This is a genomic window from Mesorhizobium sp. ES1-3, assembly GCF_020164795.1.
In the GTDB taxonomy this organism is placed as follows: Bacteria; Pseudomonadota; Alphaproteobacteria; order Rhizobiales; family Rhizobiaceae; genus Mesorhizobium.
Genome location: NZ_JAIUGW010000010.1, coordinates 1 through 57671, shown reverse-complemented (window position 1 = coordinate 57671; position 57671 = coordinate 1). Strand labels below are relative to the sequence as shown.

Here is a 57671-nt window from a genome sequence, read left to right as displayed (position 1 = left end):
CGAGTGACTGGTCGGCATCGCCATCCATCTGCAGCGCGGCCGCGAAGTTGGTCGCGATACGCTTGTCGTTGGGACTCCTGGCGTAGGATTGGCCGAGTGCTGCCGTGGCATTGTGTAGTTCTCCCGCCGACATCGTCTCCAGCGGCTTGCCGCTGGTGCGTCCGATCGAGCCGGTGGTGAGCTTGTCGGTTGCGCATCCCGCGACACCTGCCGCGAGCGCCAGCATGAACGCCGTGGTGATGAGCCGCTTTCCCCGGATGTTTATCGTGCGGTTGGTCGGCATCGGCACCCTGGGCCTCCATTCATACGTGTGGCCATTGCGTGGCCATCTTCCCTCCAGCAGAAATATTCTGTTAACCCTAACGGAGGGTTAAGAAGCGCCGACTCGGGCGAGCTCGGCAGGAGAAACATCTGATGTCCGTAGAACTGGTCGAGAACAAGCTGAAGAACCCGCTGCCGATCCATCTGGTCGCCAGGGACGGCCTGGAGGTGGCCGGTCTGTCGCCGTCCATTGTCGCCTGGGCCAAGGCAAACGGCTTTTCCGGCGAGGCCGGCAGGACGCTGGTCGTGCCCGGTGAGAACGGAGTGCTCGCGGGCGCCCTGTTCGGTCTTGGTGACGGCGAGGGCGCGCTTGCCATCGGCGCCCTGGCGAAAACCTTGCCGGAGGGCGACTGGCATTTCGCGTCCAAGCCGGCCCAGCCGGAATTGGCGGCTCTTGCAATCGTGCTCGGCGGTTATGTCTTTACCCGCTACGGCAAGAAGCCGGGCAAGGCGCTGCGCTTCGACCTGCCTGCCGGCGTCGACGCAAAACGTGTTCGTAGTATAGCCGACGGCGTCTTCCTGGCTCGCGACCTTGTCAACACGCCGACCAGCGACATGGGGCCGGACGATCTGGAGAGGGCGGTGCGGACCCTGGCTGGGACCCACAAGGCCGAAGTCTCCGTCATCAAGGGCGACGACCTGCTCACACAGAATTTCCCGATGATCCACGCCGTCGGTCGCGCCTCGTCCGGTGCGCCGCGCCTGATCGACATGACATGGGGGCAGCAAGGCGCACCGAAGGTGACCCTGGTCGGCAAGGGTGTCTGCTTCGACACTGGCGGTCTCGACATCAAGCCTTCTTCGGGCATGCTCCTGATGAAGAAGGACATGGGCGGCGCCGCCAACGTGCTTGGCCTGGCCTCGATGATCATGGCGGCTGGGCTCAAGGTGCGGCTGCGAGTGCTGATCCCCGCGGTCGAGAATTCGATTGCCGGCAATGCCTTCAGGCCCGGCGACGTGCTGGCGAGCCGCAAAGGCATCTCAGTCGAGATCGGCAATACGGACGCGGAAGGGAGGCTGGTGCTGGGCGATGCGCTGGCGCTTGCCGACGAGGAGGAACCGCGGCTTCTGATCGACATGGCGACCCTGACCGGAGCAGCCCGCGTCGCGCTTGGCCCCGACCTGCCGCCCTTCTACACCGATGACGAGGCGCTTGCCTCGGAGCTGGCAGCGGCATCGCTGGCAGTCGAGGATCCGCTGTGGCGCATGCCGCTATGGCGGCCCTACGATGCGAAATTGTCGTCGAAGATCGCCGACATCAACAATGTCACCACGGACGGCTTCGCAGGTTCGATCACCGCAGCGCTGTTCCTCAAGCGCTTCGTCGAAAAGTCGGCAAGCTGGGCGCATTTCGACATCTTCGCCTGGAACCCCGCCGATCGCCCCTACGGCCCCGCCGGTGGCGAGGCGCAAGGGATCCGGGCGCTGGAGCGGATCATCTCGACGCGCCATGGCTGATGCGCAAGCAGAGCCGGCAAATTGCAGAAACTGAAACGGAACCGAAACAATTTGCCGTCATCATGGCGCGATGTCGATTGCGATGCGCCCGAGCCAAGCCTTGCGACTGTGGCAGCAGGTGATGCTGTCGCAGGTGCGCGAGGACGCGCCTGATCTCACCATGCGCCAGACGGCGATCCTGTTCACCATCTATCTCGATCCGCCGCCGCACACCGTACGCGGGCTTGCCGCCCGCCTCAACGTCACCAAGCCGGTCATCACGCGCGCGCTCGACACGATGGGCGCGCTGAAACTGGTGTCGCGCCATCGCGACGAGCTCGACAAGCGCAATGTCCTGATCAAGCGCACCGTCGAAGGCGCGCTCTTTGTCGAGCGCTTCGGCGATGGTATCATTGCCAAGGCCCACGACCTGCCGATCTGACTGTAGTGCCCATTCAACAAGGTTGCCGATTTGACCGCCCACGACGCACGCCTTCATGCCTTCCGCTCCGATCTGGCCGATGCCAGGTTGAAAGGAGAGGTCGTTGCCGACCGTTTCGTAGCGGGTCGGCCAGCGCGGATTTCGGTCCCGGTGGCCGATATCCGCAAGGCGCCGACGCTGGATTCGGGCATCAACACGCAAGCTCTGTTCGGCGACGATGTCCTGGTTTTCGAGGATAGAGAAGGCTGGGCCTGGATCCAGACCGAGCGAGACGGCTATGTCGGCTATGTCGCCGACGTTATGCTGGGCAGGCGGGACCGTGCGCCCACCCATATCGTCTCGGTGCCGCGTACGTTCCTTTATCCCGGCCCGGATCTGCGCTTTCCGATCGCCGGGCAACTGTCGACGGGATCGACGGTAACCGTGACGGGTGCCGCCGAAACACGCGGCACGCACTATGCGCTGCTGCCCTCCGGTGAAGCCATGATCGCTGGCCATCTGCGGCCGATCGGCGAAGTGGCTGGCGACTATGTGTCCGTGGCCGAGACGTTTCTCGGCACGCCCTATCTGTGGGGCGGTGTTTCCGGCTTCGGCATCGATTGCTCCGGCCTGGTGCAACTGGCCATGCGCATGGCCGGCAGGGAGGTGTTGCGCGATACCGACATGCAGGCCGCTTCGATCGGCGAGCCGCTTCAGCCGGGTCCTGATTTTTGGGGGCTGCGACGCGGTGACCTGGTGTTCTGGAAAGGTCACGTCGCCATCATGACCGACGCCGAAACCATGATCCACGCCAACGGCCACACCATGCTTGTGTCGCGCGAAGGGCTGAAGGAAGCCATCGCCCGCATCGGCTATCTCTATGGCGCGCCGACGGGGTTCCGGCGCCCGTAAGGCTTTTCGGTCCCCTTTTGTTCCGATTCCGCTTGGCGATTGCCTGCCGCCGCGCTACCTCTGACGCGTGACCGAGCTGCCTCGCCTCGCCGACCAGAATGCCGCCGTCGTCCTGCCCGAGCCATTCGTAAAATGGTTCGGCGAGAAAGGCTGGTCGCCGCGCGCCCATCAGATCGAACTCCTGGCGAAGGCCCAAGCCGGGCAATCGGTGCTGTTGATCGCGCCGACCGGCGCCGGCAAGACGCTGGCCGGCTTCCTGCCGTCGCTGACCGAACTGGCCGTCAGGCCAAGGCGAAAACCAGGCCAGGCGCGGCGCGGCATCCACACGCTGTACATTTCGCCGTTGAAGGCACTGGCCGTCGACATCGAGCGCAATCTCGGCAAGCCAGTCGAGGAGATCGGCCTGCCCGTGTCCATCGAAACACGCACCGGCGACACCCCCGCCCACAAGCGCCAGCGCCAGAAACTTGCGCCGCCCGATATCCTGCTCACCACGCCCGAGCAACTGGCGCTGCTGATCGCGGCAGGCGATGCCAGACGCTTCTTCGAGGATCTGCGCTATGTCGTGCTCGACGAATTGCATTCGCTGGTGACATCGAAGCGCGGCCATCTGCTGGCGCTTGGGCTGGCGCGACTGCGCAGCTTTGTCCCTGGCCTTCAGACGATCGGGCTGTCGGCGACTGTGGCCGAGCCGGACGAATTGCGGCGCTGGCTGGTCAGCCAGAACCCGCCGGGTGGCATGGCGGAATTGATCATTGTGACGGGCGGCGCGAAGCCCGAAATCTCGATCCTCGATTCCGAGGAGCGGGTACCTTGGGCGGGGCACTCGGCGCGCTACGCCACGCCGGAAATCTACCGCGAGATCAAGCGCCACAAGACGACCTTGCTGTTCGTCAACACACGCAGCCAGGCGGAGCTGCTGTTCCAGGAGTTGTGGCGGGTCAACGAGGACACCTTGCCGATCGCCCTGCATCACGGCTCGCTCGATGTCGCCCAGCGCCGGCGCGTCGAGAAGGCGATGGGCGAGAACGCGCTGCGCGCCATCGTCGCCACCTCGACGCTCGATCTCGGCATCGACTGGGGCGATGTCGATCTGGTCGTGCATGTCGGTGCGCCGAAGGGCGCCAGCCGGCTGGCGCAGCGCATCGGCCGTGCCAACCACCGCATGGATGAGCCGTCGAAGGCGATCCTGATCCCCGCCAACCGTTTCGAGGTGCTGGAATGCCGGGCCGCGCTCGACGCCAATTATCTCGGCGCGCAGGATACGCCGCCGCTGGTCGATGGCGGGCTCGACGTGCTGGCCCAGCATGTCCTGGGTTGTGCCTGCGGGGCGCCATTCCGCGCCGATGACCTGTATGAAGAGGTGCGAACGGCGGCACCCTATACCGGCCTCGATCGTCCGACATTCGACCGCGTCGTCGATTTCGTCGCCACCGGCGGTTACGCGCTGAAGAATTACGAGCGCTATGCACGCATCCGCCTGAACAAGGATGGACTGTGGCGCGTATCCAATCCGCGTGTCGCCCAGCAATACAGGCTGAATGTCGGCACCATCATCGAGGTGCCGGCGCTCAACGTCCGTTACGTCAAGGCCGGCAGCAAAGGCTCGGCGTCGCACGGCGGCCGCGTGCTCGGCAAGATCGAGGAGGCGTTCCTCGAAACCTTGACACATGGCGATACCTTCATGTTCGCCGGCAAGGTGCTGCGCTTCGAAGGCATCCGCGAAAATGAATGCTTCGTCTCGAACGCGCCGGGCAGTGACGCCAAGGTGCCCTATTATGGCGGCGGCAAGTTTCCGCTCTCGACCTACCTTGCCGAGCAGGTCCGCATCATGCTGGACGATCCGCAGCGCTGGAAGAAGCTGCCGGAGCAGGTGGCCGACTGGCTGCGGTTCCAGTCGGACAAATCGATGCTGCCCAAGCGCGACGATTTGCTGATCGAGACCTTTCCGCGCGGCAACCGCCACTATCTGGTCGCCTATCCCTTCGAGGGCAGGCTCGCGCACCAGACGCTTGGCATGCTGCTCACCCGTCGCCTCGACAGGGCCGGCGCCAGGCCGCTCGGCTTCGTCGCCACCGACTATGCGCTCGCCATATGGTCACTGGGCGACATGGGCGCGATGTTCAAAGCGAGGAAACCGTCGCTCGGCGCGCTGTTCGACCAGGATATGCTGGGCGACGATCTCGAAGCCTGGCTGGCCGACAGCTGGCTTCTCAAGCGCACTTTCCGCAATTGCGCGCTGATCTCCGGCCTGATCGAAAAACGCCACCCCGGCCAGGAGAAGAGCGGCCGGCAGGTCACGGTGTCGACCGACCTGATCTACGATGTGCTGCGCAGCCATGAGCCGGACCACATCCTGCTTCAGGCGACGCGTGCCGACGCGGCGACCGGCCTGCTCGATGTCAGCAGACTTGCCGACATGCTCTCGCGCATCCAGGGTCGAATCATGCATAAGGCGCTCGAACAGATTTCGCCGCTTGCCGTGCCGATCATGCTCGAGATCGGCAAGATGCCGGTCAATGGCGAGGCCGATGAAACGCTGCTGATGGATGCGGCGACGCTGGTCGAAGAGGCCATGGGCCCGGGGATGGTTGACGAATGAACTTTTCGCTGGCGCGCGCATCGCTGATCGGCGAGGCCGACCTTGTCGGCATCGCGGGCGAGCGCGCGGTCTGCGATCCGCGCGGCGTGCTCTATTTTCCCGGGCTCAGGCTGCTAACAGTATCGGACCTGCATCTGGAGAAGGGGTCGTCGCTGGCAAGGCGCGGTACGCTGATCCCGCCCTACGATACCGGCGCGACCCTGCTGCGGCTGCAGGCGGTCATATCAGACTATCAGCCGTCGATCGTCATCAGCTTAGGTGACTCCTTCCATGACGGCGGCGGCGCCGAGCGCATGCATCAAAGCTTCCGCGAACGGCTGGAAGCGCTGATGGCAGGCCGTGACTGGTTCTGGGTCGCCGGCAATCACGACCCGGAAGCGCCCGCGGACCTGCCCGGCGAGACCGTGCGGGAACTGGCCATAGGTTCGCTGCTGTTCCGGCACGAGCCGTCGAAGGTGCGGGTCGAGGGCGAAATATCCGGCCACCTCCATCCCTGCGCCCGCATCGTGCAGCAAGGCCGTTCGGTGCGGCGGCGCTGCTTTGCCAGCGACGGCGGCCGCATGATCATGCCGGCCTTCGGCGCCTATACCGGTTCGCTCAACGTGCTCGACCGAGCCTATGCCGGCCTGTTCCGGCTGGAATCGTTGATGGCCTACATGCTGGGTACCGACCGCATCTTCGCAATCTCCCGCTCGATGCTGCGGCCAGGCTGAGATCTATCGCCTATAATAGAGCATGACCGTGTGCTTCGCCTCGGCGAAGAACAGCCAGCGCTCGACCAGCATGCCGGCGAACTGGACGATCGCGGCGAGCGCCGACAACACCGCCGCAAACGGCCACGGCAAGGCGAAGGCGGCGATCAGCAGCAGGATCGGCAAACCGAAGGCCAGCGCCTGCGCGATCCGACGCAGCTTCGCGCTATGCTTGCGCGCGATGCGGAAACCCATTTCCTTGAGCAGGTAGTTCTCCTCGGTATGCGGCCATTCCAGGGATTGCACCATCCCGCCGGCGAGCCCGGTCGCGGTGTTGGCGTTGGTCGGGATTTCAAGCTGGTCGTTGTGGCGCCAGGTCGCCAGCTTCCAGCCCCAGCCAAGCAAGATGAGCAGTACCGAAGCTGCAAGCGGGATAGTCGAACCAAGCGCAAAGCCTTGCAGCAGGGCATTCACAAGCGCGCAGCCGCTCATCGCCGAGAAGATGAGATAACCGGGCAAGGTGTAGGGGCTGTGCCACTGCGCAATCGGCTTCAGCGATGCATAGATCATGCCGGTCATGCAGACCGTAGCGATGGCGCCGAAGGTGGACAGAAGCCCCGCGGCCGCCACCCAGCCGTCGAGCCGGCCAAGGAAGATCCAACCCACACCGAAAAGGCCTGCGGGAATGAAGGTCGCGACCGAGGCGACACCTTCGCGCGACAGCCACGAACTGCGCCATTGCGAGAACGCCCGCCAGGCACGTTCGGGTCGGCCGAGATGGCCGGTCGACGACAACAGGCCGGCCGCGATCATGCCGAGCGCCAGTCCCATTCCGACGAAGCCCAACCAGAAATCAGGGGCGATGAAGCCGAGCGGGCCGAGCACGCCGAGCAGTGCGAGCAGCCCATAGCCGGCACCCGTGGCGGTGGTGAAGAAGACGACCGAAAAAGCTGGATGCATGGATGGTCAGCTCGAAAGCATGCGGTCGACCCAGCCAAGGAAACCGCCCTCGGCCCGCACCGGCTCCAGCGCGGGAGCGGGCACCGATGCGGCGCGTTGCGTGTGAGCGCGCGGCGGCAGATATTTGTTGGTCGGGTGATAGTCGAGTTCGGGCATCAGGTCGACACCGCCCCGCTCCGCCACCAGTTGCGAAACGGGGGATTGGGGATCGCCGAGGTCGCCGAAATGCCGGGCGCTGGTCGGGCAGGCGGCGACGCAGGCCGGCAGGCGGTCCTCTTCGGCCAGATTGTCGTTGTAGATGCGGTCGACGCAGAGCGTGCATTTCTTCATCACGCCGACATCCGTATCGAACTCGCGCGCGCCGTAAGGGCAGGCCCAGCTGCACAGTTTGCAACCGATGCACTTGTCCTCGTCGATCAGCACGATGCCGTCGGAGGCGCGTTTGTAGGAGGCGCCCGTCGGGCAGACGGTGACGCAGGCCGGCGTCTCGCAATGCAGGCAGGAGCGCGGGAAGTTCACCGTGCGTCCACCCATCTCCGTGATGTGCTCGTAGCTGTGGACGCGGTTGAACCAGACCCCGTCGACATGGCCGCCATAAGGGTCGATGTCGGTCAGCGGCGCCATGTGGCCGCCGGTGTTCCACTCCTTGCAGGCGGTGACGCAGGCTTGGCAGCCGACACAGGTGTCGAGGTCGATGACGAGGCCAAGCTTCTTGCCGCCTGGACTGGGAAGACAGGTCATTCGGCCGCCTCTCTTGCCTGCCGGAACCCGGCGCCGAAAGTGAGCTTGTCGGGCGAGGGTTCGAAATGCGGCGGCTGGTGAAAACGCTCGAATTGCGGTTCGGTGAAGCCGGCCTCTTCAGCCGCGCATTTGACGATGCGGACGCGCAGATCGAACCACGCGGCTTGTCCCGTGACCGGATCGGAATTCGAATAGCGTTTGCCGCTGGCGTCAGCAGAAGTCTGGTCACCGATGATGTGGTTGAGGAGGAAGCCGCGATTGCTCTCGGCGGCATCGTCCTTCAGCCCCCAGCTGCCGCGCCTTTTGCCGATCGCGTTCCAGGTCCAGACCGTGCTCTCGTTCACCCCGTCGACCAGCTTGATCTGCCCCTTCACCTTGCCGTTGACGCTCTCGATCCACACCCAGTCGTCGTCGGCTAGGCCGAGGCCGGCCGCCGTCCGGTGATGTACGAACAGGCGGTTCTGGCTGGTGATCTGCCGCAACCACGCGTTCTGCGAACCCCAGGAATGGTACATGTGCATCGGCCGCTGCGTCAGCGCATGCAGCGGATATTTCTGCAGATCGACGGCCGCTTCCTCGAAGGGCACGTACCAGAACGGCAGCGGGTCCATGTAGGTCTCGATGCGGTTGCGCTCTGTCTCGGGTGGTTGCACCGGACCATGGCCGCGCGCGGCGAGGCGGAAGCGTTGCAATGGTTCGCAATAGAGCTGGAAGACGATCGGCTCGGCCTGGGGGATGAAGCCCAGTTGCACCGCGAAATCGAGATAGGAGCGGTTGGCCATCTTGTAGTAGCGCTGGTCGTCGGCGAAGTCGTGGTGCCAGAAACCGCCATTGTCGATGTAGCGTTGCAACTGGTTGGGGTTGACGTCGCCCTTGCCGATCGAGGTTTCGTCCTTGCCGCGCCAGCCGGCGAGCGGGCCGATGCCGGGCGTGCGTTCATGATTGACGATGTAGTCGGCATAGTCGCGGTACTTCGCCGAGCCGTCGTCATCGACGAAGCCGGGCAAGGCGAGCCGCGCGCCGAGTTCGATCAGCACCGACTGGAACGGCCTCACGTCGCGGTCGGGCTCGACGACAGGATGGCGAATGGCGTCGCCCGGCCCGTCGGCATGGCTGATCGGCCGGTCGAGCAGGCTGATGCAGTCGTGACGCTCAAGATACGTGGTGTCGGGCAGGACGAGGTCCGCGAACGGCACGGTCTCGGAATAATAGGCGTCGGAATAGATGATGAAGGGGATCCTGTAGTTGCCCGCTTCGTCATGGTCCGTGAGCATGGCCATGGTCTCGACGGTGTTCATCGAGGAATTCCAGGCCATGTTCGACATGTACATCATCAGCGTGTCGATCGGGTATGGGTCGCCGGCCCAGGCATTGCGGATGACCGTGTGCATCAAACCGTGCGCCGCAAGCGGCGAATCCCAGGAATAGGCCTTGTCGATGCGCAGCGGCGTGCCCGCTTCGTCGACCAGTAGATCATGGGGTCCACAGACGAAACCGAGCGGCATGCCGTCGAGCGGCGTCATCGGCCTTACGTCCTTGGCGCAGGGCTTCGGACCCGGCGGCGCCGACCTGGGGTACGGCGGCTTGAAGCGGAAGCCGCCGGGAACATCCACCGTGCCCAGCAGCACCTGCAGCAGATGGATGGCACGGCAGGTGTGAAAGCCGTTGGAATGGGCCGAGATGCCGCGCATCGCGTGCATCGAAACGGGCCGTCCCTTGATCGTCTCATGCCGCCGCCCTGCCCAGTCGGTCCACGCGATCGGCAGTTCGATCGCCTGTTCGAAGGCGACATGGGCAAGTTCGGCGGCGATCCGGCGGATCGTTCCGGCGGAGATGCCGCAACGCTCCGCGACCGCATCGGGTGCGTACCTCTCCTCGAGATAGCGGTCCGCAATGAGCTGGAACACCGGCACGCAGCGGCGGCCATCGACATCGTAGCTGCCGGTCAGTGCCGGTTTGGCGTCGGCATCGGCGGCGCTCACCGGACGCTTCGCCACTCTGTCCCATGCCAGCGGATTGCCGTCGCTGTCGCGCACGAACAGCCCGTCATCGGCCGCGCCAGGTTCCTGAATAACCAGGACATGCGCGTTGCTGTAGCGGAGCAGATAATCGAGGTCGACGCGACCCGCCTTCAAGAGTTCGTGGATAAGCGCGAACACGAACAGGCCGTCCGTGCCGGGCCGGATGCCGATCCAGTCGTCAGCGATCGCATTGTAGCCGGTCCGGCACGGATTGATCGACACCACCTTGGCGCCGCGTGCCTTGAGCTTGCCCAGCCCGATCTTGATCGGATTGGAATCATGGTCCTCGGCGACGCCGAACAGCATGAAGTATTTCGTGTTGTCCCAATCGGGCTCGCCGAACTCCCAGAACGAGCCGCCGATCGTGTAAAGGCCCCCGGCCGCCATATTCACCGAACAAAAGCCGCCATGGGCGGCAAAGTTCGACGTGCCGAACTGGCTCGCCCACCAGCCCGTCAAGGATTGCGACTGGTCACGACCGGTGAAGAAGGCAAGTTTTTTAGGATCGGTCCGGCGGATCTTCGACAGCCGCTCGGTGGCGATCGAGAAGGCTTCCTCCCACTCGATCTCGCGGAAATCGCCCGAGCCGCGCGGGCCGGTGCGCAGCAATGGTTTCTTCAGCCTGGCCGGGCTGTAGTGCTGCATGATACCGGAACTGCCCTTGCCGCAGATCACGCCGCGATTGACCGGATGATCCTTGTTGCCGTTGATGTAGCGGATCTTGCCGTCCTTGATATGCACGTCGATGCCGCAGCGACAGGCGCACATGTAGCAGGTGGTCTTGGCGATGCTGTCGGAAACGTCAGGCGAGGTGTCGACGCCATCGTCTTCATCGGGCGCGCGCGTGTCGGCAAGCTGGCGTTGCGAGGGGGCTGAATTGGCGCCGCGCGGCGGTCCTTGCATCATCATCCTGTGCTGCTCGCGCGGCCGGCGGATTTGGCTCGCGTCTTCGGCCCAGGGCCGCGCATGTAATGCTCTTCCGGGTGATATCGATCACCGGCCAACCGCCGTCGGATGCCGCGGGTCCAATGCGCAAGCAGGGATCTGAACCGCCCGATCATTTTGTTCTCTGCGACCTGCAGGCTAATTTTTTCTAACGTCGCCTGAAAAAGTAGAATAAAGCTATCGATCCGTCTAATCAGTTGTTCTTGTAAATTCGATCGATATTGGTTCTTAATGTGCGCATGACCCTGGAGCAGTTGCGCATTTTCGTCGCCGTCGCCGAGCGCGGCCACATGACCAAGGCAGCCGAGCTTCTCGGCATTTCCCAGTCGGCCGCGTCGGCGGCCATTCGCGCGCTGGAAGAGCAGCACGGTGTCCATCTGTTCAACCGCGTCGGCCGCAACATCGAGCTCGCCCAGACCGGTCACCGGTTCCTGCCCGAAGCAAAGGCCGTGCTGGAGCGGGCCGCCGCCGCTCGCAATGCGCTGGAACATGTTTCGCAGACGGTCGCCGGCAGCCTCTCCATCGCCGCCAGCCTGACCATTGCCAGCTATTGGCTGCCGCGCCGGCTGGCCTCCTTCCACGAGGCCTATCCCGCCGTCAGGCTGAGCGTCACCATCGGCAACACAAGGCAGGTCGAAGCCAGCGTGCTCGATGGAACCGCCGATCTCGGCCTGGTCGAAGGGCGCACCGAGTCCGACTTGTTGCGTCGCGCCAAGGTCGACACCGACCGGCTGATGCTGGTCGTCGCCAGCTCGCATCCGCGGATCGCCGAAACCGCGCCGGGCCGCCCCGACATCACCGGCCTGCGCTGGATCATCCGCGAAGGCGGCTCCGGCACGCGCGAGGTGCTGGAGGACTTGGCGCGCCGCGAGGGGATTTCGCTTGTCGACTTGCAGATATTTCTGGTGCTGCCCAGCAACGAGGCGGTCCGCCAGGCGGTCGAGGCGGGTGCCGGCGCGACCATCATTTCGGAGCTCGTCGTCGGGCGGGCCGTCGCCGAGGGGAGCCTGAGAGCCGTGCCGATCGAATTGCCGAAGCGCGACTTCGCCATGATCACCCATCGGGACCGTCAGGCAAGCCTGGCCCAGATGGCGCTGAAGGCGCATCTGGCTGCGGAGATGAACGGGTCAGGGTAGGATCAGCCGAACTTCCGCTGCGCATCGAGCGCCAGGCCAAGCCCGACCGATCCAAACATATCGCCTTCTATGACGGAAGCCTGCGGCACCAGCGACAGGATTTCCCGCCTTGCCAGCGGGATCGCCGTCGATCCGCCGGTCAGGAACACCGCGGTGATGTCGGATGGCTTGACTCCGGCGTCGCGGATGGTCTGCGCCACCGTCTCGGTGACCCGCTCGATTTCCCGGGCGATCGTTGCCTCCAGCCCGTCGCGCGTGATCCCGGCGGCGAACGCCGCGTCGGGCAGCGTCACCGCCACGTCCGCGGATGACCTGTCGGTCAGCTCTATCTTGGCTTTCTCGACCAACGCTGCCAGAGCGTGCCCGTAGCGGTGCTCGACGATATGGATGAAGCGCTCGACCAGGTCGGCGCGCGCCGCCTCGTAGCGGATCTGGCGCAGATGCGTCATCGCCTTGGCGGTGTAGACCAGGTTGATGCGCTGCCATGTGGCGAGATCGATGAAGTAGCTGGCCGGCAGATTGCGCTTGCCGTCCTTGGTCGCGGAGAGATAGCCGAGCTGCGGCATGACATGGGCGATGCTCAGCAGCCGGTCGAAATCGGTGCCGCCGATATGGATGCCGCGGCTGGCCAGGATGTCATCCTTGCGGTCGGTCGATCGCGAGCGCTCCGGCGAGACCCGCACGATCGAGAAGTCGGACGTGCCGCCGCCCATGTCGATGATCAGCGCCAGTTCTTCGCGCGTCACCTTCTGCTCGTAGTCGAGCGCCGCTGCGATCGGCTCAAACTGGAAAGCGATGTGCTTGAAGCCCTGGGCACGGGCAGCCTTTTCAAGCTCGCCTTGCGCCTCCGCGTCGGCTTGCGCGTCATCATCGACGAACTGCACCGGGCGGCCGAGCACCACGCTCTCCACCACGCCGCCGGCGTCCTCCTCCAGCCGCGTCCTCAGATGACCGATGAACAGGCCGATAATGTCGATGAAGCCGATCTGGCGCGCCTTGATACGCGTCTTCTCGTGGGCGAGCGAACTGCCGAGCACGCTCTTCAACGAGCGCATCAGGCGGCCTTCGATGCTGTCGGTATAATCGCCGATCGCGCGACGGCCGAAATAGGTATGGCCGTCCTCGAAATTGAAGAACACGGCACTAGGCAGAGTGGGCTGTTCGCCCTCCAGCGGGACCAGCCGCGCCTTGCCGTTCCGGATCACGCCCACCGTGGAATTGGACGTGCCGAAGTCGATGCCGCCGAATGCCTGATGCATTGCAGCCTCCTGTCATTGTTTCGTGGCGGCAAAACAGCGGCGACGCATCGCGCTGTCATCCGGATGGCCGGACCGCTTCGGCGAATTGTATGTGCGTGTTTGCCCCTGGGCTGGGAGGCGGCGGTTTATCGCATGGCCGGGAAAAGGGGAACCCCTCTTTTCCCGGAGCATCAATCTTTGCGGAACACCAGCCGGCCGAGCCAGCCCGTCACCATGGCCAGCGATATGGCGAACACGCCGTAGAGGAACGAATAGTCGTGGGCGACGCGGAAGATCGATTGTTCGAAGCCCGATTTGCGGATTTCGAGCTGCGCCGAACTTTCCTTGATGAACAGGCCGCTCTTGAACAGGAACGCGCGCGCCTTGTGGGTGCCGACCGGCACATTCGGCGCCAGCCTGACCGTGGCGCGAAACAGGTTCTGCGACAGGAACTGCACGCCACCGACATTCTCGCTGTAGAGGCCGGTCGCCGTCTTGCGCTCGCGCAACGCCGCGGTGAATTCCTCGATCGTCGCGGGGCTGTCGCCGGCATAGGCGGGCTGCATGTAGAGGTTGGAGGCGCCGAGCGATAATTGCCTGTAGCTGTTGGGTTCGGTGATGTCCTGCAGAGGCCGCGTCGTCGCCACCGAGTAGGATACCGGCACGTTCTCGAAGGTCTCGGAGTCCAGATTGACCCAGACGCCGAGCACCCGGTCCTTGCGGCGCACCACCACCGGCTTGGGTGGCCCTTCGAGCACGACGATGACGTCGTAACGGCCCTGTCGTGCCACCAGGGGGTCGGGATTTTCCAGCGAACCGAAAATGGTCAGGTCGGCGCCGGAAAAGCCGGCGGTGATCGACACGGCGTCGGTGGAGAGACCGATCTGGATGCTTTCCGTCAGCGGCGTCTGCGCCTTCGCCGGCGCGGCGGCGGTCAGTGACAGGAGAGCGACGGCTGCGAACGCTTTCAGGCCTTTCATCAGTTGAGGCCCACGCCGGACAGCGAATAAAGGTTGGGCGGCGTGACGAACAGATCGGTGGCGAGCCGGATCGCCACCGCCAGCACCAGCAGCGCCAGCAGGGCTCTCAATTGCTCGCCGCGCAGCCGCTGGCCGGCCTTGGCGCCATATTGCGCCCCGGCTACGCCGCCTGCCATCAGAAGGAAGGCCAACATCACATCGACCGTCTGGTTGGTGGTGGCATGGACGAGCGTGGTAAAGGCCGAGGTGAAGATGATCTGGAACAGCGAGGTGCCGATGACGACATTTGTCGGCACCTTCAGCAGATAGATCAGTGCAGGGACCATGATGAAGCCGCCGCCGACACCAGTGACTGACGACAAAAAGCCGATGCTCGCGCCAAGGCCAAGCACTGGAATGACACTGACGAACAGCTTCGAGGCCCTGAACCGCATCTTCAGCGGCAGGCGATGGATCCAATTGTGCTGGCCAGACTTCTTCAGCACCGGTGCGGCGCCGCTTCGCGTGGCGCGCAGCACGCTGACGCTCTCGATCAGCATGATCGTTCCAACGGTGCCGAGCAGGGCGACGTATGAGAGCGAGATGAACAGGTCGAGTTGGCCTAGCTTGCGCAGGAAGCCGAACACGAAGATGCCGGCAGTCGAGCCGACGATGCCGCCGGCCAGGAGTACGCCGCCGAGCTTGAAGTCGAGCGTGCCTCGCTTCATGTGCGAAAGGACGCCGGAGACGGAAGAGGCGATGACCTGGTTGGCGCCGGTGGCGACCGCGATCGCCGGGGGGATGTTGTAGAAGATCAAGAGCGGCGTGATCAGGAAGCCGCCGCCCACCCCGAACATGCCCGACAGGAAACCCACCGCGGCGCCCATGGCCAGCAGCACGAAGACGTTTACGGAAATTTCCGCGATCGGGAGATAGATGCCCACCCGTCAGTCTCGATCAGTTTGCCTGTCGGCGAATAAAGCCGTTGCGGACAGTATCGCATCGAAAAGCCAATTTTCTCTTGCGCCGACGCGGCAGCGTGGTCAAACCCCGCCACCGCGCCGAAACAAAAAGACAACTCAAGCAGTTAACAGGCAAATGTATGGCAAGAGCGTCGTGGAAACGACGCTTCTGCCGTTATTTGCGCGCCAGCAATGCCTTGACCAGTTGCTCGTCGACCGCGCCGGTCGCCGGCAGCTTGTTGGCGGTCTGGAAAGCGATGATCGCGTTCTTGGTCTTGTCGCCCATCACGCCGTCGGCGCCGCCGGCGTCATAGCCGTTCTTGTTGAGGATGAGCTGGATGTTCTTGACCGCCTTCTTCATGTCGATGCCGGCGGTCGTCTGCGGCGTGCCTTCCTGCCAGGATTCGGGAATGTCCACCGAATTGGCCGCCGCGTTGAGCGGCTTGGCCTTCCACAATTCAGTCGCGGCGCGCGCCCGCTCGAGCTGCTCGGGCCGCAGCGCATTGGCGATCTCGTCGCGCTTGGCCGCGGCGTCCTTGTCGCCGGTCTTGGCGACGAGTGCGAACCATTTGTAGGATTCTTCCAGGTTCTGCTTCATGCCGACGCCCTTGGCGGCGAGGATGCCGAGATTGAACTGGCTGTCCTTGACGCCGAGGTCGGCGGCCTCCTGGAACCAGTGCGCGGCCGATTCATTGTCGGTCACGCCGTCAGCGGCCATCGCGAACAGCACCGCCAGATTGTGCATGGCGCTGGCGTTGCCCTGAGCGGCGGCGAGCTGGTACCAGGTCTTCGACTTCTTGATGTCGCGCGCGACGCCGATGCCCTTCTCGTAGAAATTGCCGATGCGGTATTCGGCTGGTGCGAAGCCGAGTTCCGCCGACCTCTCGTACCATTTGGCGGCAGCCGGCATGTCTTCCTTGACACCGCGCGACTCGGCGTAGCGCGAGCCCACCTCGAACAGTGCCTTGGCGTCGCCACCAGCGGCGGCGTCACGCAAGGCGGCAGGGCCGGCATCGGCCGGGATGTCGAACTTGGTCGCGGCCGTCGCCGCCGCCTTGTCCATGGGCGCAACGGCGCCAGTCGTGTCGTTGGCCGTTGCCGCTGTTGGCGCAGCAGGGGCCGGATCCGTCACGGTGGGAGCAGCGGTCATCGGAGCAACAGGCGCGGCCGATGCCATAGAGTCGGGAGCGGTTGTGCTCGGGCCGGAAGTCATGGTCGACGCGACCGGTGCCGGAGCGGGCGCGGCGGGCGCCGTATCCGGCGTCGCATCCGTATCAGACGGCATGGCCATGACGGTCTGCGCCGCCATGTCGTCCTTGCTTGCCGGCGCGGATTGTTCGGCCTGCCTGACGGCACGGGCCGGCGCGCTGTCCGTCGCCGCCGGCTGGATTTCGGTTTTCGGCTGGCTTGCGGTACCGACGGATGCCGTCTTTACCGGCTGCGAGGCGACGATCGGGGCCCCGTCGTTATTTGCCACCTGGGCGGGATCCGAAAGAAAGGCCTTGCCGAGCTGCAGGCCGGCAAGCGCCAGCATGATCGCTGCCGCCGCCATCAGGATCGGCTTGCGCCGCGCCTTGAGGAGGTCGCCTATCCTGAGGGCCTTGACCGGGCCTTTCATCGTCGACTGGCGCTTGAGGGCGTCGGCCTCGGCCGCGGCCGCCTGCGCCGCGCGCCGGGCAGCGGCGATGAAATCCGATTTCGCTGCGTCGCTCTCCCCGAGCTTTGCCGGCTGTCCCCGCTCGTCGCGCACGCGCTTCATGATGGCGTTGAGGTCGGGCGCGCCAGAGCCGGGTTCCAGCGGGCGGTTGGCGACTTTCGGGTCGAGCGGCTCGTCGAGATCGGCACTCGGGAAATCAACGCTCGGCGCCGAGCCGGCCAGCGGCGGAACGTCCGCCGCCTTCTTGCCCTTGAAGGCGCGCGCCAGCCCGCCGAACATCGACTTGCGGCCTGCCGGCTGGTCCTCTCCGGCGACGATGTCGGAACCGAGTGCGGCCATCGCGGCGGCGGCGGCGGCTTCCGCGGGCGAGCGCGCGCCCGGCCGGGCAGACAAGCCCGATTCGACGTGCAGCGCCGGCTCGCCTGATGCCGGGTCGGCGCGCAATATGGCCATGGCACGCGCGTCGAGATCGGCCATGCCGGTCAGCGGCTGCGGCTCGTCCATGGCCATCGACGGTGCGTTCACGGCCATCTTGTGCCGCCGCACGCCACGCCAGCCGCTCGGTTCGGTCGGAGCCGCGTCGAGGAGTTCGCTTATCGCTTCGGACGGTTCGCTGGTTTCCAGCGAACCCAGCCTGTCGACGATCTTGAGCAGTGTATCGTGAATGGCCTCGAAGGTGCGCGAATTGCGCTCGTCGGAACGCCGCGTCAATGTCTCCAGCGTCTTCAGGTCCTGGGCAAGGCCAGATACCGCGGCCGTATTGGTGCTCGTTCCGGCCAGCGAGCGCACCGCGTTCTCAGCCGCTTCGCGTGCGGCGCCGAGGATGGAATCGCGGGTCCCGGCCAGTGCTTTCTCGATTTCGTCGAGGCGCGGGCTGATGTCCTCGAAGTCCGGCAATGGCGTACTGGGCTTGGAAAGATGCGCCGACAGGCCGGCGACCTGCGCCTCCAGGCTGCGGATCAGCGCCGGATCGATGCCGGCGACTTGGGCCGCCGAAGCGTCCAGCCGGCTTGAAATATCCTCGAGCCGGCTTTCCAGCCCGCGGATCGCCGCCTCGCCGGCGGGATCGGGAGCGCGCGTTTCCATACGCTTGGCCAGTGCGGTGAAGCGGGCATCGATGGCGTCCATGATGCCGGCGCTGTCGACCTGCGCCATGCTGCGCTGGTCCAGCCGGTCGGCAACCTCGTCCAGCCGGCGCTCGAGATCGCGAAACAGCATGTTGCCCTGTTCGATGGCGTCGCCCTGCCGACGCTCCATCATGCCCGACAGCACGTCGAAGCGCTGTTCCAGCCCGTGGAAGATGTAGTCGGCGTCGGGCACGGCCGGCGCCTGATCGATCTTGTCGGCGATCAGCGCGATCTGCTTGGCGAGCCGTTCCATCGCCTGCTCGGGCAGGTTGGCGCGGCCGGCAAGGTCATCGACCCGGCTCGACAGCGTGTTCAGCCGGTCGATCACGACATTGCCGGGACGGTCCTGCGCCACTTCCTCGATCTGCTGGGCGAGCGAGTCGATCCGCTTCTCGATGCGCTCGAAGGCTTCATGGTCGATTGAATTCGCCTGCGCGGCGACTGTCGAGGCTACGATGGCGCGGGAAATCTCGTCCAGCCGCTCGTCGATCATGGCCAGCGTGCCGCCGCCGCGATTGTCCTGCTGGTTGGCGAAATGGTCGACCGCCCCAGCCAGAGTGCGGACCTTTTCCTCCAGCGAACGCAGCGACAGCGATTCCGGCAGGTTGTTGACGGCGTTGCTGATCTGCTCCAGCCGGTCGGTCAGGGCCGCAAGGGCGGGATCGTCGGAGCGCTTGCGCTGATCGGCGTCGACGCGGTCCTCGAAAGCCGTCCATCGACGATCGAAATCGTCCCAGCGGCGGTCGACCTTCTGCACGCTCTCCTCGCGCGCCAACGTATCGAGCGCGGCCTTGACCTGCTCGAGTTCCAGTCGCAGCAGATTGACGCTCCGGTCGTCACTCTTCTCCGACAACGATTTGATGGCGCCGGAAAGCCGCTCGAATTCCACGCCGAGTTCGGCGCTGCCCTTGCCTGTCGCGCCGGGCTTGGCGTTCGACTGGAAGGCGCGGTCGATATCCTTGCGCAGCGCGTCGAATTCGCGCTGCAGGCCCGAGGTCACCTGGTGGCGCAGTTCCTCGCGCATGCCGCGCAGTTCGCCCGCGATCTTGCCGACCATGGCGACGCTGTCTTCCTGGCCGCGCACGCGGTCGATGTCGCGCGCGATCGCCTGATAATTCTGGTCGAAGGCAGGGGAGGGTGCAGGGTTGTGCGCACGCGGTGCCGGCTGCGGATCCTCATACCAGCGCTGCTGGGGCATCGGCTGCGCGGCGGGATAACGCGGTTCGGCGGCGGGGTAACGCGGGTCGGCGCCATATTGGCGAGGAGCGGGGCGTGCCGTCGCGTCCTCGCGCGTCTGCCCCAGGCGCTGTTCCAGGGTCTCCAGCGAGCGGTTCAACTGCTCGAGCGTGGTCTGCGGCTTGCGCTGCCTGCCGGCATTGAGTGTATCGAGGTAGGACCGCTTGCTGTTCATCGGTGCGTCCGTCTTTCAGATTGGCCGGCTTGCGACCAGCTCCCCAAGTCCCTGCCGGAACGAGGCGACCGCGCTTCCATGCCACGGTGGAAGACTAGCTTCCCGGGTTTCACCCGCGCTCCGAAAAACCGTGAAAAATTCGATACAGGATAACCACGGGTAGCCGACATGCGCACATTTCGCCCAACGTGGTAAACAACGCGTTAACCAAGCTTAAGAAATTGCGAGGAAGTTGGCTGTCGCGACGTCCGGTGCGGCATAAAGCACCGTTTTCAGAACGCCCTTGCGTCATGAGGCGGCTATCGGTATAGAATTGACGTAAACGTAAATGGCGCGTCAACCGTGCTGTTTTGCGATTTGTTTGTCGAAACCACGGCCGGAAGCACGCCCCCGCTTCCAGTCAGGCGACGCCTGGTCCAGGACCGCGACGCCACCAAACGGGGAAGCCAGTGACCATGAAACTTATCTCGGCCGGCGAGACCGCGGCCAATACCAATAATGCATCTGTCGAAGCCGGCGAGGATCTCTCGCGAATCGGCGAAATGGCCAAAAAGTACGGCGTGACGCTGCGCACGCTGCGCTTCTATGAAGACAAGGGCCTGCTCAACCCGCAGCGCGACGGTTCGACCCGTCTCTATACGCGCCGCGACAAGGCCAGGCTGAAGCTGATCCTGCTCGGCCGCAAGGTTGGGTTCTCGCTGCGCGACGTCAAGCAGATGATGGACCTCTACGATCCGACCGGTTCCAACACCAAGCAGTTGCGGCTGGCGCTGGACAAGTCGGAGAAGCAGCTCGCTCGCCTGCAGAAGCAGCGGACACTGATCGACGACGCCATCAATGAGCTCAGCGGCTCGATGTCTGCGGTGCGCAAGATGTTGGCCGAGCGTACGGCGCCGCAGGCTAGCGTCGCGAGCTAAGCCACTCTCCGACACTGTCGGATCCCTTCACCGTCAAAGCCGCGTGGCCATGCCGCGCGGCTTTTTGCTATCTTTGGCCTGCTGTTTCCAGCTGCCTCGCGCAATGCCGCAACGCCAGGCGCCGCGCGCGTGGCGGCGGAAATCTTGTCGCATCAAAAATATTGACGTTTACGCAAACGTCAATATTTGCTATTGCGGCTTCGACATTGGCCCGCTTGCCGCGCACGGCTTGATTTCGGGGCCTAATCCGCATGGTGGAGGAAAAGCATGCCGATCTACAGGGCCCCGGTCCAGGACACGCTGTTCGTGCTCAACGAAGTTCTGGGCTATCAGCGCTATTCGAACCTTCCCGGATTCGCCGACGCGACGCCCGACGTGCTGGAGGCAATTCTCGCCGAAGGTGCCAAGCTCGCCGAGAACGTCATGCATCCGCTCAACCGTGTCGGCGACATGGAAGGCTGCGTGCGCCACGACGACGGCTCGGTGACCACGCCCAAGGGCTTCAAGGAAGCGTTCGACCAGTATCGCGAAGGCGGCTGGATGGGCCTTGCGGCTCCCGTCGAGTTCGGCGGCCAGGGCCTGCCTTACACCGTCCACCAGGCAGTGTCGGAATACATGGTGTCGGCCAATATGGCGCTGATGATGTATCCGGGCCTGACGCAAGGGGCGATTGCCGCCATCATCACCCACGGCACCGACGAGCAGAAGGCGACCTGGCTGCCCAGGATGGTCGAGGGCAGCTGGACCGGCACCATGAACCTGACCGAGCCGCATTGCGGCACCGATCTCGGCTTGCTGCGCACCAAGGCGGTGCCGAACGGCGATGGCACCTACAAGATTTCAGGCCAGAAGATTTTCATCTCGGCCGGTGAGCATGACATGTCGGACAACATCGTTCATCTGGTGCTGGCCCGTATCGAAGGCGCACCGGAAGGCGTCAAGGGCATCTCGCTGTTCATCGTGCCGAAGCTCAAGCTCGACGCGTCGGGCAATCCAGAGACGAGCAACACCGTTTCCTGCGGTTCCATCGAGGAGAAGATGGGCATCCACGGCAACTCGACCTGCGTCATGAATTATGACGAGGCCGAAGGCACGCTGCTGGGTGAGGCCAATGGCGGCCTGAAGGCCATGTTCACGATGATGAACGAGGCGCGGCTTGGCGTCGGCCTGCAGGGCCTGTCGCTGTCGGAGATCGCCTACCAGAACGCCGTCGCCTACGCCAAGGACCGCTTGCAGGGCCGTTCGCTGTCGGGTCCGAAGGCACCGGATAAGAAGGCCGATCCGATCATCGTCCATCCCGACATCCGCCGCTCGCTGATGACCATGAAGGCTTTCAACGAGGCCGGCCGCGCGCTGGCGCTGTGGACGGCGATCAAGTCCGACATCGCGCACCGCTCCGCCGACGATAAGGACCGCCAGGCGGCCGACGATTACACCGGCCTGATGACGCCGGTGGTCAAGGGTGTGCTCACCGACAAGGGCTTCGACCACGCCGTGATGGCGCAGCAGGTCTTCGGCGGCCACGGCTACATCGAAGAGCACGGCATGAGCCAGTTCGTGCGCGATGCCCGCATCGCCATGATCTATGAAGGCGCCAACGGCATCCAGGCGCTCGACCTCGTCGGCCGCAAGCTCGGCTTGAACGGCGGCCGCGCCATACAGGCCTTCTTCAAGGAGGTAGGCGAATTCTGCGAGGAGAACCGGGCCGACGAGAAGATGGTGCCCTTCACCAAGGGTCTGAAGAAGGGCCTCAACGATTTGCAGGCGGCGACCATGTGGCTGCTGCAGAACGGCATGGCCAAGCCCGACAATGCGGGTGCGGCCTCGACCGACTATATGCATCTCTTCGGCCTCGTGGCGCTGGGTTACATGTGGGCCCAGATGGCCAAGGCGGCACAGGGCAAGGCGGGTGCCAACGGCTCCCAGCCTTTCTATGACAACAAGGTCGTGACGGCGCGCTTCTTCATGGAACGGATCATGCCGGAAACCTCGGCGCACCTCGCCCGTATTTCGAGTGGCGCCGATACGCTGATGGCCCTGCCGGCGGAAGCATTCTAAACTCGGTCTCGCTGGCCTTTCTGTCTGTCGATACGCGGAGGAAATCGTGGCGACAAATCCCGCCGAAGTGCTCTCCTTGCCGAAACCAGCCTGGGCGGCCGACGAGGTCGGCATGCTCTACGACATGGCTACCCGTTTCATGTCGGAGGAGATCGCGCCGCGTTACGACGAGTTCGAGAAGAACGAGATGGTCGACCGCGAAAGCTGGCTGAAGGCAGGTTCCGCCGGCCTGCTCTGCGCGTCCATGCCGGAGGAATATGGCGGCTCGGGCGGCACGTTCGCGCATGAGAGCGCCATCATCGAGGCGATCGGCCATGTCGGCGTCGACGGTTTCGGCATCGGCCTGCACAATTCGATCGTAGCACCCTACATCCTCCATTACGGCTCGGAAGAGCAGAAGAAGAAATGGCTGCCCAGGCTAGCCACCGGCGAACTGATTGGCGCCATCGCCATGACGGAGCCCGGCGCCGGTTCCGACCTGCAGGGTGTCAAGACCCGTGCAGAGAAGGACGGCAACCAGTACAAGATCAACGGCTCCAAGACCTTCATCACCAACGGCCAGCTCGCCAACTTCATCATCATCGTCACCAAGACCGATCCGGAGAAGGGCGCCAAGGGGACCTCGCTGATGATCGTCGAGACCGATGAGGTCGAAGGCTTCCAGCGCGGCCGCAACCTCGACAAGATCGGGCTGAAGGCCAACGACACGTCGGAACTGTTCTTCAACGACATGCGTGTGCCGACATCCAACCTGCTCGGCCATGAAGAGGGACAAGGCTTCGTCCAGCTCATGCAGCAATTGCCGCAGGAGCGGCTTCAGATCGGCACCGGGGCGATCGCCATGATCGAGCGGGCGCTGGCGCTGACGATCGATTACGTCAAGGAGCGCAAGGCCTTCGGCAAGGCGATCATCGACTTCCAGAACACCCAGTTCAAACTGGCTGAATTGAAGACCGAGGCCACCATCGGCCGGGTCTTCTACAATGACTGCGTCACCCGCCACATCGATGGCGGGCTGGATCCGGTAACGGCCTCAATGGCCAAGTACTGGCTCTCCGACCTGCAGGGCAAAGTCGTCGACGAATGCCTTCAATTGCATGGCGGCTATGGCTACATGAATGAATATCCGATCGCCCGCATGTTCCGCGACGCTCGCGTCCAGCGCATCTATGGCGGCACCAACGAGATCATGAAATTGCTGATCGGACGCTCGCTCTGAGCAGCTTTTCAGCGAACCCAAGGAGCATGAAAATGGCCGAAGCTTATGTCTATGACGCCGTGCGCACGCCGCGCGGCAAGGGCAAGAAGGACGGATCGCTGCACGAGGTGCCGGCGGTGCGGCTCGCCGCCAGGACGCTCGAGGCACTGCGCGACCGCAACGGGCTGGACACCGGCAACGTCGACGACATCATCTTCGGCTGCGTCGATCCTGTCGGCGAGGCGGGTTCCGTCATTCCGCGTTCCGCCGCCTTCGAGGCCGGCTACGACACCAAGGCACCCGGCATGCAGATCTCGCGCTTCTGCGCCTCCGGCTTGGACGCCATCAATTTCGGCGCCGCCAAGATCGCCCAGGGCGCCGATGAAATCGTCATCGCCGGCGGCGTCGAATCGATGTCGCGCGTCGGCATGGGCATGTCCGGCGGCGCCTGGTTCATGGATCCTTCGGTCGGCCTTCCCGGCTGGTTCGTACCGCAAGGCATTTCGGCCGACCTGATCGCCACCAAATACGGTTTCTCGCGCGACGACGTCGACGCCTACGCGGTCGAGAGCCAGAAGCGCGCCGCAAAATCCTGGGCAGATGGCCGCTTCAAGAACTCGGTCATCCCGATCAAGGACCAGAATGGTCTCACCATTCTCGACCATGACGAGCATATGCGGCCGTCGACCGACATGCAGTCGCTCGCCTCGCTCAATCCGTCCTTTGTCATGCCCGGTGAAATGGGCGGCTTCGACGCGGTGGCGGTGCAGAAGCATCCCGAGGTCGAGGAGGTCAACCACGTCCACCACGCCGGCAACTCATCCGGCATCGTCGATGGCGCGGCGGCCGTGCTGCTCGGCTCGAAGAAGGCCGGCAAGGCAATGGGTCTCAAGCCGCGCGCGCGTATCCGCACCTTCGCCAACATCGGCTCCGAGCCCGTGCTGATGCTGACCGGCCCGGTCGACGTCACCGAGAAATTGTTGAAGCGCGCCAAGATGAAGCTGTCGGACATCGACCTGTTCGAGCTCAACGAGGCCTTCGCCTCGGTCGTGCTGCGCTACATGCAGGCTTTCGAGATCCCGCACGACAAGATCAACGTCAATGGCGGCGCCATCGCCATGGGCCATCCGCTCGGGGCCACCGGCGCGATGATCTTCGGCACGGTGCTGGACGAACTCGAGCGCCGCGACTTGAACACCGCGCTGGTGACACTGTGCATCGGCGCCGGCATGGGTACCGCAACCATCATCGAACGCGTCTGACGGGGAGAGAACGATGAGCTACGCCAATTTCACCCTCGACATCGACGCCGACGGCATCGCGCTGGTCACCTGGAACAGCCCTGACCGCTCGATGAACGTCTTCACCGAAGAGGTGATGCGCGAGTTGAACGCCATCGTGGACAAGGTGGCCGGCGATGCCGCCATCAAGGGCGCGGTGATCACCTCCGGCAAGGACACCTTCTCCGGTGGCGCCGACATCACCTTGCTGCAGAAGATGCTGACCACCTTCGCCACTGACAAGGTCAAGGATGTCGAAAAGGCGACCAAGGCGCTGTTCGACAATGCCGGCATCATGAACGGCCTGTTCCGCAAGCTGGAAACCTGCGGCAAACCATGGGTCTCGGCGATCAACGGCACCTGCATGGGCGGCGCCTTCGAAATGTCGCTCGCCTGCCATGGCCGCGTCGCGGCCGACTCCGACAAGGTCAGGATGGCGCTCCCCGAGGTCAAGATCGGCATCTTCCCCGGTGCCGGCGGCACCCAGCGCGTGCCGCGGCTGACCGACCAGCAACAGGCGTTGCAGATGCTGACCTCCGGCCAGACCCTGTCGCCGCAGAAGGCGAAGGCGATGGGCCTGATCCACGAGATCGCCGAACCGGCGAAGCTGGTTGAGACTGCGAAGGCGATGATCAGGAACGGCCTCAAGCCGGTGGCGCCTTGGGACGAGAAGGGTTTCAAGCTGCCCGGCGGGCCGATCTATTCGGCGGCAGGTGCCAATTTGTGGCCGCCGGCCATCGCCATTCTGCGCCGCGAGACCTACGGCAATTACCCGGCCGCCGTCGCGATCCTGAAATGCGTCTATGAGGGCCTGCTGGTGCCCTTCGACACCGCGCTCAGGATCGAGCAGCGCTATTTCACCGAGATCATGCGGAGCAAGGAAGCGGCGGCTATGATCCGCTCGCTATTCGTGTCGCTGCAGGAGCTGAACAAGGGCGCGCGCCGCCCGGCCGGCGTGCCGGACACCAAGTTCAAGAAGATCGGCATCCTCGGCGCCGGCTTCATGGGCGCGGGCATTGCCTATGTCACCGCCAAGGCCGGCATTCCGGTGGTTCTGCTCGACCGGGATATGGAAGCGGCCGCAAAGGGCAAGGCGCATTCCGAGAGCCTGGTCTCGGATCAGGTCAAGAAGGGCCGCGCCAAGCCCGAGGAGAAGGACAAGCTCCTCTCGCTGATCACGCCGACGGCAGACTATGCCGACCTCGCCGGCTGCGATCTCGTCGTCGAAGCGGTGTTCGAGGATTCCGCCGTCAAGAAGAACGCCACCGAACAGGCGGAAGCCGTGCTGAAGTCGTCGGCGATCTTCGCCTCGAACACCTCGACCATCCCGATCACCGGTCTGGCCAAGAATTCGGCGCGGCCGAAGAATTTCATCGGCATCCACTTCTTCTCGCCGGTCGACAAGATGATGCTGGTCGAGATCATCTTGGGCAAGAAGACCGGCGACAAGGCGCTGGCCACCGCGATCGACTTCGTGCGCGCCATCAAGAAGACGCCGATCGTCGTCAACGACACGCGCGGCTTCTACGTCAACCGCTGCGTGCTGCGTTACATGTCGGAAGCCTACAAGATGCTGATCGAAGGTGTGCCCGCTCCAATGATCGAGAATGCGGCGAAGGCCGCCGGCATGCCGGTCGGTCCCTTGGCTCTGACCGACGAGACGGCCATCGACCTTGCCCAGAAGATCATGAAGCAGACTATCAAGGATCTCGGCCACAAGGCCGTCGACCCCAGACAGATGGCGCTGATCAACATCATGGTCGACGACCACGGCCGCTTCGGCCGCAAGAATGGCAAGGGTTTTTACGACTATCCGGCCAAGCCCGCGAAGAAGAAGCTGTGGCCGGGGTTGAAGGACCTCTACCCGCAGCTCGCGGCCGAGAAGGTCGACTATGAGGAGCTGCAGCAGCGCCTGCTGGTCACCATCGCGCTCGAAGCAGCACGCGTGATGGAAGAGGGTATCGTCACCGATCCACGCGAGGCCGATGTCGGCTCGATCCTGGCCTTCGGCTTCGCGCCCTACACCGGTGGCGCGCTGTCCTACATCGACGGGATCGGCGCCAAGCAATTCGTCAAGATCGCCAAGGGCCTGCAGAAGAAGTATGGCGCCGAGTTCAAGGCGCCCAAGCTGCTTATCGACATGGCCGAGAAAGGTGAGACCTTCTACGAACGCTTCGATCCCTATGCCAAGGGCGACGTGAAGCAGGCAGCCTGACACAGCGTCATGTATGTCTGGGCGCGCATGGCGCGCATGCTGGCCACGGCGCGCAGCCGTGGTCCCTATATGATGGGCGGCGAAGGCCGGCTGGCCTTTCGCTGCCTACCGACCGACATCGATTTCAACGTCCATCTCAACAATGCGCGCTACATGATGCTGGCCGACCTTGGCCGCATAGACCTGTTTGTCCGCGCTGGTCTCATCACGCTGGCTAGGAAGAATGGCTGGGCGCCGATGATGGGCGGGCTGCAGGCCGTCTACGCCCGCGAGATCCGTCTGTGGCGGCGCTTCGAAGTGGTGTCCTCGATCGAGACCTGGGAAGGTACCCAGGTCATCGGCAAACACCGTTTCGTCCTCGACAATGGCGAGACGGCCGCCGAGATCATGACGACGGCCGGTGTGTACGACCGCAAGGCGCGCCGCTTCCTCGACATTGACCAGGTAGTCGCCGCACTTGGCCGTGCGGTGAACCCGCGGCCACCGACCGAGGCGGAACGCATTTTCATGACCTCGCATCGGGGTTTGCGCGCCTTGGCCAAGGGAACAGGCTGATCCCGGAAATTGTAATCTCTTCGGCCTTCACGGTGCATGGCGTGGGCCCGCGCCTGGTAGACAAACCGGTATGCAGGGACTAGAAGGAACAGGCATTTTTTCCTGTCTCGAAGGAGCGCGCAAAATGCTCTCGCACGACCGCGTGTGGGCCGCCATAGACGCTCTGGCCGAGCGCTATTCCCTCTCGGCCTCGGGTTTGGCGAGGCGCGCCGGTCTCGATTCGACCGCCTTCAACAAATCCAAGCGCCTGTCGTCGGATGGCCGCCCGCGCTGGCCCTCGACCGAATCGCTGGCCAAGATCATCGAGGCGACGGGCGCTTCGCTGGACGAATTCACCGGCCTGATCGAAGGTCGCGGTGAGGTCGTCGTCGCGACATCCCGCCGGCGCGCCGTGCCGTTGCTCGGCTTTGCCCAGGCAGGCGCCGGCGGCTTCTTCGACGATGCCGGTTTTCCGGCCGGGCAGGGCTGGGATCTCGTCGAATTGCCGGCGCAATCGACCGAAAGTTCCTATGCGCTGCAGGTGCAAGGAGATTCCATGCTGCCGCTCTACCGCAACGGCGATGTGCTCATCGTCGAGCCGGGCGCCGCCACCCGCAAAGGGGATCGCGTCGTCGTCAAGACCACATCCGGCGAGGTGATGGCCAAGGTGCTCGAGCGCCAGACCGTCAAGTCGATCGCGCTGGTCTCGCTCAATCCGGAGCATCCGGACCGCGACATCCCCATGCGCGAGGTCGAATGGGTGGCGCGGATCGTCTGGGCAAGCCAATAGGTGCAACGGGTGCGACTTCCTCATCTGGTCCTGGCGGTTCTGATGGTTCCGGTGATGGCGGCGCTGGTCGTTGCCGGAGGACGCACGCTGAAAGGCAGCGCAAGCACTGTGGCGGTGGATCAGATCGATCCCGGCGCCGATACGATCCCGCAAGCTGACACCGGACCGGTGCCAGAAGAATCTGCAACGTCCGCCATACCTGCTCCCCAGCCGCCAAAGCCGGCGGCGCATTCGAGGGCGATCGATCCGCAGGTCGTCGCGCCGCCGGAACTGCCCGCCGGTGAGCTCGAGAGGGTCGAGCCCCGCGAACCGCTGAGCAAGCTGGCGCTGGCCGTGCCGCCCAAGCCGAAGATGCCCGACAACTGGAACGGCACGAAGCTGTTCCAGCCGGTCGCGCCGGCTGCCGGCCTGATCGAGGCGAAAGGCTATTCGGTCGCCGTTTCCGGCATCGATGTCGTCGGGCAGGACGAGACCTGCACCACCGACGGCAAATCCTGGCCGTGCGGCATCCGTGCTCGCACGGCGTTCCGTGCCTTCCTGCGCGGCCGCGCCGTGGTCTGCTTGGTGCCGCCGGAAGGTGGTCGCGACCGGATCGCGGTCGAGTGCCGGATCGGCAAGCTGGACGTCGGTCAATGGCTGGTCGAAAACGGCTGGGCGCGCGCCGCCAAGGGTGGGCCCTATGTCGGGGCCGGCAACAAGGCGCAGAGCGCGAAGAAAGGCATTTTCGGACCGGCGCCGAACCTCGCCGGCATCTCGGCGGCGCCGGCAGCGCCCGCCCCGGCGCCTCAGGCGCCGGGTTCGATCCTGGAAGAGGACGGCGGCGTCCTCAACCCAGCTGACCAGCCAACGCCTTCTGAATGAGCGAGCGGGTCTCGGGGACGCCGTAGAGGGCGGCGAAGGATCCGAAGCGTGGGCCGCGTTCCTGGCCGATCAGTACCTGATAGATCATCTGGAAGAAGGCGCCCGAAACGCCGGGGCCGCCTTCCGGACTCTGCTTGGAATGATCCTGATAGCGCTCGATCTTGCGCGCCACGTTGAGCGAAGCGTTCTGGATCGCCTCGCCGCTGGCGCCCGCCGGCAAGTCGCCAAGTGCCTTTTCGAGAGCCACCAGCGCTTCGCGCTCGACCTCGTCGGCCGGTCGAAACGTTTTCGTCGGCTTCACGAAATCGTCGAAATAGCGGATCGCATAGGCCGTCAGCCGGTCGAGCTCGGGATGGGTGGCCGGCGTCACGCCCTGCACGTGGCGCGAGATGAAGCCCCACAGCACGTCCTTGTTTTGCGCATTGGAGGCACTGACCAGGTTGAGCAGCAGCGAGAACGGCACCGGCATGTCGATGGCGGGCGGATTGCCGTCATGCATATGCCAGACCGGGTTGCCCAGCCGCTCCTTCCAGTCCTGACGGGGATAGGCGGCGAGGAAGGTGTAATATTCGTCCACCGCCCGCGGTATGACGTCGAAATACAGTTTCTTGGCCTGCCGCGGCCGCTGGTACATGTAGAGCCCCAGGCTCTCGGCCGGTGCATAGGCCAGCCATTCGTCGATGGTCAGGCCATTGCCCTTCGACTTGGAAATCTTCTGGCCGTTCTCGTCGAGGAACAGCTCGTAGACGAAATGGTCCGGCGCCCGCCCGCCCAGGATGTTGCAGATGCGGTCATAGACCACCGCATTGGTCTGGTGGTCCTTGCCGAACATCTCGAAGTCGACGCCGAGCGCCGCCCAGCGCATGCCGAAATCCGGCTTCCACTGCAGCTTCACCCGGCCACCGGTGACCGGCAGCGTGGTTTCGGTGCCTTCATCGTCGAAGGTGATGGTGCCGGCCTTGGCGTCCACATGCTTCATGGGAACGTAAAGCACGCGCCCGCTCTTCGGCGAGATAGGCAGGAAGGGGCTGTAGGTCGCCTGTCGCTCAGGTCCGAGCGTCGGCAGCATGACCGCCATGATCTGGTCGTAGCGTTCGGCGGCGCGCAACAGCATCGCATCGAAGCGGCCGGCCTTGTAGTACTGCGTCGCGCTGGCGAACTCGTAGTCGAAACCGAACGTGTCGAGGAAGCGGCAGAGCATCGCATTGTTGTGGTCGGCGAAGCTCGCATAGTCGCCGCCGAAGGGGTTGGGCACCGATGACAGCGGCTTGTGCAGATATGGCTCGAGCGCTGCGCGATCCGGCACGCTGTCGGGTATCTTGCGCATGCCGTCCATGTCGTCGGAAAAGCACAGCAGCTTGGTGGCGACCTTGTCCCGCGTCAGCACGCGGAACGCATGGCGCACCATCGAGGTGCGCGCCACTTCGCCGAACGTGCCGATATGCGGCAGGCCCGACGGTCCATAGCCGGTCTCGAACAGGATCGTTTCTGGAAAGTCGGCGCCCTTGTAGCGCTCGATGATCTTTTTGGCTTCCTCGAACGGCCATGCCTTGCTCTCGACCGCAGCCGTCAGCAGTTCGGGATTGAGATCGATGATGTTTGATCCCGCCATGGTCCTGTTTTCCAAAATTATTCGCCGTTCTGGCTGCAAGTGTCGATTTTCAACCGGTCTCTAGGCGCGCGTGGCCGGAGCGTCAACGCGTGGAGCGCTTTTTCCTTGCGGCCTCGGGCTCTCCTTCCTACCTTCGGAGCCCGTCAAGGAGTAAAGAATGCCGTCGCCGACCCCACATGAAGCCCTGATCTATCTGATGGTCATCACATCGGCCTCAGACCGGGACATGACCGACATCGAACTGGCCAGGATCGGCGAGGTCGTCCGCTCGTGGCCGGTGTTCGAGGATTTCAGGCAGGACCGGCTGGTTTCCGTGGCCCAGGCCTGCCAAAAGATGCTGCACGAGAAGGATGGGCTGGAGGGGGTCCTGACCCAGGTTGCGGAGGCGCTGCCGGAGCGGCTGCACGACACCGCCTACGCCGCCGCCTTCGAGGTCGCCGCCGTCGATCTGGAGATGCGGATGGAGGAGGTGCGCGTGCTGCAACTGATCCGCCGTCAGCTCGATCTCGACACGTTGACCGTGGCGGCCATCGGCCGTGCGGCCAAGGCAAGGCTTCGCACGCTCACCTGAAGAGAGCGTTACGCCGACTCAGAAAAAACTGACCGGGACCGGATCAGAAAAAACTGACCGGGAACCGGATCAGAAAAAGCTGACCGGGAAATAGCGCAGGTAGAATTCGGCGAAAGTGCCTTTCATCGAAATCTCCTGCAATGCGTAGTCGAGTGCTGCGGCCAGCGCCGGATTGTCGGCGCGCGTGGCGATTGCCATGCCGGTGCCCAGATATTCGGGCGCCAGGTAGGGGCCGCCGGCAAAGCGGCAGCAGCCGGCCGCATCGGAGCCGCCGAGCCAGAAGGCGAAGCGCATGCCGTCGCCGAAGGCCGCGTCGATCTTGCCAGCCTTGAGGTCGCCGTAGAGCGCTTCCGGCCCGTCGAAGGGGACGACCTGGACCGTGCTGAAATAGTCGCGCAGCATGCGTTCATGCGCCGAGCCTGATATCACGCCGACGCGCTTACTGCGCAATTTGTCGAAGATCGGTTCCGCCAGCGCCTTGTTCTTGGGCATGATGAAGCGTGCCGGAAACTGCAGGTAGGCGCGCGAGAAGGCGTATGTCTGGCGTGACTGCGGCGTTGCGGCAATGCCGGCGATGATCGCTTCGCCTTCGCCTTTCTCGAGCGCGCCTTGAAGCTCCGCCCACGGCAAGGCTTGGATCTGGCATTTGTCGACGATGCCGAGTTCCGCGCAGATGGCGCGCGCCATGTCGATATGGAAACCGGACAGCTTTCCCGCACCGTCGAGGAAATTGAAGGGCGGAAAATCCGTGGTCGTCAGGAACCGCAGCCGCGGCAGTGCCGAAAGGTCCGGCTTGGGCAGCCGCTCCTTGGCGTCCCATAGCACCGGTACCTGCGGCTCCGCCGCGCGCGCTCCGGGAACCCAAGCCAGGGCCGCGATGAGCGCCGCTGCCAGGACCTGGAACCTCCATTGGAACGCCAAGATAGAACTCCGCCGCACTCGTTCTCGTGCCGGTTTTGGTACGAAAATGGTACAGGCACAATGCTTTTTGATTTCAACGCTTCGATTTCAGGATATGGTTCGGTGGGTTTGCAAACAGCGGTGGCTGCCCTGGTGGGGTACCAGGGTCGAGAACCACAACCGGAAGCGGGCGCTTTGCAATTCCTGGTCGGTGGCGAAGTGCCGGCAAGGCGTGGACCATGGACTTTAATGCATAAGGCAACATGGGGTTGATGTTGCGATGGGTCAGTTCGATCGGACGCTGGAATACATAGACCAGGTGCAGCACGCCGCAACGGCGGCCGCGGTCTGCGAGAAACTGTTGGGCGTAACATCGGAGTTCGGCCTGACCGCGCTGATGGCCGGAACCGTTCCGAAGCCGCGCACGCCCACGGGTCAGCAAAAGCAGCATGTGCTGCTTTGCGACTGGCCGGTCGAATGGCTCGAGCGCTATGTGACGCGCAACTATGTCGATCACGATCCGGTCGTCAGTCACATGAAACAGCTGCAGGCGCCGTTCCAGTGGCGGGAAGCCGCCCAGGGGCTTCGCATCGACAAGGGCAGTGGCGAAGTGATGGGCGACGCCGGCGCCTTCAAGCTTCGCGATGGGCTGGCCTTTCCGCTGATCACGCTCGACGGCGAAATCGTCATGGTGTCGCTGGGTGGCGAGGCCGTGGAACTGTCGGCGGCCGAGTTCGGCCTGGTCTCGCTGGTCTCGACCTATGCCGTTGGCCGCGCCATGCAACTCCACACCATGGCGGCCACGACCATCGATCACATCGAACTGACGCCGCGCGAACGCGAGTGCCTGCAATGGGCCGCCGTCGGCAAGTCCGAATGGGAGATTTCGCAAATCCTCGGCATCTCCGAACACACGTCGGAGAAACATCTTCTTAACGCCAAAAGCAAACTCGGTGCCGTCAACCGGGTGCAGGCAGTCGCCGAGGCGATAAGGCGGGGATACATTAGCTAGGTCGGCCGTGCCGGCCTAGAACTTCTCGCCTACGTGATCACGCAATTTTCGCATCGAAGCACGGCCGTATCTTCCCCTGAAACACAGGAGACTACGGAATGCTTTTTTGTCTTTCGACCAAAGAATTGATGGAACGCCCCGACCTCTGGGAGGCCGTCCATCGGCTGCGCTATCGGATATTCGTCGAGGAAATGGGATGGGAGGACCTGCGTCGCCCCGACGGGTTCGAGGTCGACCAGTTCGATCATGACGAGGCGGTGCATCAGATCGTCATCAGGGGCAATGAAGTCGCGGGTTATCAGCGGATGTTGCCGACCACGCGGCCGCATCTCTTGACCGAGGTGTTGACCGATCTCTCCGAAGGAACGCCGCCGGCGGGTCCCAACATCTGGGAGTTGACCCGCTATGCGGTGGCTCCGGGTTTTCGCGATGGCCGGCGCGGCGTCTCGACCGTCGGCACGGAATTGATAGCCGGTTTCGTCGAGTGGGGTCTGAAGCGCGGCGTCGACAAGGTGATCATCGAGTTCGAGCCGATGTGGGTGCTGCGCGCACTGCAGTTGCACTTCCTGGCGACGCCGCTGGGCTATCAGCGCACCTATGGCAACCAGCAGGTCGTGGCGACGCTGCTCACCTTCAACGAGCACACGCTGGACGTGGTGCGTTCGCGCCGCAAACATCATGCACCCGTCCTGGCCAGGGGATATCCCGACATGTTCGGCCAAAGGAGGGCGTCATGAACGCGCATCCGCAGCCTGAACTGCGCAACCACGCGCTGATCGTCACCGTATCGTCGAATGACGGCCGGCCGGTGCTCGACAGACGGGCCTATGAGAGCCTTGCCAGGACGTTCCACGAAGCCGCCGAGAACGACGAGGTGCGGGTCGTCGTGCTGCGCGGCCTGGCGGGCTGCTTCTGTCTTGGCGGCGACTTTTCCGAATTCCTGGATGCCACCAAGCATCAGAAGCTGATCGCCGCCGTCACCGACATGTTCCGCATGCTGGCGACGTTTCCCAAGCCCATCCTGGCCTGTGTCGACGGCGATGCCGTTGGCGTCGGCTGCACCATCCTGTTCCATTGCGACATGGTGATCGCGTCGGAAAAAAGCACGTTCCGGGTGCCGTTCGTCGATTTTGGCCTGGTGCCGGACGCGGCGACCAGCATCCTGGCGCCGCAGAAGCTCGGCTATGCCGGCGCTTTCCGCTTCTTCTGCCTCGGCGACACGCTTCGTGCCGAGGACGCCAGGGCGCTCGGCCTCGTCGCCGAGATCGTCCCGGAGGGCAGCGTCGAGGAGGCGACGCTCGGCCGGGCCAGGCAGCTCGTCAAAAAGCCGGTTGCGGCGTTGCTGCAGACGCGCGGCCTGCTCAAGGGCAACACCACGGCACTTTGCGAGCGCATCGATGAGGAGATATCGCTGTTCCAGCAGGCGCTGCAAGACGACGCGACGCTGCGACGGTTGCAGCGGATCGCGCGCCTGGCGGCCTAGAGTCGGATGGTTTCAGGTCGAATCGGCCTGAAACCTGAATCGGTAGTGCGTCTATCAAATTGTGCCGCGCTCCCTTTGGCTGCGCGGCACCAAAAGCGTCAGTCCTGCTTGCCGAGGAATGATGGTCCCTCGCCGATGATCTTCCTGTCTTCCTTGCCGATGACATCGAGATCGCGCCCCTCATAGGGCAGCGACAGGAGGATGCGACGCATCACCGCCAGCCGCGCGCGGCGCTTGTCGTTGGCCCGCACGATGATCCATGGCGCGAACTCCTTGTGGGTGTGCTCGAGCATGCTGTCGCGCGCCTTGCTGTAATCGTCCCACTTGGTGATGCCGGCAATGTCGATCGGCGAGAACTTCCAGCTCTTCAGGGGGCTGTAGCGGCGATCGTGAAAGCGCTCGAGCTGCGTCTCCTGGCCGATGTTCAGCCAGAATTTGAAGAAATGCATGCCGTCATTGACGATCATTCGTTCGAAATGCGGCGTCTCGTTGAGAAACTTCTCGTGCTGTTCGGGGGTGCAAAAACCCATCACCGGCTCGACGCCGGCGCGGTTGTACCAGGAGCGGTCGAAGGTGACGAATTCGCCCGACGTCGGGAAATGATCGGCATAGCGCTGGTAATACCATTGCCCCAACTCCGTCGGGGTCGGCTTGGTCAGCGCGACGTTGCGCGCCGTGCGCGGGTTGAGGTACTGGCGCAGCACGAAGATCGTGCCACCCTTGCCGGCAGCGTCGCGCCCCTCGAACAGCGCCATCACCCGTTTGCCGGTCGCCTGCAGCCATGCTTGCGCCTTGACCAGCTCGATCTGCAATTGCTCGAGCGTTTCGTCATACTCCTCGCCTTTCATCTTCTTGTCGTAGGGATACCCGCCTGCGGTCAGCTTGTTCTCCTCGACCCAGTCCGGAAGCGCGGGATTCTCGATGTCGAACTCCCGTTCCTTGCCGCCGATCCGGATTTTCAGCGGACCTGTTGGCGTGGCGGAATTTTCCTTGGCCTTATTCATGCAGACGAACCCTTTTAAGTGTCTGGACTCATGCTATTGGGAGCCACTACAGCGCCGCGCGTCCATTTGGACACGCGAAGGACGCTGTAGCACTTTTGATTTGCGGTCCAGCGGAAGTTTTCGCCGCCGTGTGACCGGTGGAGGCTGGGCGCGCGAATGACTGACCTGGGCGCGGAGCAGAAAGGCACGGGGCAAGCGATCGCCGGCCGGCTGTGGAACAGCCGCTGGCTGCTCGCGGCCAGTGTCCTGGGGGTCCTGATCACCTATGGCTTCGCGGGTATTTCCGCCTACGTGCTGGTACCGGCGCTGCTCCTGCTGCTGGCGGCGGCAATATTGCCGGTGGCGGGTGCGCGCCATTCCGCCGAGGGCGCCGGGGCAATCGAGGCGATGGGCTTGCAGCGCCTGTCGGGCGAATATCTGGCGGCCGCCGTCGCCGATCCGCTCATCATCTTCGACCATGCCGCCACCATCGTCCACGCCAACGCCGCCGCCTTTGCCGCCTTTGGCGGCATCGCGCCCGGCATATCGCTGCCGCTGAAATTCCGGGCGCCGGAAATGCAGGCGCTGCTGGACAGTGTCCTGTCGGGCACCGTCGCCTCGGATGTTGTCGACTACACCGAGAAACTGCCCGTCGAACGGGCCTACCGGGTCAGCGCCTCCTCGGTCGGGCATGGCACCGACCTCTATGTGCTGGTCTTCAAGGACCAGAGCGAGGCGCGGCGCATAGACCGCATGCGCGCGGACTTCATCGCCAATGCCAGTCATGAGTTGCGCACCCCGCTGGCTTCGATCGCGGGCTTCATCGAAACGCTGCGCGGACCGGCCCGCAACGATCCGGCGGCGCGCGAGCAGTTCCTCCAGATCATGCAGAACCAGACCGGCCGCATGGCGCGCCTGATCGATGACCTGCTGTCGCTGTCGCGGCTGGAGATGAAGCCCTATCTGAAGCCGGGAACCGAAGTCGATCTGCGCCAGACCGTGGACGGCGTCATCGATTCGCTCGGACCGCTCGCCCGGGAAAACAATGTCGTCATCGAGCGCGATTTCGCCGAGGGGTCGCTCGATGTGCCGGGCGATCGCGACGAGCTGTTCCAGGTGTTCGAGAACCTTTTGGAAAATGCCTGCAAATACGGCCAGTCGGGCGGGCGGGTTGTGGTGTCGATCGCGCTCGGCGAAGATGGTGCCGAACCGGGCATCGACGTGACGATCAGGGATTTTGGCCCCGGCATTCCCGAGGAGCATATCCCGCGCATCACCGAGCGCTTCTATCGCATCGATGTCGAGACCAGCCGCACGCAGAAAGGCACGGGTCTTGGCCTGTCGATCGTCAAGCACATCCTGACGCGTCACAACGCCAGGCTGACGATCAGGTCCGAGGTCGGCAAGGGCGCCGCCTTCTCGGTCCATTTGCCGGTGCACTGATACTGCCCTAGTTTTCCACGGGACCGTTTCTTTTTTCTGTCATCCGGTTAGCGTATCAGCGGGGATTCGAGGAAACGACTCAAAGACAAGACACCCCGTGGGAAGGCATTTCGTCCATGCAATCCGTTCACACAATGAGCGCCTTTGACGAGGAACTGAAAGATCTCTCCAAGCGCATCGCGGCGATGGGCGGCCATGCCGAGCGCATGGTCGAGCAGGCGGTCGCCGCCTTGGTCAATGCCGATCCGGGATTGGCCCAGAAAGTCATTCGCGATGACGCCGTGCTGGATGAGGGGCAGCGTGAGATCGACGACAAGGCGATCATCATCATCGCCAAGCGCCAGCCGATGGCGACGGACCTGCGCGAGATCGTCGGCGCCATCCGCATTTCGGCCGACCTCGAGCGGGTCGGAGACCTCGGCAAGAACGTCGCCAAGCGGGTGGCTGCCGTCACCGACGGCCGTCAGCCGACCAGCCTTTTCCGCGGCTTGGAGGCTCTGGCCAACCTGGCGCTGACCCAGCTGAAGGAAGTGCTCGACGTCTACGCGTCGCGTTCGGTCGACAAGATCGGCTTCGTGCGCGACCGTGACGACCAGATCGATGCCATGTACACGTCGCTGTTTCGCGAATTGCTGACCTACATGATGGAAGATCCGCGCAACATCACGCCCTGTACGCATCTGCTGTTCTGCGCCAAGAACATCGAGCGTATCGGCGATCACGCCACCAACATCGCCGAGACCATCTACTACATCGTCACCGGCGACCAGATGCCGGCCGAGCGGCCGAAGAGCGACAAGACGGACAAGATCGGCCTCCCCGCGGCGCTGCCGGTGAAGTGAACGCACGTCCTCTCGAACGCTTAATCATATTGCGCTAAACTATCCCGAGATAAACTTGCTGGTTCCCCAGGGAAGGCAACGCTTTCGGGAGGCTGCGATGGAATATGTCCGCGAGTTCAAGCCCTCGCCGCCGTCATCGGGCATCATCGCCTGCGGTGTCTATACCGCCGGGCGCCGGATCGCCGATATTCCGATCGAGGAAGCCGGCGAATGGGCCAAGAAATCGGGGCATGTCGTCTGGATCGGGCTGCTTGAACCTGACCGCGAACTTCTGTTGCGCGTCAAGGCGCAGTTTCATCTTCATGAGCTGGCGATCGAGGATGCCGAGCATCCGCACCAGCGCCCAAAGATCGAGCAATATGGCGATGCGCTGTTCATCGTTGCTCGCACGGCGCAATTGATCGAAGGGCGCGTCACCTTCGGCGAGACACATCTGTTTGTCGGCTCAGGCTACATCGTCAGCGTCAGGCACGGCCCGTCGACATCCTATGCCGCCGTGCGCCAGCACTGGGAAAGCTGCCCGCATTCGCTGGCCAAGGGCGAGGATTTCGTCCTCTACGCCATTCTCGACTTCATCGTCGACAATTACATGCCCGTGCTCGAGCAGATCGAGGACGAGGTCGAGGCGATCGAGGACAAGGTCCTGCTGAAGCCGATGACCGGTCCCGACATCGAACGCCTCTACATGCTGCGCCGCGACCTCCTGCGCCTGCGCAACGCGGCATTGCCATTGGTGGAAGTCTGCCGCCGGCTGACCAGCGCCGAGCTGCCGCAGATCCATTCGGCCATGCACCCGCTGTTCCGCGACGTGACGGATCATATCCGTACCGTCCAGGAGAAGGTCGACAGCCTGCGCGAGGTGCTGGCCTTCGCCTTCGAGGCCAGTCTTCTGGTCGGTCAGAGCCAGGAAACGGCGATCTCGAAGAAACTCGCCTCATGGGCGGCCATCCTGGCGGTGCCAACCGCATTCGCCGGCATCTATGGCATGAACTTTACCGACATGCCGGAGCTGAAGATGGAATATGGCTACCCGATGGTGCTGGCCATCATCGCGCTGATCTGCTCTTTTCTGTACTGGCGGTTTCGCAAGAATGGATGGTTGTGAAGTAGTCAGTAGTCAGTAGTCAGTAGTCAGTAGTGATTGGTTGGGATCACAGCTACTCACTACTCACTACTCACTCCGCTCAGCGATTCCGCCGCCGCTCCGCCGCCGGCTGGAACGCCACGCGGGCATGGTATTTGCAGTAGGGACCGGTTTCGGCGGCTTCGTTGCCGCAGAAATTGAAGTCCTCCGAAAGCGGATCGCCATTCGGCCATTTGCAGGTGCGCTCGGTCAGTTCGACGAGTTGCAGATGCCGTGAGATCGGGACCACGACGTTCTCGACCGGGCGGATGTAGTGTCTTGCCACGGGTTCGGCGTCGAACTGCGTCTGAAGGGCCGTCGCGCCGATCGAAGTCGTGACATGGCGTGCCGTGCTCGCGGCGCGCGCCACCGACTTCTGGACGGTCGATCCCTGCGTCGCCTTCTTCTGGCGTGCCGGCGTCGCTGTCGCACGGCCGCGGCCTGACAGCTTCAGCCGGTGCACCTTGCCGATGACCGCGTTGCGGCTGACCCCTCCGAGCTGCGCGGCAATCTGGCTTGCGCTCAGACCCTCCGACCACAGTTTTCTCAAGAGTTCTACCCGCTCGTCAGTCCAGTTCATGACCGCGCTCCTTATAAGCGTGCGGCAACCAGAATCCATTCCCGACCCAGCACCACTGCTGGGGCAGACACCACATATATCTGGTGATTAGGTCCGCCGCACGAAATCTAGTTATTTCTCGACTACAACTACTCTATACGCTGACTCGGTGACAAGAGTCCCAAGTGCAACACGAGTCGGTTTTTTCGGTTTTCCCCAACTTGCCCGGTCGCTCATGAGCCGGCGTTGCGTCAGGGGGCTTGCCGCGCGCCACTACGCGACGTTTTCGTTGACTTCATGACCGAAAAACACGATAAGCCGCAGAAGGCCGCCGCTTTGGCGGCTTTTTTGATTTTCCGGTACCGGAGACGCATATAATGAGCGGTTCGGCGCTTTACGAGACCTTTGCTCGCGCACCCCTGGCCTTCGACCATGGGGAAGGCACTTGGCTGGTTACCGACAAGGGCGAACGATATCTCGATTTCGCCGGCGGCATAGCGGTCAATTCGCTTGGCCACGGCCATCCGCATCTGGTCGCGGCCCTCACCGAACAGGCGGCGAAACTCTGGCACGTCTCCAATCTCTACGAGATCCCGGGGCAGAGCAGGCTCGGGGAGCGGCTGGCAGATGCCACCTTCGCCGACAAGGTGTTCTTCACCAATTCCGGCGCCGAGGCGCTGGAATGTGCGATCAAGACGGCGCGGCGCTACCACTTCGTCAAGGGACATCCCGAGCGCTTCCGCATCATCACCTTCGAGGGCGCCTTCCATGGCCGCACGCTGGCGACCATCGCGGCCGGCGGCCAGTACAAATACCTCGAAGGCTTCGGACCCAAGGTCGAAGGCTTCGACCAGGTCGGTTTCGACGACATCGACGCCGCTGAAAAGGCGATCACGCCCGAGACCGCCGCGATCCTGATCGAGCCGGTGCAAGGCGAGGGCGGCATCCGCCCGGTGCCGACACAGTCGCTGAAGCGGCTGCGGCAACTCTGCGAGCAGCATGGCCTGCTGTTGATCTACGACGAGGTCCAGTGCGGCATTGGCCGTACCGGCAAGCTGTTCGCGCATGAGTGGTCTGCGGTGACGCCCGACATCATGGCAATCGCCAAGGGCATTGGCGGCGGCTTCCCGATGGGCGCCTGCCTCGCCACCGACGAGGCGGCCGTCGGCATGACCGCCGGCGTGCACGGCACCACCTTCGGCGGCAATCCGCTGGCAATGGCGGTCGGCAACGCCGTCCTCGACGTTGTGCTGGAAGACGGCTTCCTGGAGGATGTCCAGCGCAAGGCGCTACTGATGAAGCAGGGGCTGGCGTCGATAGCCGACGAATTCCCCGAGGTGATCGAGGATATCAGGGGCACCGGGCTGATGCTCGGCCTCAAATGCGCGATGCCCAACGGCAAGGTGAACATGGCGCTGCGCGACCAGCATCTGCTGGCGGTTCCGGCCGGCGACAACGTCATTCGCCTGCTGCCACCGCTCACCGTCACCGACGCCGAGATTCACGAAGCGCTCAACCGCATCCGCGCTGGCGCCAAGGGCCTGTCGGAGGCCATTGCCTCCGCCGCCGCGAAGTAATCCGGAACCATTCCTGATGTCAGTTCGCCATTTCACCGATCTTTCCACCGTTTCCGAAGGCGATTTGCGCTTCATGCTGGATGATGCGGTGACGCGAAAGGCGCGTCTCAAGGCCGGCGAGCGGACCAAGCCGCTCGAAGGCAAGGTGCTGGCCATGATCTTCGACAAGCCGTCGACGCGCACGCGCGTTTCTTTCGACGTCGGCATGCGCCAGCTTGGCGGCGAGACCATCATGTTGACCGGCACCGAGATGCAGCTCGGCCGCTCCGAGACCATCGCCGATACAGCCAAGGTGCTGTCGCGCTATGTCGACGCGATCATGATCCGCACCACCTCGCATGAGCGGCTGCTGGAGCTGACCGAGAATGCCACCGTTCCGGTGATCAACGGGCTGACCGACGACACCCATCCCTGCCAGCTGATGGCCGACATCATGACATTCGAGGAGCATCGCGGTCCGGTGGCCGGCAAGACGATTGCCTGGACCGGCGACGGCAACAATGTGCTGCACTCGCTGCTCGAGGCCTCGGCCCGGTTCCGCTTCAACCTCAACGTCGCCGTGCCCGAAGGCAGCGAACCGGCGCAGAAGCATGTCGACTGGTCCAAGGCGCATGGCGGCAAGCTGCATTTCACCCGCTTGCCCGAGGAAGCCGTCGACCAGGCCGACTGCATCGTCACCGACTGCTGGGTGTCGATGGGCCAGGAACACCGTGCCCGCGGCCACAATGTCTTCTCGCCCTATCAGGTCAACGCGGCGCTGATGGCCAAGGCGAAGCCCGACGCCCTGTTCATGCATTGTCTGCCGGCGCATCGCGGCGAGGAGGTGACCGACGAGGTCATCGACGGGCCGCATTCGGTGGTGTTCGACGAGGCCGAGAACCGGCTCCACGCCCAGAAGGCCGTGCTTGCCTGGTGCCTCGGTGCTTGATGTGTCTGAGCGCATGACGTGTCTGGGCGCCTGAAGTGTCCGGGCGCTTGATCCGCGGGGGCGCGATGCCTATCTGCGCCGCATCACGCAAATCAAGCGCGTTTGGACGCATGTGCCCACCAGGGCCGCATGGCCGCGCCCTGGAGCCTTGTCATGTTGGAAAGCCATCAAGTGACTGAACATCACCCCAAACTCGGCGAGTTCGGCTACGCCGGCGACGATCACGTCGTTCCCTTCGAAGTCGGTCCGCTCGACGTGCGTGGCCGCACGGTGCAGCTCGGGCCGATGCTCGACGCCATCCTTGGCCGCCACGACTATCCCGAGCCGGTCGCCCGCCTGCTGGCGGAAGCCTGTGTGCTGACGGTGCTGCTCGGCACCTCGCTCAAGTTCGAAGGCAAGTTCATTCTGCAGACCCGTACCGACGGGCCTGTCGACATGCTGGTCGCGGATTTTTCCACGCCGTCGGCGCTGCGCGCCTATGCACGTTTCGACGCCGACCGGCTGGAGGCCCTGATTGCGGCCGGCGAGACCTCGCAGCAAACGCTGCTTGGCAGCGGCGTGCTGGCGCTGACCATCGACCAGGGCGCCCATACGCAGCGCTATCAGGGCATCGTCCAGCTCGACGGCGAGACGCTGGAAGATGCGGCGCGCACCTATTTCCGCCAGTCGGAACAGATCCCGACGGATATCAGGCTCTCGGTCGCCAAGCTGCTGACGCCCGGCGTCGGCGGGGCGCGCGAGCAGTGGCGCGCCGGTGGTATCCTGGCGCAGTTCCTGCCGCAGGCCTCCGAGCGCATGCGCATTCCGGACTTGCCGGGCGGGGATGGCGATCCGCGCGAGGAGATCCATGATCCCACGGACAATTCCTGGCAGGAGTTGCTGGCCTTGCTCGGCACCATCGAGCCGACCGAATTGATCGATCCGACCATCGGCGCCGAGCGGCTGCTCTATCGCCTGTTCCACGAGCATGGCGTGCGCGTCTTCGGCGGCGTTCCCGTCACCGACCAGTGCTCATGCTCCCGGGACAAGATCCGTGGCATCCTCGAGGGCTTCTCCGCGCAGGAGATCAAGGACAGCACCGAGGATGGCGGCATCCATGTCGCCTGCGAGTTCTGTTCTACGCAGTACGACTTCGATCCGGCGGAATTTGCGGCTCAGTGAGGTATCTTTCCTTCTCCCCGTTCACGGGGAGAAGGAGCCCGAAGGGCGGATGAGGGGCAGCGCGACCGTCGGCGCTAATTCACCGTGCGCCTTGTTCCCGGCAGATCGAGCGAGAAGGCGGGGATGGCGATGTCGAACGTCTCGCCGCGCTTGTTGCGCATCGTGTAGCGTCCGACCATGATCCCGGACGGCGTCGAGAGCGGGCAGCCGGACGTGTATTGATAGCTGTCGCCGGGATTGAGTTCCGGCTGGTCGCCGACAACGCCCGGGCCGCGTACTTCCTCGACCCGGCCGGCACCATCGGTGATGTGCCAGTAGCGCGACAACAACTGCACGAACTCGTCCGACTGGTTGTCGATCGTTATCTGATAGCCCCAGACATAGCGGTTTTCCGAGGGATCCGAACGGTCCTCGAGATAGAACGGCCTGACCTGCACTTCGATGTTGCGCGTCACGGCGCGATACATGAGCGGCTCCAAAACAATCCGACGACTTTCGGCGCTCCCGGTGAGCAGGTCAACGTGCGCGTCTTGTCGCGCCCGACCTTGAACCGCAGGTGCCGGCAAAGAATGTCATTTAAGTGACACACGACAATGGTGGTGTGCACGAACCGGGCGACTCGGCGCTCTGTCGAACTGTTGAAAACGGCCACGATGCGGGCCGCCTTTCCGGAGTGACCAGATCTCGATGGGACTCACCTTCATAGCCGCCTCGCTTTCGACCGCACTCATCCTTTCAAACGCCGCCAGCATCTCGCTCGCCGCCTCACAGCTGAAACGGCGCGGCACGATCGCCCCGCCGGCCGGCAAGTCGCAACCGGTGTCGATCATCGTCCCGTCGCGTGGCGTCGAGCCGTTCACGCATGAGACGCTGGAACGCGCCTTCGCGCTCGACTGGCCACGCTACGAACTGATTTTCTGCGTCGCCCATACCGACGACCCGGTGGTCAAACTGATAAACAGGGCGATTGCCCGGTTTCCCGAGGTGCCGGCCCGGCTGCTGATCGGTGACGACCGTGTCAGCGCCAATCCAAAGCTCAACAATTGCGTCAAGGGCTGGGAAGCGGCGCGCCATGACTGGGTCATCCTTGCCGATTCCAACGTCTTGATGCCGAGGGACTATGTCGAGCACATGATGGCGGCATGGCGGCCCGACACCGGCCTTGTCTGCTCGACGCCGATCGGCTCGCGACCAGTGGGTTTCTGGGCCGATGTAGAATGCGCCTTCCTCAACACATTGCAGGCCCGCTGGCAGTATGCCGGCGAGGCGCTCGGCCTCGGCTTTGCCCAGGGCAAGAGCATGCTGTGGAACAAGCCGATGCTGGACGCAAATGGCGGCATTCGCGCGCTGGCCGCCGAGATCGCCGAGGACGCCGCCGCGACCAAGCTGGTCAACGGCCTCGGCCTGCGCGTCAATCTCGTTGCGGCGCCCTTCGAGCAGCCGCTCGGCCAGCGCACGCTTGGCGAGATCTGGTCGCGCCAGGCCCGCTGGGCGCGCCTGCGCCGCGTCACGTTCCCGCTGTTCTTCGCGCCCGAAATCCTGACTGGCGCGGCGGTGCCTCTGGCGCTTGCGCTGGTTGCGGCGGCGAGCGCGGGCGTCAGCCTCTGGGCAACCGCGATTGCCGTCTTGGCGGCCTTCTACCTTCCGGAGTGCGCGCTGGCCTTGTCCAAGGGCTGGCACCTGTCGCCGCGCATGGTCGCGGCGATGCTCGCGCGCGACGTGATGCTCCCGTTCATCTGGGCGCGCGGCTGGCTCGGCGGCGCCGTCGACTGGCGCGGCAACGCCATGACCATCCGCACCAAGGCAGCCGAACTGGAGGAGACGCCGTCGCGCGCCTGATCGCCGCGGACGACGCTCCTGAACAGCCTATTTGGCCGCCTTCAGCGCCTGCGCGATGTCTTCCAGCAGGTCGTCGGCGTCCTCCAGGCCGACAGACAGCCTGAGCGTGCCAGGCCCGATGCCAAGTTCGGCGCGGGCCTCGTCGCTCAGGTTCTTGTGCGTCGTCGTCGCCGGATGGGTGATCAGGCTCTTGGCATCGCCGAGATTGTTCGAGATCAGCACGATGTCGAGGGCGTTCTGCAGGGCGAAGGCCGCCGGCTTGCCGCCCTTGACGTCAAGGCAGATCAGCGTCGAGCCGCCCGACATCTGCTTCTTGACGATGGCGGCCTGCGGGTGGTCGGCGCGGCCCGGATAGATGACGCGGGCGATCTGCGGCTGCTCGGCCAGGAAGTCGGCGATCCTGCCGGCACTTTCCGTCTGCTGGCGCACGCGCAGCGGCAGCGTCTCGAGACCCTTCAGCAAGGTCCAGGCATTGAACGGCGACAGGCTGGGGCCGGTGTGGCGGAAGTAGTCGTGCAGATTTTCGTCGATCCACTTCTTGTCCGAAAGGATGACGCCGCCCAGGCAGCGACCCTGGCCGTCGATGTGCTTGGTGGCCGAGTAGACGACGATGTGCGCACCAAGCTGCAACGGCTTTTGCTGTAGCGGCGTGGCGAAGACATTGTCGACGACAAGCCTCGCGCCGATCGAATTGGCAAGCGAAGCGACGGCGGCGATGTCGACGACTTCCAGCGTCGGGTTGGTGGGGCTTTCCAGGAAGAACAGCTTGGTGTTCGGCCTGACCGCCTTTTCCCAGTTGGCGATATCGGTGCCGTCGACCAAAGTCGCCTCGATGCCATAGCGCGGCGCCAGCGTCTCGACCACCCAGCGGCAGGAACCGAACAGCGCGCGCGCCGCCACGATATGGTCGCCGGCCTTGACGCTGCACAGAAGGGCCGCCGTCACCGCAGCCATGCCCGACGCCGTGGCGCGCGCGTCCTCGGCGCCTTCGAGAGCGCACATGCGCTTTTCGAACATGTCGACGGTCGGGTTGGCGTAACGCGAATAGATGAAGCCAGGCTCTTCGCCCTTGAAGCGGGCTTCCGCCGCCTCGGCGGTCTTGTAGACATAGCCTTGGGTCAGGTACATCGCCTCGGAGGTTTCGCCGAATTGGGAACGCAGGGTTCCGCCATGCACGAGTGCGGTTTGAGGCTTCCAATTGCGCGTCTTGCTCGTCATCGTCCTATCCAAACACAAAAAAACCGGCCGCGAAAAAGTCGCAACCGGTCCATACGGCCTTGCGGCCCGACGGTCCTTTAGCGACTTGTTTAACGTGGCTGCAAGCCGACCGGCCAAATCACCACGGGATAACGACCCTTTAGACCCGCGCCACGCTTGCGTCAATTGCCGGCTTCATTAAGAGGTTTGTATCAAAGGCCCAGGAGCCAGACTTTGCGGCAGACAGGCATTCTTCCCGATCAGGACATTTCGGCGCTGTTCCAGTCCGGCGCGCTGAAGTCGCCGCGTGCGCTCGATGCCGATCAGATCCAGCCGGCCAGTCTTGATCTCAGATTGGGTGAAAAGGCCTGGCGGGTGCGGGCCTCGTTCCTGCCCGGTCCCAACCACAAGGTCTCGGAAAAGCTCGATCGGCTGCAGCTGCACGAGATCAGTCTGACCGAAGGCGCGGTTCTCGAAACCGGCTGCGTCTATATTGTGCCGCTGCTCGAGAGCCTGGCCCTGCCGGCTGGCATTTCGGCCTCGGCCAATCCGAAGAGCTCGACTGGTCGGCTCGACATCTTCACCCGCGTCATGACCGACCGGGGCCATGAGTTCGACAAGATCGCCGCTGGCTATCAGGGTCCGCTCTATCTCGAAGTCAGCCCGCGCACCTTCCCGATCATTGCGCGCACCGGTTCGCGCCTGTCTCAAATCCGTTTTCGAACCGGCAACGCGCTGCTTTCGGAAGCCGAACTGCATGAATTGCACCGCGCCGAGATGCTGGTCGCCACCGAGCCGCCGAACATTTCGGGCGGCGGCATCGCGCTGTCGATCGATCTCAACGGCGACAAGGATGGGCTGGTCGGCTATCGCGGCAAGCACCACACTGGCCTCATCGATGTCGACAAGCGTGCCGCCCAGGATGTCGTCGACTTCTGGGAGCCGATCCACAAGAGCGGCGCCGGCGAACTGGTGCTCGATCCCGACGAGTTCTACATCCTCGTCAGCCAGGAGGCGGTGCATGTGCCGCCGCTCTACGCCGCCGAGATGACGCCCTTCGATCCGCTGGTCGGCGAGTTCCGTGTCCACTATGCCGGTTTTTTCGATCCGGGGTTCGGCCATTCGGCGGCCGGCGGCACCGGCAGTCGGGCGGTGCTCGAAGTGCGCAGCCACGAAGTGCCGTTCATCCTCGATCATGGCCAGATCGTCGGCCGGCTGGTCTACGAGCACATGCTGAAGCGGCCGCAGGCGCTCTACGGAACCGACCTGGGCTCCAACTACCAGGCGCAAGGCCTGAAGCTGTCCAAGCATTTCCGCGCCGCGCGCTGATCCTGACGCCATGAGGCCATGCAGAGCTTTAGCCGACCTCTCCAGCCGACGAGTTCAGCATCCGTTTGACGTTTGACTATTCTAGCCGTGAAACATGCGCTTTCTCGCAGTGCCGAGACACGCATTGAAGCTGCCGATGAACAGCAGTTCGCGCCGTGCGAGTTGCGTTTTACCCCAGATGCGTTTCTGCCTTGCAGCGTCAAGCGAAGCCTTTGATCCTTCCAAGGGGAACAGGACTTTGTCCAGGCAGCCGAGGACATGGGCTCGGGCTGAGTCTATCCCGCATGGCTTGGCCGCCTCGTTCAGTTTCGCACCGCCAAGCGTGGACATTCGCTGGTCAGCGTTTTGCATCAGAAATTCGACCTGAGGACTTGAGTAACCGGACGTCAGAAGCCGGTTCTTCATAAGCCCGAGTGCTTCGCCATAGGATTTGGGACTGCACTGCGCGGCTCCATAAGCCACGGACGACGCGTGCGCGAGCAAGAGCACGAAGCCAAGGCTTCGTACGGCGCCTGGCAAATACCTCAAGACCATATGTCAAAGCCTGTCATAGGACCATCTATGACGTCCTGATGTCTGGCGCGTCACAGCGCCTTCACCGCCACCTTCACCGGCTTTTCGATTTCCAGCGGGTTGCGCAGCGGCAGACCAAAATCCCCTGCCTCGATCTCGAACACGTCGCCGGCCTCGGTATTGATGCCGTCGGCGAAGGACAGCGTCGCGGTGCCGAACATATGCACATGTACGTCGCCCGGCTGGCGGAACGCCGAATATTTGAAGTGGTGGTGCTCGAGATTGGCGATGGTGTGCGACATGTTCGCTTCGCCCGACAGGAACGGCTTCTCCCACAATGTCTTGCCGTCACGCAGGATCCGCGACGTGCCGCGGATGTCCGAAGGCAGGTCGCCGATCAGGATCTCCGGCCCGAACGAGGCGTTGCGCAGCTTGGAGTGGGCCAGGAACAGATAGTTCACGCGCTCCGTCACATGGTCCGAGAACTCGTTCGACAGCGTGAAGCCGACACGGAACGGCGCGCCGTCATCGCCAATGACATAGATCCCGGCGACCTCCGGTTCTTCGCCGGCATCCTTGGCAAAGGCCGGTGACATGAGCGCCGCGCCAGGCGCGACCGCCATGGTACCGTTGCCCTTGTAGAACCATTCTGGCTGCACGCCGACCTGGCCTTTCGCAGGCTTGCCGCCTTCCAGCCCCATGCGGAACATCTTCATGGAATCGGTGAGTTGCTCCTCCCCGTCGGTGCTGAGCTTCTTGTGCATGGAATCGCGCGTCGCGGCCGACCCGAGATGCGTCAGCCCCGTGCCGGTCAGATGCAGATGCGCCGGGTCGGGGTGATTGATCGGCGACAGAAGGCGCCCCCTCTTATAGGCGGCGTCCAGATCGATCGTCTCGCCAAGTCCCTTGCGTTCAATCAGGGCGGCCAGGCCGACGCCGGTGCGGGCGGCCTCCATCGCCAGCGAATAGACGCTCCGCGCGCCGTTGATGATCCGGGTCTTCCCGCCGCTGCGGGCAACGACACGGATCGTCTCGGCGTCGTCGAGAATCTGCGAGATCAGCATGATCAGTCCTCTCTCATTTATCTGTATCCGGCTGCCAATGGGCAAACCCTGACCGGCGCGGCGCGGAAACGCGCCACGGTTGAAACGCTTCGTCCGGATTGCGTTCGCGAGCCTGGTCCTTCCCCGGACTTCTTGGTGCCGACGGGCCGCCGGCAGCTTCGCGATCTAGAACCCGTATGCCTCCTAGTCCTCGCCCCCAGCCCTTAAGCCTTGTTCTTGTTGTAGACGTCGAAGATGACGGCCCCGAGCAGGACCAGTCCCTTGACCACCTGCTGCCAGTCGACATTGACGCCCATGATCGACATGCCGTTGTTCATCACGCCCATGATGAAGCCGCCGACCACCGCGCCGATGACCTGGCCGACGCCGCCCATCGCGGAGGCGCCGCCGATGAAGACGGCCGCGATCACGTCGAGCTCGCTGCCGAGGCCCGCGGCCGGCACGGCCTGGCCGAGACGCGCGGCGATGATGAGGCCGCCGAGTGCCGACAGCACGCCCATATTGACGAACACCAGGAGCGTCAGCCGTTCGGTGTTGATGCCCGACAGTTGCGCCGCCTTGGCGTTGCCACCCATGGCGTAGATGCGGCGGCCGATGGTCATGCGCTTGGTGACGAAGACGAACAATGAAATCAACACGCCCATCACCAGGAGCACGATCGGCAGGCCCCGATAGGTCGCGAACTGGAAGACCAGGAACAGCGCCAGCGCGCTGCCTACCAGGGTCTTGATGACGAACAGCGTGAAAGGCTCGGCCTCATAACCGTGGCGTTCGCGCTTGCGCCGCCCCCTGAAGCCGAAATAGGCGTAGGCGAGCACCGCGACCAGGCCCAGCACGATCGTCGTCATGTGCAGCGTGAGCCCGCTGCCGACAATGGTCTTGCCGGCGGCATTCACCGTCGGTGGGATCAGCGTCAGCGGGCCGATCACGTCCGGGATGAAGCCGGAACTCAGCGCCTTGAAACTGTCGGGAAGCGGACCGACCGAGGAGCCGCCGCCAAGCAGCGCCTGGCAGATGCCGCGGAAGATCAGCATGCCGGCGAGCGTCACGATGAAGCTTGGTATGCGGTGATAGGCGATCCAGTAGCCTTGGGCCCCACCGATCAACCCGCCGACGACCAGGCAGACGATCGAGACCACGAGCGGGTTGCTGAACATGCCGAGCGGCCAGATGACCATCATCATGGCGGCAAGTGCGCCGATGAAGCCGGCGACCGATCCTACGCTGAGATCGATATAGCCGGCGACGATGACCAGCAGCATGCCGAGCGCCATCACGATGATGAACGAGTTCTGCTGCACCAGGTTGCTGAGGTTGACCGGTTTGAACAGCGTTCCCGACGTCGTGTACTGGAAGAACAGCATGATGACGATCAGCGCGATGATCAGGCCGTATTCGCGCAGGTTCGTCGTCAGCGCCGAGACGGCGATGCGAGGACCCTGCTTGACGTCCTCGGCGGTGCCGCTTTGCGGCGCGGGAGCGCTGTCTGTGCTCATGATGCTTTTCCTTCTCCGCGAACAATGGCGCGCATGATTTTTTCCTGGCTGGCGTCGCTTGCCGCCATCTCGCCGACCATGCGCCCTTCGTTCATGACATATATTCTGTCCGAGATGCCGAGCAGTTCCGGCATTTCCGATGAGATGACGATGATCGCCTTGCCCTCGGCGGCGAGGCGAGCGATGATTGTATAGATTTCGTACTTGGCACCGACGTCAATGCCGCGCGTCGGCTCATCGAGGATCAGAACTTCCGGGTCGGCGAACAGCCATTTCGACAACACCACCTTCTGCTGGTTGCCGCCCGAGAGATTGCCGGTCAGCTGATAGACGCTGGATGCGCGGATATTGGTCTTTTTGCGATAGTCGTTGGCGACGCTCATTTCGCGCATATCGTCGATGACGCCGCCATTGGAAACGCCGGCGAGGTTGGCCAGCGTCACATTGTGCTTGATGTGGTCAATGAGGTTCAGCCCATAGGTTTTGCGGTCTTCGGTGACGTAGGCGATGCCGTTCTGCACTGCCTTGCCCACTGTCGAAAGGTCGGCGGGCTTGCCGTTGAGCAGCACCTCCCCGCTGATGTGCCGGCCATAGGAGCGACCGAACAGGCTCATGGCGAATTCGGTGCGGCCGGCGCCCATCAGCCCGGCGATGCCGACAACTTCGCCCTTGCGCACCTTGAGGTCGATGCTCTTGATCACTTGCCGTTCGGCATGGATCGGGTGGTAGACGGACCAGTCCTTGACCTCGAAAATGACGTCGCCGATATCAGGCTCGCGCGGCGGGTAGCGATCGTCGAGAGACCGGCCGACCATGGAGGTGATGATCCGGTCCTCGCTGATCTCCTTCCGCGGCAATGTCTCGATCGTGCGCCCGTCGCGGATCACCGTCACCTTGTCGGCGACGCGGTTCACCTCGTTGAGCTTGTGGGAGATCAGGATCGAGGTCATGCCCTGCCGCTTGAACTCGAGCAAAAGATCGAGCAGCGCCTGGCTGTCCTTCTCACTGAGCGATGCCGTCGGCTCGTCGAGGATCAGGAGCTTGACTTCCTTGCTGAGCGCCTTGGCGATCTCGACCAGCTGCTGCTTGCCGACGCCGATATTGGTGATCAGCGTCTTGGGGTCTTCCCTGAGACCGACTTTCTTCAAAAGCTCGGACGTGCGCGCCTCGTTGGCGTGCCAGTCGATGACGCCGTATCTGGCGTGTTCGTTGCCGAGGAAAATGTTTTCGGCGATCGACAGCATCGGCACCAGCGCAAGTTCCTGGTGGATGATGACAATGCCCTTGTGTTCGCTGTCATGGATGCCTCTGAAATGGCATTCCTGGCCCTGAAAGATGATTTGGCCATCATAGGTGCCGGAGGGATAAACGCCCGACAGCACCTTCATCAGCGTCGACTTGCCGGCGCCATTCTCGCCGACCACGGCGTGGATCTCGCCTTCCTCTACGCTGAGGTTGACGTTCGAGAGCGCCTTCACGCCGGGGAACGTCTTGGTGATGTCGCGCATCTCCAAAATCGTCGAGGTCATCAGGGCAGCCTCCTCCTAGACTTTCTTGTTTTTACGCAATTCCTGACGGAAAACCGCTACGCACTTTTCCTGGAATTGCTCTAGGCCGGCAGAAACAATACCGGGGTCGCTTCTGAACGAAAGGGGCCCTGCGTTGTGCAGGACCCCTGATTTTATAGCCAGGATTACTTCAGGTCTTCGGCCTTGATGTAACCGGAGTCGACGACCAGCTTCTGGTAGTTCGACTTGTCGACTTCGTGCGGCGTCAACAGGATCGAGGGAACGACCTTGACGTCGTTGTTGTAGGTCTTGGTGTCGAGGCCGTCAGGCTTGCCGCCCGAGAGCACCTTGTCGACCAGTCCGACAGTGGCCTTGGCTAGGTCGCGGGTGTCCTTGAACACGGTCGAGTACTGCTCGCCCGAGATGATCAGCTTGACCGAGGCGGTCTCGGCGTCCTGACCGGTCACGATCGGCCAGGGCTGAGCGGCCGTGCCGTAGCCCACGGCGCGCAGCGATGCGGTGATACCGCGCGACAGGCCGTCATAGGGCGACAGAACGCCATCGACGCGGCTGCCGTCCGAGTAGTTCGCCGACAGGAGGTTGTCCATGCGGGCCTGGGCGGTTGCCGCCAGCCAGCGCAGCGTGCCGACCTTGTCCATGCCCATCTGGCCGGACTTGATCTTGATCGAGCCGTCGTCGATCAACGGCTGCAGGACCGAAATCGCACCGTTGTAGAAGAAGAAGGCGTTGTTGTCGTCCGGCGAGCCGCCGAACAGTTCGACGTTCCACGGCTTGGTGTTCGGAAAGCGCTCCTTGAGACCCTTGACCAGCGAATTCGCCTGGATCACGCCGACGCCGAAATTGTCGAAGGTGGTATAATAGTCGACATTGGGAGTCTTCTTGATCAGGCGGTCATAGGCGACGACGACGACGCCCGCGTCGTTGGCCTTCTGCAGCGCATCCGACAAAGTGGTGCCGTCGATCGAGGCGATGATCAGCGCCTTCGGGCCCTTGGTGATTTCGTTTTCCAGCTGGCTGAGCTGGTTGGGGATGTCGTCCTGCGCATACTGCAGGTCGACAGTGTAGCCGAGAGCCTCGAGCTGGGATTTGACGGCGTCGCCGTCGTTGATCCAGCGCTGCGAGGTCTTGGTCGGCATCAGCACGCCGACAAGACCCTTGTCGGCCGCGTGCGCCTGATAGCTCATGGCAGCGATGCCAAGGGCCGCCACGGCGGCCAGCGTCTTGATAATCTTCACATTACTCTCCCTGGTTGATGGACGCGACACCTCGGGGCTTCGCGGGTCGCGCAACCGGACAGGAGCGCAAACGCGCCGCTGTCGGCTTTATCGATCTCCGGTATCCTCCCAATCGGCTCCGCGACGCAGTTTCAATCGATACGATTTTGTTCGTTACCGACCCCTGCACCTCGGAACGCGCGGAGGGTGGGTCGCTTTGCCATAACTGTCAAATGCGATCTTTGGTGGTTGCTATACCGAAACCGGTATGGTCTAGCATCCGGGAAGAATCGACGGAAAGGCTGGAAGATCATGGCGGCGTTGCGCGATCCCGATGCGATTCCGGTAAGTTACGAGAAGCTCCCGGGAGACGGGGAAACACTCCTGCGCAGTGGCTTGAGCTTGCGCCACATGCGCATGATAGCCGCCCTCGACGATCACGGACGGGTGAGCGCCGCGGCCCAGGTCATGAACATCTCCCAGCCGGCCGCCTCGCGCATGATCGCCGAGATGGAGGCGGTGCTCGACGTCAAGCTGTGCGAACGGCTGCCGCGCGGCGTAACCCTCACCCCCTATGGCCAGGCACTTGCCAGGCGGGCGCGCTCGATCCTGCTCGAGATGCGCGAAGCCGATCGCGAGATTGCCGAGCTCAAGGCCGGCAAGGGCGGCTCGGTGTTCCTCGGCGCCGTGACCGCGCCGGCGATCGAATTGGCCGTGCCGGCGATTCGCGAGATCCGCCGCATCTACCCGCGCATCGAGATCACCATGCAGGTCGAAACGTCGAACGTGCTCGCCCGCGAGCTGATCGCCTCGCGCCACGACTTCATCATCGCCCGCATTCCCGATGACCTCAATCCGCGGCTGTTCGAATCCCGCGTGATCGGCGTCGAGAAGGCCTGCCTGATCGTACGCCGCGGCCACCCGCTCGCCGGGGGCAATGTGGTGCGGCTGGAAGACACCGCCGCCTATGACTGGGTCTTCCAGTCCGGCGGTTCGCCCTTGCGCCAGGCGATGGAGAGCAACTTCCTGAACCGCAACATCGCGCTGCCGGACCGGATCTTGAACACCAGTTCGCTGCTGCTCACGCTGGTCATGGTCGCGCAATCCGATGCCATCGCGCCGGTATCGGTGCAGGTGGCGAAGTTCATCCAGAACCCGGACGGGCTTGCCGGCGCCATCGACGTCGTCCAGACCGAATTCGACATCGAGGTCAGGCCCTACAGCCTGATCACGGTCAGGAATCGCGTACTGTCGCCGGCGGCCAAGATGCTGCATGATTTCATCCTGCGCGAAGTGGGCTGATGGAACGAGAATCGCCGTCGCGCGTTCAAAAAAAATCGGCATGCGCGCTGGAGCCTGTTTCGGGCGAGGGAACGAGGTGTCGGTGGTCAACAACTCGGGAGGTTTTCATGGAACGTCGGTTGTTTCTTACTGGAATGCTTGGCGTTGCGGGGGCAGTCGCGTTTGCGAGCGTGGCCGGACCTGGCCGCGCGCTTGCCGGTGTTCCCCAAGGCAATGGAATTCTCGATGAATTGGACAAGCCGGATCCGGCTGTCTTCGAAGGGGACGATCAGGTCGAACTGGAGCAGGTCTCCGATCGCCGCTGGCGTCGCTGGAGACATCGCGGTCCCGATGGCTACTGGCGTCGCCGCCATGGACGCCGCCGCGGCTGGAGACGGGTTTGCCGCAGCTACTGGCGCCACGGCCGCCGCCGCGTCCGCTGCCGGCGCGAGCGCGTCTGGCTCCGCGTCTGGCTGTAATCGCTTCTGGTTGACGGCCACCACAGCGTGGCCGATCACCTGACCGTGACGGATTAAGTAATTTAGCTTATTCTAATATCGAATCGACGGAGCATGCCAGCCCATCTCCGTTGCGGAGTTGTCGAGCGGAGCTGCGACCATGCCGAGGGGCGACCAAGAAGAACCGTATTCTAGAATTGTGATCAAGCGTCTACAATCTGGAGGCACTCGGCACGCATGAGGGGCGTGGCAATATTGACCGAAGCCCGCAGCGGTTCTGAATGGCTTGGCAGCCTCACGAACAGCACGGGATTATTCGGCAAGTCAGCCGAATGGCTCGACACGGCCAATCTGGGCTGCAAGCCGAAATCCTTTGATGATCTGCTATCCGCCGTGATCGATCGCGGCGGAACCGCGAACGGCACGTTCGCCGTGAAGCTGTTTCCACGGCATCTTCACTGGTCGCAGGCCAAATATGGAGCCGACTTCCTGGCGGAATGCAGCCGGCGCCATGCCATGGGTTTGATCCTGCTGGAACGGCGGGACCGTCTTCGCCAAGCGATTTCCTATTGCCGGGCGAAGGCGTCAGGCCATTGGAGAAGCACGATGGACGGCGCGGACCTGATTCCGCAATACGACTTCGCCGGCATCTGCCAAGCCTATTTCCTGATCGAGCAGAGCTATGCCTTCTGGGAGGCTTACCTGCGGTTGGCCGATCTGCGTTACGATCACTTTTTCTACGAGGATCTGCTGGACGATCCTCGTCCCTACGTCGCGTCGGTGGCCCGGCAGTTGTCGATGGAAATGCCGGACGGAGAGTTCGAGACGAATTTGCGCCTGCAGCGGGACGACCTCACCGAAGATTGGGCGGAGCGGTTCCGCAGCGACGTCAAATCGGAAGACCTGCTGGCGCATCTGCCCAAGAAGGTGGCGCCGCGGAATATCAACAACCTCGCCCGGTTCCTCCTCAAGAAGGAGATGCGAATCGGCCAGGCTTAGGCATTCCTGACAGCCCTGCCAGTTGGACAGGTTCTGACGTAGACCAGCAGTAGACGAACGTATAGGCGATTGCGCCGATCAGACCCCACGCGCCGATCGAGGGGCCGTTGCTCGTCCAGTGCATCTGCGCGGCAGTGCCTGAAACGGCGAGCATCACCAGCATCTGAGTGATGCGTAAGAATTTCTGCTCCATCTCGCGCATATGGCACTCACAAGGAAACGATTGAAGGCCTACGGCAAAAGTAGGATATCGTAGGTATCTTCTGGCAGTTCGCGGATATCGGCCTGTTTCTCGGACTTGCCGTCGAACACGATGCATCGTCGATAGGAGCGGGCCAGGTATTCCGTCATTTCGGAGACTTTGGCTCGATCGTAACGGCCGGGCACGTATTCCATGAGAATCGGAACACCTTGATCCACAATCTCCCCCATGGATCTGATCGCATCGGGTTCGGCGCCTTCGATATCCATCCATACAAGCCCGATCTCTTCCGGGCTGACGTCGAGGTCTTGCAGTATGCCGTCCACGCGGCGCAGTGGGACTTGAACCGATGTTCCGCCGTGATCAGTCATGCTGCTGGCCCCAAAATTCTTCTCGTCAAAATAGAAATCGACTGTCCCATCCCTGTCCCCAACCGCACACTCGATGACCGAGGTTTTCTCAGCCAGCCCGTTCAAGGCAAGGTTCTGCTTCAGCAGGTGGATATTGTTCGGCGCCGGCTCGACGCAGATCAGCCGGTCAAAATGCCCTTGCCTGGTGAGATAGACGCTATGTGTCCCGATGTTTGCGCCTAGCTCCAACAGCGTTTTCCCAAAGGGCTTGCCGATTATCTCAAGTACCCTGTCAGCCAAGGCTCGCTGATATTGGCCATTCCTGAAAAGGTGCCGGCCTACTAGTTCATGAGGCGAGAAAACAAGCCTGTGGTCAGCGAACTGCCTTGTGACCAAAACTATGTCTTCATTGATCGTCAGCAGGCTGAAGTACCGAAACCCGTCAAAGGTACGGAGTCCGGCGAACAATTTGTCGCGCGAGCGCTTTAGCGCCCTGTCGAATGGTCGAAACATTTTTAGCCCCATGCGGTAGTACTAGGACGTAGTGACGATTTAACGGGTTGGGATTCCCAAGGAAGCGCAAATCAGATTCAACGCTGATTTTTGGAGGT

The 57671-nt window shown here is 63.4% G+C and carries 49 protein-coding genes and 1 riboswitch (1 of these 50 running past the window's edge); of the genes, 28 read left to right on the top strand and 21 right to left on the bottom strand.

Annotated elements, in window-relative coordinates:
- On the bottom strand, nucleotides 1–283 hold the 5' portion of the coding sequence (locus LB536_RS15715; RefSeq protein WP_140757995.1) for a tetratricopeptide repeat protein. 548 nt of this gene lie to the left of the window's left edge; 283 of the gene's 831 nt are visible here — the first part of the coding sequence; the start codon lies at nucleotides 281–283; its stop codon lies off the left edge, out of view.
- 131 nt (nucleotides 284–414) lie between these two features.
- On the opposite strand from LB536_RS15715, the gene LB536_RS15710 reads away from it, so the two are divergent.
- The 5 genes from LB536_RS15710 to pdeM all read left to right on the top strand — a co-directional run bounded on the left by LB536_RS15710 (nucleotide 415) and on the right by pdeM (nucleotide 6406).
- The gene (locus LB536_RS15710; protein ID WP_224594040.1) at nucleotides 415–1779 is read left to right on the top strand and encodes a leucyl aminopeptidase family protein; all 1365 of its coding nucleotides are present in this window, start codon (nucleotides 415–417) and stop codon (nucleotides 1777–1779) included.
- A 70-nt stretch (nucleotides 1780–1849) separates the two neighbouring features.
- Nucleotides 1850–2200, top strand: coding sequence for a MarR family winged helix-turn-helix transcriptional regulator (locus LB536_RS15705; RefSeq protein ID WP_140507608.1), 351 nt, complete (start codon nucleotides 1850–1852; stop codon nucleotides 2198–2200).
- Between the two features lie 30 nt (nucleotides 2201–2230).
- Nucleotides 2231–3091: an NlpC/P60 family protein gene (locus LB536_RS15700; protein ID WP_224594037.1), complete on the top strand. Its 861-nt coding sequence runs from the start codon at nucleotides 2231–2233 to the stop codon at nucleotides 3089–3091.
- A gap of 67 nt (nucleotides 3092–3158) precedes the next feature.
- A complete protein-coding gene (locus LB536_RS15695) occupies nucleotides 3159–5693 on the top strand; it encodes a ligase-associated DNA damage response DEXH box helicase (RefSeq protein ID WP_140811351.1) in 2535 nt (844 codons plus the stop codon).
- Nucleotides 5690–6406 carry a ligase-associated DNA damage response endonuclease PdeM gene (gene pdeM / locus LB536_RS15690; RefSeq protein ID WP_224594034.1) on the top strand — a complete coding sequence of 239 codons (717 nt, stop codon included), beginning with the start codon at nucleotides 5690–5692 and terminating at the stop codon, nucleotides 6404–6406. Before LB536_RS15695 ends, pdeM begins: the two co-directional genes overlap by 4 nt.
- 3 nt (nucleotides 6407–6409) lie before the next feature.
- On the opposite strand, the gene LB536_RS15685 is transcribed toward pdeM, so the two are convergent.
- The 3 genes from LB536_RS15685 to LB536_RS15675 are packed head-to-tail and all read right to left on the bottom strand — an operon-like array spanning nucleotide 6410 to nucleotide 11013.
- Complete coding sequence (locus tag LB536_RS15685) at nucleotides 6410–7345, bottom strand: dimethyl sulfoxide reductase anchor subunit family protein (protein WP_224594031.1); 936 nt, start codon at nucleotides 7343–7345, stop codon at nucleotides 6410–6412.
- A gap of 6 nt (nucleotides 7346–7351) precedes the next feature.
- Entirely contained in the window at nucleotides 7352–8086 is a 735-nt protein-coding gene (locus LB536_RS15680) for a 4Fe-4S dicluster domain-containing protein (protein ID WP_224594029.1), read from the bottom strand.
- A complete protein-coding gene (locus tag LB536_RS15675) occupies nucleotides 8083–11013 on the bottom strand; it encodes a molybdopterin oxidoreductase family protein (protein WP_224594369.1) in 2931 nt (976 codons plus the stop codon). The genes LB536_RS15680 and LB536_RS15675 overlap by 4 nt, the downstream gene beginning before the upstream one ends.
- 278 nt (nucleotides 11014–11291) lie before the next feature.
- Here LB536_RS15675 and LB536_RS15670 point away from each other — a divergent pair, with 278 nt between their 5' ends.
- Nucleotides 11292–12188, top strand: a complete 897-nt coding sequence (locus LB536_RS15670) for a LysR family transcriptional regulator (RefSeq protein ID WP_224594367.1) — start codon at nucleotides 11292–11294, stop codon at nucleotides 12186–12188.
- A gap of 2 nt (nucleotides 12189–12190) precedes the next feature.
- Here the strand turns inward: LB536_RS15670 and LB536_RS15665 are convergent, their stop codons facing one another.
- From LB536_RS15665 to LB536_RS15650, 4 genes are all read right to left on the bottom strand, one after another.
- Nucleotides 12191–13447, bottom strand: coding sequence for an Hsp70 family protein (locus LB536_RS15665; protein WP_224594026.1), 1257 nt, complete (start codon nucleotides 13445–13447; stop codon nucleotides 12191–12193).
- A gap of 170 nt (nucleotides 13448–13617) precedes the next feature.
- Nucleotides 13618–14406 (bottom strand): TIGR02186 family protein, encoded by a 789-nt coding sequence (locus LB536_RS15660; RefSeq protein ID WP_224594024.1) that lies wholly within the window; start codon nucleotides 14404–14406, stop codon nucleotides 13618–13620.
- On the bottom strand, nucleotides 14406–15329 hold the full coding sequence (locus LB536_RS15655) for a sulfite exporter TauE/SafE family protein (protein WP_140757840.1): 924 nt from the start codon (nucleotides 15327–15329) through the stop codon (nucleotides 14406–14408). Before LB536_RS15655 ends, LB536_RS15660 begins: the two co-directional genes overlap by 1 nt.
- A gap of 193 nt (nucleotides 15330–15522) precedes the next feature.
- Entirely contained in the window at nucleotides 15523–19542 is a 4020-nt protein-coding gene (locus tag LB536_RS15650) for a peptidoglycan-binding protein (RefSeq protein WP_224594022.1), read from the bottom strand.
- Nucleotides 19543–19997: 455 nt separating this feature from the next.
- On the opposite strand from LB536_RS15650, the gene LB536_RS15645 reads away from it, so the two are divergent.
- From LB536_RS15645 to LB536_RS15610, 8 genes are all read left to right on the top strand, one after another.
- Nucleotides 19998–20459 (top strand): MerR family transcriptional regulator, encoded by a 462-nt coding sequence (locus tag LB536_RS15645; protein ID WP_140757838.1) that lies wholly within the window; start codon nucleotides 19998–20000, stop codon nucleotides 20457–20459.
- 267 nt (nucleotides 20460–20726) lie between these two features.
- Nucleotides 20727–22517: an acyl-CoA dehydrogenase gene (locus LB536_RS15640; protein WP_224594019.1), complete on the top strand. Its 1791-nt coding sequence runs from the start codon at nucleotides 20727–20729 to the stop codon at nucleotides 22515–22517.
- Nucleotides 22518–22563: 46 nt separating this feature from the next.
- The gene (locus tag LB536_RS15635; protein WP_224594017.1) at nucleotides 22564–23736 is read left to right on the top strand and encodes an acyl-CoA dehydrogenase family protein; all 1173 of its coding nucleotides are present in this window, start codon (nucleotides 22564–22566) and stop codon (nucleotides 23734–23736) included.
- 32 nt (nucleotides 23737–23768) lie between these two features.
- On the top strand, nucleotides 23769–24977 hold the full coding sequence (locus LB536_RS15630) for an acetyl-CoA C-acetyltransferase (protein WP_224594015.1): 1209 nt from the start codon (nucleotides 23769–23771) through the stop codon (nucleotides 24975–24977).
- Nucleotides 24978–24990: 13 nt separating this feature from the next.
- Complete coding sequence (locus LB536_RS15625; protein WP_224594012.1) at nucleotides 24991–27210, top strand: 3-hydroxyacyl-CoA dehydrogenase NAD-binding domain-containing protein; 2220 nt, start codon at nucleotides 24991–24993, stop codon at nucleotides 27208–27210.
- A 9-nt stretch (nucleotides 27211–27219) separates the two neighbouring features.
- The gene (locus tag LB536_RS15620) at nucleotides 27220–27765 is read left to right on the top strand and encodes a thioesterase family protein (protein WP_224594009.1); all 546 of its coding nucleotides are present in this window, start codon (nucleotides 27220–27222) and stop codon (nucleotides 27763–27765) included.
- Nucleotides 27766–27889: 124 nt separating this feature from the next.
- Nucleotides 27890–28534 carry a helix-turn-helix transcriptional regulator gene (locus tag LB536_RS15615; RefSeq protein WP_140811336.1) on the top strand — a complete coding sequence of 215 codons (645 nt, stop codon included), beginning with the start codon at nucleotides 27890–27892 and terminating at the stop codon, nucleotides 28532–28534.
- A gap of 9 nt (nucleotides 28535–28543) precedes the next feature.
- Nucleotides 28544–29395 carry a thermonuclease family protein gene (locus LB536_RS15610; RefSeq protein ID WP_411966550.1) on the top strand — a complete coding sequence of 284 codons (852 nt, stop codon included), beginning with the start codon at nucleotides 28544–28546 and terminating at the stop codon, nucleotides 29393–29395.
- Here the strand turns inward: LB536_RS15610 and LB536_RS15605 are convergent.
- Nucleotides 29361–31007 (bottom strand): lysine--tRNA ligase, encoded by a 1647-nt coding sequence (locus tag LB536_RS15605; protein WP_224594005.1) that lies wholly within the window; start codon nucleotides 31005–31007, stop codon nucleotides 29361–29363. The two genes, LB536_RS15610 and LB536_RS15605, sit on opposite strands and share 35 nt — an antisense overlap.
- 157 nt (nucleotides 31008–31164) lie before the next feature.
- On the opposite strand from LB536_RS15605, the gene LB536_RS15600 reads away from it, so the two are divergent.
- Complete coding sequence (locus tag LB536_RS15600) at nucleotides 31165–31578, top strand: tellurite resistance TerB family protein (protein WP_224594002.1); 414 nt, start codon at nucleotides 31165–31167, stop codon at nucleotides 31576–31578.
- Between the two features lie 69 nt (nucleotides 31579–31647).
- On the opposite strand, the gene LB536_RS15595 is transcribed toward LB536_RS15600, so the two are convergent.
- A complete protein-coding gene (locus LB536_RS15595) occupies nucleotides 31648–32499 on the bottom strand; it encodes a transporter substrate-binding domain-containing protein (RefSeq protein WP_140811332.1) in 852 nt (283 codons plus the stop codon).
- Nucleotides 32500–32758: 259 nt separating this feature from the next.
- Between LB536_RS15595 and LB536_RS15590 the strand changes: the two genes are divergently transcribed.
- The 3 genes from LB536_RS15590 (at nucleotide 32759) to LB536_RS15580 (ending at nucleotide 34973) form a co-directional block, all read left to right on the top strand.
- Entirely contained in the window at nucleotides 32759–33490 is a 732-nt protein-coding gene (locus LB536_RS15590) for a helix-turn-helix transcriptional regulator (protein WP_224593998.1), read from the top strand.
- A gap of 98 nt (nucleotides 33491–33588) precedes the next feature.
- On the top strand, nucleotides 33589–34227 hold the full coding sequence (locus LB536_RS15585) for an acyl-homoserine-lactone synthase (protein WP_140757829.1): 639 nt from the start codon (nucleotides 33589–33591) through the stop codon (nucleotides 34225–34227).
- Nucleotides 34224–34973 carry an enoyl-CoA hydratase-related protein gene (locus tag LB536_RS15580; protein WP_140811331.1) on the top strand — a complete coding sequence of 250 codons (750 nt, stop codon included), beginning with the start codon at nucleotides 34224–34226 and terminating at the stop codon, nucleotides 34971–34973. The genes LB536_RS15585 and LB536_RS15580 overlap by 4 nt, the downstream gene beginning before the upstream one ends.
- Nucleotides 34974–35071: 98 nt before the next feature.
- Here the strand turns inward: LB536_RS15580 and ppk2 are convergent, their stop codons facing one another.
- Nucleotides 35072–35977, bottom strand: coding sequence for a polyphosphate kinase 2 (gene ppk2 / locus LB536_RS15575; RefSeq protein WP_224593995.1), 906 nt, complete (start codon nucleotides 35975–35977; stop codon nucleotides 35072–35074).
- A gap of 156 nt (nucleotides 35978–36133) precedes the next feature.
- Between ppk2 and LB536_RS15570 the strand changes: the two genes are divergently transcribed.
- The 3 genes from LB536_RS15570 to LB536_RS15560 all read left to right on the top strand — a co-directional run bounded on the left by LB536_RS15570 (nucleotide 36134) and on the right by LB536_RS15560 (nucleotide 39346).
- A complete protein-coding gene (locus LB536_RS15570; protein WP_224593982.1) occupies nucleotides 36134–37399 on the top strand; it encodes an ATP-binding protein in 1266 nt (421 codons plus the stop codon).
- Nucleotides 37400–37515: 116 nt separating this feature from the next.
- Nucleotides 37516–38241, top strand: a complete 726-nt coding sequence (gene phoU, locus LB536_RS15565; RefSeq protein ID WP_140757825.1) for a phosphate signaling complex protein PhoU — start codon at nucleotides 37516–37518, stop codon at nucleotides 38239–38241.
- Between the two features lie 97 nt (nucleotides 38242–38338).
- Nucleotides 38339–39346, top strand: a complete 1008-nt coding sequence (locus LB536_RS15560) for a magnesium and cobalt transport protein CorA (protein WP_140757824.1) — start codon at nucleotides 38339–38341, stop codon at nucleotides 39344–39346.
- A 79-nt stretch (nucleotides 39347–39425) separates the two neighbouring features.
- Here the strand turns inward: LB536_RS15560 and LB536_RS15555 are convergent, their stop codons facing one another.
- Nucleotides 39426–39944, bottom strand: a complete 519-nt coding sequence (locus tag LB536_RS15555; protein ID WP_140614743.1) for a GcrA family cell cycle regulator — start codon at nucleotides 39942–39944, stop codon at nucleotides 39426–39428.
- Nucleotides 39945–40300: 356 nt separating this feature from the next.
- Here LB536_RS15555 and LB536_RS15550 point away from each other — a divergent pair, with 356 nt between their 5' ends.
- The 3 genes from LB536_RS15550 to LB536_RS15540 all read left to right on the top strand — a co-directional run bounded on the left by LB536_RS15550 (nucleotide 40301) and on the right by LB536_RS15540 (nucleotide 43589).
- Nucleotides 40301–41500 (top strand): aspartate aminotransferase family protein, encoded by a 1200-nt coding sequence (locus LB536_RS15550; RefSeq protein ID WP_140757823.1) that lies wholly within the window; start codon nucleotides 40301–40303, stop codon nucleotides 41498–41500.
- A gap of 16 nt (nucleotides 41501–41516) precedes the next feature.
- On the top strand, nucleotides 41517–42428 hold the full coding sequence (gene argF, locus LB536_RS15545; protein ID WP_224593980.1) for an ornithine carbamoyltransferase: 912 nt from the start codon (nucleotides 41517–41519) through the stop codon (nucleotides 42426–42428).
- Nucleotides 42429–42557: 129 nt separating this feature from the next.
- Complete coding sequence (locus LB536_RS15540; RefSeq protein WP_140757821.1) at nucleotides 42558–43589, top strand: Hsp33 family molecular chaperone; 1032 nt, start codon at nucleotides 42558–42560, stop codon at nucleotides 43587–43589.
- Nucleotides 43590–43663: 74 nt separating this feature from the next.
- On the opposite strand, the gene apaG is transcribed toward LB536_RS15540, so the two are convergent.
- Nucleotides 43664–44056 (bottom strand): Co2+/Mg2+ efflux protein ApaG, encoded by a 393-nt coding sequence (gene apaG / locus LB536_RS15535; RefSeq protein ID WP_027146773.1) that lies wholly within the window; start codon nucleotides 44054–44056, stop codon nucleotides 43664–43666.
- 220 nt (nucleotides 44057–44276) lie between these two features.
- Here apaG and LB536_RS15530 point away from each other — a divergent pair, with 220 nt between their 5' ends.
- Nucleotides 44277–45428: a ceramide glucosyltransferase gene (locus LB536_RS15530; protein ID WP_224593979.1), complete on the top strand. Its 1152-nt coding sequence runs from the start codon at nucleotides 44277–44279 to the stop codon at nucleotides 45426–45428.
- A 27-nt stretch (nucleotides 45429–45455) separates the two neighbouring features.
- On the opposite strand, the gene LB536_RS15525 is transcribed toward LB536_RS15530, so the two are convergent.
- Nucleotides 45456–46646 (bottom strand): O-succinylhomoserine sulfhydrylase, encoded by a 1191-nt coding sequence (locus tag LB536_RS15525; protein ID WP_140811323.1) that lies wholly within the window; start codon nucleotides 46644–46646, stop codon nucleotides 45456–45458.
- A 57-nt stretch (nucleotides 46647–46703) separates the two neighbouring features.
- Nucleotides 46704–46781, bottom strand: a riboswitch (SAM riboswitch).
- A gap of 78 nt (nucleotides 46782–46859) precedes the next feature.
- Here LB536_RS15525 and LB536_RS15520 point away from each other — a divergent pair.
- Nucleotides 46860–47954, top strand: coding sequence for a 2'-deoxycytidine 5'-triphosphate deaminase (locus LB536_RS15520; RefSeq protein WP_224593977.1), 1095 nt, complete (start codon nucleotides 46860–46862; stop codon nucleotides 47952–47954).
- A gap of 81 nt (nucleotides 47955–48035) precedes the next feature.
- Here LB536_RS15520 and LB536_RS15515 read toward each other — a convergent pair whose 3' ends face one another.
- The 5 genes from LB536_RS15515 to chvE all read right to left on the bottom strand — a co-directional run bounded on the left by LB536_RS15515 (nucleotide 48036) and on the right by chvE (nucleotide 53791).
- Complete coding sequence (locus LB536_RS15515) at nucleotides 48036–48305, bottom strand: hypothetical protein (RefSeq protein WP_224593975.1); 270 nt, start codon at nucleotides 48303–48305, stop codon at nucleotides 48036–48038.
- 233 nt (nucleotides 48306–48538) lie between these two features.
- Nucleotides 48539–49531, bottom strand: coding sequence for an AraD1 family protein (gene araD1, locus LB536_RS15510; protein ID WP_140811320.1), 993 nt, complete (start codon nucleotides 49529–49531; stop codon nucleotides 48539–48541).
- Between the two features lie 203 nt (nucleotides 49532–49734).
- Complete coding sequence (gene mmsB, locus LB536_RS15505; protein WP_224593972.1) at nucleotides 49735–51027, bottom strand: multiple monosaccharide ABC transporter permease; 1293 nt, start codon at nucleotides 51025–51027, stop codon at nucleotides 49735–49737.
- Nucleotides 51024–52556, bottom strand: a complete 1533-nt coding sequence (gene mmsA / locus LB536_RS15500) for a multiple monosaccharide ABC transporter ATP-binding protein (RefSeq protein WP_140765081.1) — start codon at nucleotides 52554–52556, stop codon at nucleotides 51024–51026. Before mmsA ends, mmsB begins: the two co-directional genes overlap by 4 nt.
- A 164-nt stretch (nucleotides 52557–52720) precedes the next feature.
- Nucleotides 52721–53791, bottom strand: a complete 1071-nt coding sequence (chvE, locus tag LB536_RS15495; protein WP_140765083.1) for a multiple monosaccharide ABC transporter substrate-binding protein — start codon at nucleotides 53789–53791, stop codon at nucleotides 52721–52723.
- A gap of 291 nt (nucleotides 53792–54082) precedes the next feature.
- Between chvE and LB536_RS15490 the strand changes: the two genes are divergently transcribed.
- Nucleotides 54083–55072, top strand: coding sequence for a LysR family transcriptional regulator (locus LB536_RS15490; protein WP_015319281.1), 990 nt, complete (start codon nucleotides 54083–54085; stop codon nucleotides 55070–55072).
- A gap of 86 nt (nucleotides 55073–55158) precedes the next feature.
- Here the strand turns inward: LB536_RS15490 and LB536_RS15485 are convergent, their stop codons facing one another.
- On the bottom strand, nucleotides 55159–55425 hold the full coding sequence (locus LB536_RS15485; RefSeq protein WP_224593969.1) for a hypothetical protein: 267 nt from the start codon (nucleotides 55423–55425) through the stop codon (nucleotides 55159–55161).
- Between the two features lie 330 nt (nucleotides 55426–55755).
- On the opposite strand from LB536_RS15485, the gene LB536_RS15480 reads away from it, so the two are divergent.
- A complete protein-coding gene (locus LB536_RS15480) occupies nucleotides 55756–56508 on the top strand; it encodes a Stf0 family sulfotransferase (protein WP_224593966.1) in 753 nt (250 codons plus the stop codon).
- Between the two features lie 231 nt (nucleotides 56509–56739).
- Here the strand turns inward: LB536_RS15480 and LB536_RS15475 are convergent, their stop codons facing one another.
- The gene (locus LB536_RS15475) at nucleotides 56740–57573 is read right to left on the bottom strand and encodes an FkbM family methyltransferase (protein WP_224593964.1); all 834 of its coding nucleotides are present in this window, start codon (nucleotides 57571–57573) and stop codon (nucleotides 56740–56742) included.
- Nucleotides 57574–57671 lie beyond the last annotated feature (98 nt).

Bases quoted from the DNA above. Each gene is read 5' to 3' on its own strand.
- LB536_RS15640 (WP_224594019.1), top strand. From the start codon at position 20,727: ATGCCGATCTACAGGGCCCCGGTCCAGGACACGCTGTTCGTGCTCAAC.
- LB536_RS15670 (WP_224594367.1), top strand. From the start codon at position 11,292: ATGACCCTGGAGCAGTTGCGCATTTTCGTCGCCGTCGCCGAGCGCGGC.
- LB536_RS15710 (WP_224594040.1), top strand. From the start codon at position 415: ATGTCCGTAGAACTGGTCGAGAACAAGCTGAAGAACCCGCTGCCGATC.
- LB536_RS15570 (WP_224593982.1), top strand. From the start codon at position 36,134: ATGACTGACCTGGGCGCGGAGCAGAAAGGCACGGGGCAAGCGATCGCC.
- LB536_RS15600 (WP_224594002.1), top strand. From the start codon at position 31,165: ATGCCGTCGCCGACCCCACATGAAGCCCTGATCTATCTGATGGTCATC.
- argF (WP_224593980.1), top strand. From the start codon at position 41,517: ATGTCAGTTCGCCATTTCACCGATCTTTCCACCGTTTCCGAAGGCGAT.
- mmsA (WP_140765081.1), bottom strand. From the start codon at position 52,556: ATGACCTCGACGATTTTGGAGATGCGCGACATCACCAAGACGTTCCCC.
- LB536_RS15620 (WP_224594009.1), top strand. From the start codon at position 27,220: ATGTATGTCTGGGCGCGCATGGCGCGCATGCTGGCCACGGCGCGCAGC.
- LB536_RS15475 (WP_224593964.1), bottom strand. From the start codon at position 57,573: ATGTTTCGACCATTCGACAGGGCGCTAAAGCGCTCGCGCGACAAATTG.
- LB536_RS15615 (WP_140811336.1), top strand. From the start codon at position 27,890: ATGCTCTCGCACGACCGCGTGTGGGCCGCCATAGACGCTCTGGCCGAG.
- LB536_RS15515 (WP_224593975.1), bottom strand. From the start codon at position 48,305: ATGCAAAACGCTGACCAGCGAATGTCCACGCTTGGCGGTGCGAAACTG.
- LB536_RS15530 (WP_224593979.1), top strand. From the start codon at position 44,277: ATGGGACTCACCTTCATAGCCGCCTCGCTTTCGACCGCACTCATCCTT.
- LB536_RS15645 (WP_140757838.1), top strand. From the start codon at position 19,998: ATGAAACTTATCTCGGCCGGCGAGACCGCGGCCAATACCAATAATGCA.
- LB536_RS15550 (WP_140757823.1), top strand. From the start codon at position 40,301: ATGAGCGGTTCGGCGCTTTACGAGACCTTTGCTCGCGCACCCCTGGCC.
- LB536_RS15660 (WP_224594024.1), bottom strand. From the start codon at position 14,406: ATGAAAGGCCTGAAAGCGTTCGCAGCCGTCGCTCTCCTGTCACTGACC.
- mmsB (WP_224593972.1), bottom strand. From the start codon at position 51,027: ATGAGCACAGACAGCGCTCCCGCGCCGCAAAGCGGCACCGCCGAGGAC.
- LB536_RS15485 (WP_224593969.1), bottom strand. From the start codon at position 55,425: ATGGCGGCGACGCCAGTAGCCATCGGGACCGCGATGTCTCCAGCGACG.
- LB536_RS15665 (WP_224594026.1), bottom strand. From the start codon at position 13,447: ATGCATCAGGCATTCGGCGGCATCGACTTCGGCACGTCCAATTCCACG.
- LB536_RS15590 (WP_224593998.1), top strand. From the start codon at position 32,759: ATGGGTCAGTTCGATCGGACGCTGGAATACATAGACCAGGTGCAGCAC.
- araD1 (WP_140811320.1), bottom strand. From the start codon at position 49,531: ATGCTGATCTCGCAGATTCTCGACGACGCCGAGACGATCCGTGTCGTT.
- LB536_RS15630 (WP_224594015.1), top strand. From the start codon at position 23,769: ATGGCCGAAGCTTATGTCTATGACGCCGTGCGCACGCCGCGCGGCAAG.
- LB536_RS15580 (WP_140811331.1), top strand. From the start codon at position 34,224: ATGAACGCGCATCCGCAGCCTGAACTGCGCAACCACGCGCTGATCGTC.
- LB536_RS15625 (WP_224594012.1), top strand. From the start codon at position 24,991: ATGAGCTACGCCAATTTCACCCTCGACATCGACGCCGACGGCATCGCG.
- LB536_RS15540 (WP_140757821.1), top strand. From the start codon at position 42,558: ATGGCCGCGCCCTGGAGCCTTGTCATGTTGGAAAGCCATCAAGTGACT.
- LB536_RS15555 (WP_140614743.1), bottom strand. From the start codon at position 39,944: ATGAACTGGACTGACGAGCGGGTAGAACTCTTGAGAAAACTGTGGTCG.
- LB536_RS15650 (WP_224594022.1), bottom strand. From the start codon at position 19,542: ATGAACAGCAAGCGGTCCTACCTCGATACACTCAATGCCGGCAGGCAG.
- LB536_RS15560 (WP_140757824.1), top strand. From the start codon at position 38,339: ATGGAATATGTCCGCGAGTTCAAGCCCTCGCCGCCGTCATCGGGCATC.
- pdeM (WP_224594034.1), top strand. From the start codon at position 5,690: ATGAACTTTTCGCTGGCGCGCGCATCGCTGATCGGCGAGGCCGACCTT.
- ppk2 (WP_224593995.1), bottom strand. From the start codon at position 35,977: ATGAATAAGGCCAAGGAAAATTCCGCCACGCCAACAGGTCCGCTGAAA.
- LB536_RS15490 (WP_015319281.1), top strand. From the start codon at position 54,083: ATGGCGGCGTTGCGCGATCCCGATGCGATTCCGGTAAGTTACGAGAAG.
- LB536_RS15525 (WP_140811323.1), bottom strand. From the start codon at position 46,646: ATGACGAGCAAGACGCGCAATTGGAAGCCTCAAACCGCACTCGTGCAT.
- LB536_RS15675 (WP_224594369.1), bottom strand. From the start codon at position 11,013: ATGATGCAAGGACCGCCGCGCGGCGCCAATTCAGCCCCCTCGCAACGC.
- LB536_RS15705 (WP_140507608.1), top strand. From the start codon at position 1,850: ATGTCGATTGCGATGCGCCCGAGCCAAGCCTTGCGACTGTGGCAGCAG.
- apaG (WP_027146773.1), bottom strand. From the start codon at position 44,056: ATGTATCGCGCCGTGACGCGCAACATCGAAGTGCAGGTCAGGCCGTTC.
- LB536_RS15680 (WP_224594029.1), bottom strand. From the start codon at position 8,086: ATGACCTGTCTTCCCAGTCCAGGCGGCAAGAAGCTTGGCCTCGTCATC.
- LB536_RS15585 (WP_140757829.1), top strand. From the start codon at position 33,589: ATGCTTTTTTGTCTTTCGACCAAAGAATTGATGGAACGCCCCGACCTC.
- LB536_RS15605 (WP_224594005.1), bottom strand. From the start codon at position 31,007: ATGGCGGGATCAAACATCATCGATCTCAATCCCGAACTGCTGACGGCT.
- phoU (WP_140757825.1), top strand. From the start codon at position 37,516: ATGCAATCCGTTCACACAATGAGCGCCTTTGACGAGGAACTGAAAGAT.
- LB536_RS15685 (WP_224594031.1), bottom strand. From the start codon at position 7,345: ATGCATCCAGCTTTTTCGGTCGTCTTCTTCACCACCGCCACGGGTGCC.